The following is a 48,985-nucleotide window of genomic DNA, read 5'->3' as shown; positions in this document are numbered from 1 at the left end:
CCACTCAACCACTGCGTCTTGCTCGACAATCCAAAAATAATTGAGAGGCTAGGACTTTTGTCCCAGCCTCTTATTTGTTGCGACTGAATAGAAGAGGAGTCACATTTTATATGACTCCTCTTCTATGGCTTATTTTAATTTTTCTGTGATTTCTTTAGCAAGTAGGAGCCCCAATCGATAGTCTTTGTTGATGGCATGGATGACATCGTTGATATTGTCGGTCTCTTGGATTTTTTCCTTGATGCTATCTTTGAAAGCTTGATCTTTCAAGAGTTGCTCTTGTAAGAGCCGTTGTAGTTTTTCTCTCTCGTACTTGTTAAATAAAAAGAGGACCACTAAACTGATGAAAATTAAGATGTAAACGGTTTGATTCATAGATTTCTCCTGTATATAAAGGATCTGAAAATGTAGAGAATGAAAGGCATTGGACATGAGAAAAGGAGTGAGAAAGAACTAAATTGAATCGCATTTAGTTTCTCCTCTCACTCCCATAAGAGATGTTCTACGTATCCATCATAGATAAGAAATTACATTTTCTCAGGTGCATCGACACCAAGTAAGCGAAGGGCTTCTTTTAAGACTACTGCTGTTGAGTAGCTAAGAGCAAGACGGCTTTCGCGTTCTGGACTTTCATCCAAGATACGAGTGTGCGCATAGTATTTGTTGAAGGCTTGAGCCAAGTTGATAGCATATTTTGCGATCAAGGATGGATCATAGTTTTCAGCAGCACGTTTCACCACACGAGAGAAGTCTTGGAGAAGCTTGATGATTTCCCAGCTTTCAGGATCGCTCAAGCTGTATGTCGCATCTGTAGATGGTGTGAAGTTGGCTTTGCGAAGGATGGATTGGATACGAGCGTAAGCGTATTGAACGTAAGGTCCAGTTTCTCCTTCAAAGGATACCATGGCTTCGAGGTCGAAGTCATACCCATTGCGGCGGTCTGTCTTCAAGTCGTAGAATTTAACCGCACCAACACCGACTGCATGTGCCACTTCTTCCTTGTTTTCCAATTCAGGGTTCTTTTCTTCGATCTGCGCTTTGGCACGAGAGATGGCTTCTTGAAGAGTTGGTTCGAGAAGGATGATATTTCCTTTACGAGTTGACAATTTTTGGCGGTTTTTTGTCACCAAACCAAAGTCAACGTGAACCATATCGTCGCTCCAGTCAAATCCCATTTTCTTCAAAACAGCTTTCAACTGACGGAAGTGGTTAGATTGTTCTTGACCTACAGCATAGATGTTTTTCACAAAGTTGTAAGTCCGTGCACGGTAGATAGCGGTTGCGATATCACGCGTGATGTAAAGAGTGGCACCGTCTGATTTCTTAATCATAGCTGGTGGAAGGTTGACATCATCGAGCTCAACGATGCTAGCACCCTTAGACTCTTTCAACAAGCCTTTTTCTTCAAGAATTTGGACAGCTTCATCCATCTTGTCATTGTAGAAAGCTTCTCCGTTTAAGCTGTCAAATTCAACACCGAGGAGTTTGTAGATACGGTTGAATTCTACCAAGCTTTCGTCACGGAACCATTGCCACAACTCAGTCGCTTCTGGATCTCCATCTTCCAATTTCTTGAACCAGAGACGTCCTTCATCATCAAGCTCAGGATCGTTTTCGATTTCAGCGTTGATCCGAACGTAAAGTTTTAGCAATTCATCGATTGGGTTGGCTTCGACAGCTTCCTTGCTACCCCATTTTTTGTAAGCCACCATCAAGAGACCGAACTGTTTACCCCAGTCACCCAAGTGGTTGATTTTAATCGTGTTGTAGCCCATTTTGCGGAAGATGTTTGAAAGAGCATCCCCGATAACGGTTGAGCGCAAGTGACCAACTGAGAATGGTTTTGCGATATTTGGACTTGAAAGGTCGATGGTAATGTTTTGGCCATGACCTTCGTCTTGTTGACCATAGTCTGCACCTGCTTCGATGACGGATTTGATTACTTGATCAGAGATCTTAGATTTGTCTAAGAAGAAGTTCACGTAAGGTCCAGTTGCAACGACTTTTTCGAAGGCGCTTTGGTCGATCTTTTCAGCAATATCTGCAGCGATTGCTTGAGGAGCCTTGCGTTCCACTTTTGCAAGTGAGAAGGCTGGAAAAGCAATGTCACCAAGATCAGATGATTTTGGTTGTTCAAGCAAGTTTAAAATAGCATCTTGGTCAAGAGAGTCAATCACTTTGGCCAATTCACTAGCAATGAGTTCTTTATTGTTCATATTAGCTCCTTAGTCCTTTTAACTATTATTTTAACACAATTCTGAGCGAATTTTCAATTTTTTTGGTATAATTTAAAGTATATTTATTCAAAAGTGGAGGTCCAATGAAAAAGACAGAACGTCACCTTTTGATTCAACAAATGATTCGAAATGAAAAATTGTCGACTCAAAAAGAGATTCAGGATCGATTAGAAGCAAAAGGAATTGCTGTAACGCAAACAACTCTGTCACGAGATTTGCGCGATCTGGGTCTAGTCAAGGTGAAACGAAAAGACCAGTTGTATTATATTTTGCCAAATGAGCCTGAGGTGGCAGAGATTTATATTATGTTGTCCAGCCACGCCAAGTCTGTCTCACGAGCAGAATTCACTTTGGTTTTGCGGACAGAGCTAGGAGAAGCAGCTCTCTTGGCCAATGGTGTAGATGAAATGTCAGATGAGCGTATTTTGGGAACAGTAGCAGGGGCCAATACCCTCTTGATTGTTTGTCGAGACCAAGAGGCAGCCATTGAAATTCAAAATGAAATTTTAGGGATGATGCAGTAATCAAGCCCCTTGAAAAGAAAGAAAATACCCCGTTAAGATGTCAAAAGGAGGAAGATAGTGAGCTATCTACTCCTGTTTTCATCTATGGAGCTTGTGTCAGAAAATGATGCAACAGTAAGGAATAAAGAAGTATGGCAGTAGAGAAAATATCCCCTGGAATGCAGCAGTATCTAGATATCAAAAAAGACTATCCGGATGCCTTTTTGATGTTTCGAATGGGAGATTTTTACGAATTATTTTATGAAGATGCAGTGAATGCAGCTCAAATTTTAGAGATTTCCTTAACCTCACGGAATAAAAATGCAGAGAATCCAATTCCCATGGCGGGTGTTCCCTACCACTCGGCCCAGCAGTATATTGATGTTCTCATTGAACAGGGGTATAAGGTCGCGATTGCAGAACAAATGGAAGACCCCAAAGAAGCCAAGGGGGTCGTTAAGCGTGAAGTCGTACAGGTGATTACGCCGGGTACAGTGGTGGATTCGACCAAGCCAGATAGTGAGAATAACTTCCTGGTTGCTTTGGATCGGTCAGGAAATGAGTATGGGTTAGCCTATATGGATCTGGTGACAGGGGAGTTTCAGGTGACGACCCTCAATGACTTTAGCATGGTTTGTGGAGAAATCCGCAATTTACGTGCGCGTGAGGTGGTCCTGGGTTATGAGTTGCCAGAACAGGAAGAGCGTGTGTTTGTTAGCCAGATGAATCTCTTGCTGTCACATGTAGAGACGGCGCTCGACGATGTTCAACTCTTAGGGGATCAGTTGAGTGAGCTCGAAAAGAAAACGGCTGGAAAACTTCTCCAGTATGTCTACCAGACACAAATGCGGGAATTGAGTCACCTCAAAAAAGCCCATCATTATGAGATTTGCGATTTCTTGCAGATGGACTTTGCGACCAAGGCTAGTCTTGATTTGACAGAGAATGCGCGGACTGGGAAGAAACATGGTAGCTTGTATTGGTATTTGGATGAAACCAAGACGGCCATGGGCGGTCGTTTGTTGCGGTCCTGGATTCAGAAACCCTTAGTCGATTTGAAACGGATTCGAGAGCGCCAGGACATCATTCAGGTCTTTATGGATCATTTCTTTGAACGGAGCGATTTGACCGACAGTCTCAAAGGGGTCTATGACATTGAACGCTTAGCGAGTCGTGTTTCCTTTGGCAAGATCAATCCTAAGGATCTCTTGCAGCTAGGAGATACTCTGGGTCATGTGCCGACGATCAAGTCGATTCTACTGGGGATCGGTGATCCAGTCTTAGATGTCTTGATTGCACGCTTGGATGAACTTCCTGAGTTGCACCGCTTGATTACCTCAGCTATTGCTCCGGAAGCGTCTGCTGTTATTACAGAGGGAAATATCATCCGAACTGGGTTTGACGAGCAATTGGATCAGTATCGTGTCGTTCTTCGGGATGGTACTGGTTGGATTGCTGAGATTGAGGCCAAGGAGCGCGAAGCCAGTGGCATTACAGGTCTAAAAATCGATTACAACAAGAAGGATGGCTACTATTTCCATGTCACCAATTCTCAATTGAGTCACGTTCCTGCTCACTTTTTCCGCAAGGCGACCTTGAAAAATTCAGAACGCTTTGGTACGGAGGAATTGGCACGCATCGAAGGAGATATGCTAGAGGCGCGTGAGAAGTCTGCTAATCTGGAATATACGATTTTTATGCGGATTCGGGAAGAAGTTGGCAAGTATATCCAACGTCTGCAACAGTTAGCTCAGGCGATTGCGACGGTTGATGTTTTACAAAGTCTAGCCAGTGTCGCTGAGTCGCAACAGTTGAATCGTCCCTTCTTTCATGAAGAACGACGAATCGCGATCGACAAAGGTCGCCATCCGGTTGTTGAGAAAGTGATGGGAGCCCAGTCCTATATTCCTAATAGCATCTTTATGGATGAAGAACGGGATATTCAGCTGATTACGGGGCCAAATATGAGTGGGAAGTCTACCTATATGCGCCAATTGGCGATCATTGTGATTCTTGCCCAAATTGGCTCCTATGTACCAGCGCAAAAGGCCGAGTTGCCAATCTTTGATGCGATTTATACCCGAATCGGAGCTGCTGATGACCTGGTATCGGGTCAGTCTACCTTCATGGTGGAAATGATGGAAGCCAATCACGCCATTCGCAAGGCAACACCCCAGTCCTTGATTTTGTTTGATGAGTTGGGACGGGGAACTGCGACTTATGATGGGATGGCTCTCGCCCAATCCATCATCGAATACATTCACGATCGCACGGGTGCCAAAACCTTGTTTGCAACCCATTACCATGAGTTGACGGCTCTCTCAGAGACCTTGTCCCGTTTGGAAAATGTCCATGTTGCGACCTTGGAGCGAGATGGTCAGGTTACCTTCTTGCACAAGATTGAACCCGGCCCAGCAGATAAATCCTATGGGATTCACGTGGCCAAGATCGCTGGCTTGCCAGAAGAATTGCTGAAGCGGGCGGATGCGATTTTGACCAAGCTCGAAGGACAAGCCCAGCAAGTACCGCTTGCGGATGCAACCCCTAAAAAGGAAGTACCTTCACAGGTTGCTGAACAAATGTCCCTCTTTGAGGAAGAGACAGAAAATACAGTGATCACAGAATTGAAGAATCTGGATCTCTACAATATGACTCCCATGGAAGTCATGATGGCAGTCGCCGAATTGAAAAAGAAATTATAAAAGAAGATCCTCGTGACAGCGAGGATCTTTTATTGAAGACAAAGTCATCTTAGAAACTTTCCTTAAGTGAGTACGGACGTCAGCGAACTTCTTCGAAGTTCCAAGACTAATTATTGAGCCTAAGGTCTCAATAATTCCGAGTGCCTGAAACAATTGTGTTTCAGGCACTTTTCTAACAGCGGAAAGTTTCAGTAGATGATTGAACAACTATAACGAGTATATTTTTTATAGAATTTATTAGATTTGTATAAAGGAACAGTTTATCTCTACTTTCAGATCCTCGTAGCACTGAGGATCTTTTTGCTTAGTGGTTAGCAATGCTTTGATTGATTTCTTGAACTTGTTTTTTATAAAAATGATGGGAGACCAACCAGATGATCACGTAAACGAGGGTGAATTCGACAACGAGTGAGAGGTAAAATCCGAGTCGTGCTGGAAACCAGCCGGCCAAGGTAGCTAGGGGAATAAACCCAAGTAACATGAGTAGGTAATGGCTCAGAGTAGCCCGTAAGAGACTCCAGTCTTTTTGAAAGAGGAGACTTCCGAAGCTAAAGAGGACCCCAATCGCACCCCAAACGAGGGCGCAATAGAGCATGACCAGTGAGCCGTGAACATGATGCAAGAACATCCAGCGGCCGACTGCAGAGTTGGGACTTAAGGGAAGGTACAACTCAGGTGAGAAGAGGTAGGAAAAGAAGATGGATAAGATGAGCCCGATGAAAATCCCTTTTAGGGCGTCAGAAAAAGATTGTTTTAGCATGATAATTTCTCCTTAATGGCTTTTAAATAACGACGGGAGGAGTAGGTCAGACTCCCGTTTTTAAGATAGATTTGAACGGATCCTCCACTGGTAAAGTGCAGGTGATCGATTTCTTTTGTGTTGATAATTTCAGATTGGGAAATTTTGAGAAAGAAGGTCGGCAAGTCTTCAGATAGCTGATAGAGTGGCCCAGTCAGAATAAATTGATCTGTCATAGTCTCGCCAATTACTTGCCGATTTTCAATGTAAAAACGTTGGAATAGTTGGCTTTCGATCAGGTAAGCTTCCCCATCCTTTTTGGCACGTAAGCGCCCTTTTTGATCCAATTCTTCCACAAAGTCACGGATTTTCTCTACACGCGCAGACAGTGCAGGTGCTGTGATCACCACCGCTTCTTCTTGGAAGTGGGAATCAATGTGTACTTCAACTTTCATAAGATCGTTTCTCCCTCCTTTGGGTAAAGTCGGTTGGCCTGCTAGCCCGGCTCCTTCTTTACACTACTATTAAACACTTTTTCCAAAGGGAAGACAAGGGGATTTGTCTATGTGGTCGTTTTCTTTGCCTATGCGGTTTTTAAGGAAGAAGATGGGCCCAGCCTCTATTTTTTAAGAAAGGGAGTCTTGTAGATCTGTGGTATAATAGAGCTACATGTATCGGTGAAAAAATAGGTAAAGGAGCAGACATGTCACAGATTATTGAATTGCCAGAAGTCCTAGCCAATCAGATTGCGGCAGGTGAAGTGATTGAACGACCTGCTAGCGTGGTCAAGGAATTGGTTGAAAACTCGATCGATGCTGGAGCTAGCCAGATCGTTGTTGAAATCGAAGAAGCAGGATTGAAGTCGATTCGGATTACAGACAATGGGGAAGGAATTGCGCACGATGAGGTCGCTTTGGCCCTCCGTCGACATGCGACCAGTAAGATCAAGAGTCAAGCGGATCTCTTTCGTATTCGAACGCTTGGTTTTCGTGGTGAGGCCATGCCTTCCATTGCTTCTGTCAGTATTCTAACCCTTCTAACGGCGCAAGAAGGAGCTGCCCACGGGACCAAATTGGTCGCAAAGGGTGGCGAAATTGAGGAAGTGGAGCCAGCGACAAGCCCTGTCGGGACCAAGATCACAGTGGAAGATCTCTTTTTTAATACCCCTGCTCGTCTCAAGTATTTAAAGAGCCAGCAGGCAGAGCTATCCCATATCGTGGATATTCTCAATCGCTTGAGCTTGGCCCATCCTGAGATTGCCTTTACCTTGATCAATGATGGAAAAGAAATGACCAAAACAGCGGGGACTGGCAATCTCCGGCAAGCGATTGCGGGTGTCTATGGCCTTGCGTCTGCTAAGAAGATGGTGGCCATTGAAAACCGCGACCTAGATTTTGAAGTGACGGGCTTTGTGTCTTTGCCTGAATTGACTCGTGCTAATCGCAATTACATCAGTCTCTTTATCAACGGCCGCTACATCAAGAATTTCTTGCTCAATCGGGCTATTTTAGACGGTTACGGTAGTAAACTCATGGTGGGCCGCTTCCCACTTGCGATCATTAATATCCAGATCGATCCTTACTTAGCGGATGTCAATGTTCACCCTACCAAGCAAGAAGTTCGTATCTCCAAAGAACGGGAATTAATGGCCTTGATCTCCCAGGCGATTGCGAATGCTTTGAAAGAGCAGGACCTGATTCCAGATGCTCTAGAAAATCTAGCCAAGTCGACCATTCGCCGAACAGAAAAGCCAGTACAGACAACCCTGCCTTTAAAAGAAAACCGTCTCTATTATGATCGAGAAAGCCAAGATTTCAAGCTTCGACCAGAAGTGGCAGATCCTCAATTGCCTCTAACAGATGAGGTGGCTGCTGATTCTACAAGCCAAGAAAACCCAGTAGAAAAACCGACAAGCGCGATCAAGTTTGCGGAAAGAAAGACTGCGGTTTATGATGAACTGGATCACCCAGAGTTGGATCTGGCTAGTCTAGACAAGGTCTATGATAAGTTGGATGGGGAAGAACATTCGACCTTCCCAGAGTTGGAATATTTTGGTCAGATGCATGGAACCTATCTCTTTGCCCAAGGAAATGGGGGCCTTTATATCATTGACCAGCACGCGGCTCAAGAGCGGGTCAAATACGAAGAATACCGGGAGAGTATCGGGGATGTGGACGGCAGTCAACAACAACTGCTAGTGCCTTATATCTTTGAATTCCCTACAGACGATCTGATCCGCCTGCAACAGCGCAAGCACCTCTTAGAAGAAGTGGGCGTCTATTTAGAAGAATACGGAGCCAACCAGTTGATCTTACGGGAGCATCCGATCTGGATGAAGGAAGAAGAGATCGAGTCGGGCATCTATGAAATGTGTGATATGCTCCTTTTGACCAAGGAAGTGTCCATCAAGAAATACCGGGCTGAGTTGGCCATCATGATGTCTTGCAAACGCTCCATCAAGGCCAACCACACACTGGACGATTACTCGGCACGGGATCTGATCTACCAATTGTCCCAATGTGACAACCCTTATAACTGCCCTCACGGTCGTCCGGTCTTGGTTAACTTTACCAAGTCAGATATGGAAAAGATGTTCCGACGCATTCAGGAAAATCACACCAGTTTACGGGAATTGGGTAAGTATTAAACAAACAATAAAGGAAGATTATGTACGAATACATTAAAGGAATTTTAACGAAAATCACCGCTAAATACATTGTGGTAGAAACAGCTGGAATCGGCTATCTCTTGCATGTGGCCAATCCCTATGCCTATTCTAGAAAAATGAACCAAGAGGTGCAAGTCTATCTACACCAAGTGGTCCGTGAAGACGCACACCTTCTTTATGGTTTTGCAACCGAAGAAGAGAAACAGCTCTTTTTAAACTTGATCTCAGTCTCTGGGATTGGACCTGTCTCAGCTCTGGCTATCATTGCTGCGGATGACAATGCAGGCCTTGTTCAAGCCATCGAAAGCAAGAACATCACCTACTTGACCAAGTTTCCAAAGATCGGCAAGAAAACAGCCCAACAGATGGTGCTGGACTTGGAAGGTAAGATCAATCTCGATCTAGAAGATGCACCGGCTCAGTCCAAAGCCAAAGTTGCAGAAGAAAACCAAGCCCTTGAAGAAGCTATGGAAGCCATGTTGGCATTGGGCTACAAGGCAACAGAGCTTAAGAAAATCAAGAAATTCTTTGAAGGAACTTCGGATACTGCTGAAAACTATATCAAGTCTGCCCTTAAGATGTTGGTGAAATAGGAGAAGAAGATGCCAAAACACTGTGGCTGGGTTAAAATGAACAATCCTCTCTATGTGGTCTATCATGATGAGGAGTGGGGACAGCCCCTCCATGATGACCGTGCTCTCTTTGAGTTGCTCTGTATGGAGACCTATCAGGCTGGACTATCTTGGGAAACGGTCCTCAATAAACGGCAGGCTTTCCGAGAATCTTTTCATGGTTACCATCTTCAACGCGTCGCAGAGATGACGGATGAAGAACTGGAATCCTTGTTAGACAATCCAGCTATCATCCGCAATCGTGCAAAGATTTTTGCGACACGGGCCAATGCTCAAGCCTTTCTACAAGTCCAGGAGGAATTTGGATCGTTTGATGCTTATCTTTGGTCTTTTGTCGATGGGAAAACCATCGTCAATGATGTTCCAGATTACCGACAGGCTCCAGCTAAGACAGTTCTTTCTGAGAAGCTAGCCAAGGATCTCAAAAAACGTGGTTTTAAGTTCACCGGACCAGTCGCTGTTTTGTCTTTTTTACAGGCAGCAGGATTGGTTGATGACCATGAGAATGATTGTGAATGGAAAAGTGGAAATAAGTAACTTTAGATGACTAGAACATCAGAGAATATAGAAAAAGAGAGTGGGACAGAAATCGGTAATTCGTTAGAATTCGATTTCGTCGTCCCACCTCCGCACAGTTGAGTAGGACTGTAAAAGCTGATGAAATCAGCGTAGTAGAGCCCACTCAACCACTGCGTCTTGCTCGACAATCCAAAGATAAATAAGAGGCTAGGACTTTTGTCCCAGCCTCCTATTTGTTATAGTCAAAGCGAATGACTTGCTCCGTTGCATCTACATGGGCGTGGACTCCGAAGGGGACAATTGCTCTTGGAGTTGCGTGTCCGACATTCAGATTATAGACAATCGGGATATTGCTATCAATGATCTCCAATAGTGCTTCTTTATAGTCGTCATAGAAAGTTTCATCCATAGGTTTTCCGACCAAGAGTCCACTGATGACCTCGAATATACCCGTGTCCTTTAAAGTCCGCAACATCTTTTTGAAGTCTTCAGGTTTAGGCTTTTCTTCGCTTGTTTCTAGCAAGAGGATTTTTCCTTCCCAGTCGGATAAGTCAGGGAAAAGTTTGTATTTTTGGCAGAGGTCTGTGCTGTCTGCGTGTAGAGAGTTGTCGAAAATATCATAGAGAGACTCAAGACAACCACCGAGGATTTCTCCCTCAAACTGAGCATTGCCTTGTAACAAGTCAAAACCTGTATTTGCATGGCTAACACGAGGTGTTCCCAAGGCTTTGGGACTAAAATCAGTCCGTTCCTCATACCAAACGTTACTAGGGCGAATTTCTGAGATTTTTCCAGTCTCAATCAATTCTTTAAAGTAGTGGAGGCTATATGGCAACATTTCTTTGTTTAACTCACAAATGTCTGCTAGAAATGATTGGCCGTAAAAAGTCTTGATTCCTAGTTTATGCAACATGAGATGGTTCATGGTCGTATCCGAGAAGCCAAGAAAAATCTTTTGTTTGATAACCTTTTGTAGTTGGTCATTTTCAAAAAGATAAGGTAGCAAGCGATAGGTATCGTTTCCACCGATGGCGCATAGGATCATGTCGATGCTATCATCAGAAAATGCCTGAATCAAATCCTCCGCACGAGCTTCGGGATGTTCTTTGATAAAGTCTAAGCCTTTTAGTGAATGAGGTAAAAAGATAGGATTGAGTCCGAGGTCTTTGAGTCGTTGGACCCCCAAGTCCACTTCGTGCTTGACAAAGTCCTCTCCGATAATCCCACTAGATAAACTTACAATACCAATAGTAGAAACCATATCTCATCCTCCTAGAAATAAATTGATGCTATTGTATCACAAAAGATAAGAGAAAGCTATGTGGGATTTCAGAAGAGTGCTTTTAAATCAAGAAAGTAGTCAAAAAGCAACCGCTCGATATGGTTGCTTCAGAATAGAGATAAGCTCTATCAACAATAGAAAATAGCCCTTTAGAAGTTTGCTACATAGTTAAAACTCTTAGGAGTGCTTTTGTAATAGTATTTCTAAGAGTTTTTACTTTATACTCTAAAAGAAAAAAGATTGAAGAAAGTTGTCCAAAATGGACTTTATCTTCAATCTGTTTTTTAAATAATTTAGGAAATTGTGTTAAAATGAAATGAAAATTACGAATAGTATAAGTGGGAGGCACCATGAAGGCGGAAATTATTGCAGTTGGAACAGAAATTCTAACAGGACAAATTGTCAACACCAATGCTCAATTCTTGTCTGAAAAATTGGCTAGTTTAGGGATTGATGTCTATTATCATGTGGCGGTAGGAGACAATGAAGGTCGTCTCTTCTCGACCATTGAGACAGCTTCAAAACGCAGTGATTTGGTTATTTTATGCGGTGGACTTGGGCCAACAGAGGATGATTTGACCAAGCAAACCCTTGCTAAGTTCTTAGGGAAAGAACTGGTTTTTGATCCGACAGCACTTGCCAAACTCGACACCTTCTTTGCCAGTCGCCCTGATTATGTCCGGACGCCCAATAATGAGCGACAAGCACAATTGATTGCCGGTTCAATCCCCCTTCAAAACCGTACAGGTCTCGCGGTTGGAGGTTTGATTGAAGTTGATGGTGTGACCTATGTCGTTCTACCTGGCCCACCAAGTGAGTTAAAACCCATGGTCAATGAACAATTGGTACCTCATTTGACGACAGGGGAAGAGCTCTTTTCAAGAGTCTTGCGCTTCTTTGGGATTGGGGAAAGCCAGCTGGTTACGATCCTAGCCGATATCATTGAAGATCAGACTGATCCGACGGTGGCTCCTTATGCCAAGACGGGAGAAGTAACCTTGCGTCTATCTACAAAGGCGAAGGATCAAGCTTCAGCGGATGCGAAGCTCGATGTCTTAGAAAAGGAAATCTTATCACGCCACACCCTGGACCATCAACCTTTGCAAAAGTTGTTTTACGGTTATGGGGATGACAATTCGATGGCCAAGGTGGCCTTTGATCTCTTGAAACGGACTGGTAAGACCATTACAGCTGCAGAAAGCCTGACGGCCGGCCTTTTCCAAGCGACTCTGGCAGATTTTTCAGGGGCGTCCAGCATCTTCGCGGGTGGTTTTGTCACCTATAGTTTGGAAGAAAAAAGCAAGATGTTGTCTATTCCAGCTCAAGAGTTAGAGCAACATGGAGTGGTGTCTCATTTTACAGCTCAAGCCATGGCTTCACAGGCCCGTAAGTTAACAGGATCCGATTATGGTGTTAGCCTAACCGGAGTTGCGGGGCCAGATAGTCTAGAAGGGCATCCAGCAGGGACCGTCTTTATCGGACTTGCGACTCCAAATGGAGTGGATAGTGTCCAAGTCAATATCGCTGGACGTAGCCGGGCGGATGTCCGCGAAATTGCAGTCCTTCATGCCTTTAATTTGGTGCGCTTGGCTGTATTAAATGGTGAAAATTTGGTATAATGAAGCTTGTGCCAAATGAAGAATAATTCTAAAAATGGATAGGAAATGTGCCTTTCAAATGACGGGAAACGTCGGTGAGTTGCATGCATTTCCTGTATAGTAAAAACATAGGAGAAAAGAATGGCGAAAAAACAGAAAAAATTAGATGATATCTCTAAGAAATTTGGAGATGAGCGTGAAAAAGCGCTCAATGATGCCCTGAAATTGATCGAAAAAGACTTTGGTAAGGGATCGATCATGCGTTTGGGCGAACGTGCAGAGCAAAAAGTACAAGTCATGAGCTCTGGTTCCTTGGCGCTTGATATTGCCTTGGGTGCTGGTGGTTATCCAAAAGGTCGGATCATCGAAATCTATGGTCCAGAATCATCTGGTAAAACAACCGTTGCCCTCCATGCAGTAGCGCAAGCACAGAAAGAAGGGGGCATTGCTGCCTTTATCGATGCGGAGCATGCCTTGGATCCATCTTATGCAGCAGCTCTTGGGGTCAATATCGACGAACTTCTCTTGTCTCAACCAGACTCAGGGGAACAAGGGCTTGAAATTGCTGGTAAATTGATCGACTCTGGTGCGGTAGATTTGGTGGTTGTCGACTCTGTTGCGGCCTTGGTACCACGTGCGGAAATCGATGGAGATATCGGAGATAGCCACGTTGGTTTGCAAGCTCGGATGATGAGCCAAGCGATGCGTAAGCTTGGAGCTTCTATTAACAAGACCAAGACCATTGCTATCTTTATCAACCAATTGCGTGAAAAAGTTGGGGTCATGTTTGGGAACCCTGAAACCACACCTGGTGGTCGTGCCCTGAAATTCTACGCTTCTGTCCGTCTAGATGTTCGTGGAAATACTCAAATCAAGGGGACTGGGGACCAAAAAGATACCAACGTTGGTAAGGAAACCAAGATCAAGGTTGTGAAGAACAAGGTAGCTCCACCGTTCAAAGAAGCCATGGTTGAAATCATGTACGGAGAAGGAATTTCACGTACAGGTGAATTGGTGAAAATTGCAACAGATTTGGATATCATCCAAAAAGCGGGTGCGTGGTACTCATATAACGGCGAAAAAATTGGTCAAGGATCTGAAAATGCTAAGAAATTCTTGGCTGACCACCCAGAAATTTTTGACGAAATCGACCATAAGGTTCGGGTTCATTTTGGTTTGATCGAAGAAGACGAAGCAGTGAAAACCCTTGATAAAACTGAAGAAGCAGCTCCTGTCGTAGAAGAAGTAACTCTAGATTTAGATGACGCGATTGAAATTGAAGATTAATTTTTTTCAAAATAGGTCGCTAGACTGATGGTTTTTGTGTTATAATTTAATACGATAGTATTATCGTGTAGCGAAAGGAGTGCATGCATGATTAAAATTTATACAGTGTCAAGTTGTACCAGCTGTAAAAAAGCAAAGACTTGGCTCAACGCTCACCAGCTAACTTATAAAGAACAAAACCTCGGTAAGGAAGGGATCACCAAAGAAGAATTATTGGATATTCTTACAAAGACTGAAAATGGAGTGGCAAGTATTGTCTCTTCAAAAAATCGGTACGCTAAAAATCTAGGAGTGGACATCGAAGACTTGAGTGTTAACGAAGTCATTGATATCATCATGGAAACACCTCGTATTCTTAAAAGTCCGATCTTGGTAGATGACAAACGTCTCCAAGTGGGCTACAAAGAAGACGATATTCGTGCTTTCTTGCCACGATCTGTTCGAAATGTAGAAAATGCGGAAGCACGGATGCGTGCAGCCCTATAAAGTGATTGAAAATCAGAAACAATTTGTTTCTGGTTTTTTCTTTTTTAAAAATCGAAATGAAAAGCAGTTTACTGCGCCATTTTATGAAATCTATGATACAATATTTTAGAAAACAATAACTAGTAAGGAATGGAAAATGAAAAGAAAGATTTTCTTATTGGGTGCACTTGCCTTGTGTTTGACGGGATGCGGTCAAAAAAAACAAGCGAAAACGCCAAATTCAAGTGAACAAAAGGCAATCCAAGCAAAAGCGGAGCAGCTGCAAAAGGATAATAAGAGTATTCTGCAAAAAGCTGAAGAAAATAAAGTCATCACTAGAACCTTTGTTTTTCCAAAAGATGACAAGGGGACACAACAAACGCAAATCGTCACCTATGTGGGGAATACCTTTAAAAAGTTGGAGACCATCAATGTGACGGCAACCGATGAGGAGTTGAAAAAAGGGATCCAACAGGTTGGAATAGAGGAAGCGCAAAAGCAATTGAGAGAATCCTTTAACAAGGACGATGCCTTTAAGGAAGCTTTGACAGTGCCAGGTTTCACAGCTGATTTAACCTTGGAAAATGAGAATGAATACAAGGTAACCATCACCTATGACTTTGAAGCGATGGATGTGAAGAAAGCCGAAGGCATGACTTACTTCAAAAACAATCACTTACCGGAGTTGTTGAAGCTGACACCGAGTCAATTTGCGGACAACCTCATCAATGCTGGAGCGAGTGAGCAAAAATAAAAAAACAGTTTAGCTAAAATAGCTCAAAAATGCTTGAAAAAGCCGTAAAATCAAGGGCTTGGCCGTTGTGGAAAACTCTTAATTATGGTATAATAGTAATATTCTAAGGAAAGAGGGTGTTCTTGTGGGATTTACAGATGAAACAGTACGTTTTAATCTTGATGATTCAAATCGTAAGGAAATTAGCGAGACCTTGAAAGATGTTTACTTGTCGCTGGATGAAAAAGGCTACAATCCAATTAATCAAATCGTAGGATACGTACTCAGTGGTGATCCTGCCTATGTACCTCGTTATAATAATGCACGGAACCAAATTCGTAAATATGAACGAGATGAGATCGTGGAAGAATTGGTACGTTATTATTTGAAAGGGCAAGGAATAGACCTCTAATGAGAATTATGGGATTGGATGTTGGTTCAAAGACCGTCGGGGTTGCTGTGAGTGATCCTCTCGGTTTTACAGCTCAGGGTCTTGAAATCATCCAAATCGATGAAGACAAAAAAGAATTCGGTTTGGAGCGCTTGGCCGAATTAGTGGCTCAATACAAGGTAGACCGTTTTGTTGTGGGCTTGCCGAAAAACATGAACAACACAAGCGGACCGCGTGTGGAAGCCAGTCAGGCTTATGGCGCAATGATTGCTGAAAAGTTTGGGTTGCCAGTCGACTACCAAGATGAACGGTTGACAACAGTTGCTGCAGAGCGGATGTTGATTGAGCAAGCAGATATTAGCCGTAGCAAACGCAAAAAAGTTATTGATAAGTTAGCGGCGCAGCTTATTTTACAAAATTATTTAGATCGCAATTTTTAGAAAGAAAACGAGGAAGAATAGTATGGCACATGATCATAACCACGACCATGAAGAACGTGAATTAATCACATTGGTGGACGAACAAGGAAATGAAACCTTGTTTGAAATTCTTTTGACCATTGATGGCAAAGAAGAATTTGGGAAAAACTATGTCCTTTTGATCCCTGCAAATGCAGAAGAAGATGAAAACGGCGAAGTTGAAATCCAAGCTTATTCATTTACAGAAAACGAAGACGGAACAGAAGGCGACCTTCAACCAATCCCAGAAGACTCAGATGCAGAATGGGATATGATCGAAGAAGTCTTCAACAGCTTTATGGAGGAGTAAAAACGTCCGGGGGACGTTTTTAGCCCAGCTCCTAGAAACTAGAAAGAGTTGGTAAGTCCGGGGGATGTTTTTAGCCCTGCTTCAAGAAACAAGAAAAAGCAGGAAGTCCGATGGACTTGCTGTAAAAATGAGAAAGAAATAACTACGAAAGAAAGGAGCGCAAACGTCAGAAGAGGTTTTGTCGCTTTTTTCTTTTAGGAGGAAGATGTGAATAAGATTGAGCAATGGATGAATAGTCGGATCGGTCTGAATTTTCGATCGGGACTGGATCGTATGGAGCAGGCAGTGAGCCTTTTAGGGAGGCCGGATAAGGCTTATCCGATTCTTCATGTGACAGGAACCAATGGGAAGGGATCCACAATCGCCTTTCTGCGTCAATTATTGATGGCTCACGGAAAGAAGGTTGGGACCTTTACTTCTCCTCATATGATCAGTATCCATGATCGGATTTGTATTGGGGATCAGCCGATTTCAGATGAAGCTTTTACTCGGATTGGCCAAGAAGTCCAACAAATGGAGCAGACCTTGCTTCAAACCCAGGACCAACTCTCTTATTTTGAGATTATCTGCCTCATGGCTCTCTTGTATTTTAAGGAACAAGCTGTGGATGTGGTCTTGCTGGAAGTTGGTATCGGAGGGCTTCTAGATACGACCAATGTAGTGACGGGAGAGATCGCAGTGATCACTTCGGTTGGCCTGGATCACCAGGAAACACTGGGAGGGACGATTGCGGAAATCGCCCAGCAAAAGGCAGGAATCTTTAAGAAGGGCAAGACAGCTGTTGTGGGTCCCTTGTCGGATGATGCTATAGCTGTTTGTCAAGAAAAAGCGGAGCAATTGGCTGTGGCTCTCCACGCCTTCCAGAAAGATTTTGGGTTAGAGCAGGACCGTTTTTGGAATGAACGTGTGGAACTTGTCTTGCCGTCTCTGGGTTTGAAGGGTGATTACCAACGGGAAAATGCTGCAGTAGCTCTAGAAGCCTTTTTCCTCTATATGGAAGGCCAAGATCAAGAAGTGGATATGGATCAGGTCAAGCTGGCCTTACAAGAGACGCGGTGGCCGGGACGTCTAGAGTTGTTTGGCGACCAGGTGTATCTGGATGGCGCCCATAATCCTCATGCTATGTTGCGCTTGATCGAGTTTGCCAATAGCTTAGCAGGAAAGCGCGTGAAGATTTTATTTGGAGCCCTCAAGCGAAAAGATTATAGCGGGATGCTCCAAACGCTTCAAGCGGGATTGCCGGAAGCTGAATTGATTTTGACGACCTTCCATTACGGGGAAGTGGTGGCACAAGGCGACCGACAAGACCTGCCCTATGTAGCTGACTACAAGGCCTATATCAAAGAATTTATGGATCAGAGTCCTTCAGATGAAGTCTTATTTGTGACAGGATCCTTGTATTTTATTGCGGAAGTAAGGGCATTTTTATTAGAGGGGTAAACAATTGACCTAGAGACTTTCTTAGCGTATACTGGTGGTAGATGGTATACGGTTATGGCGAAAGGAGTCGATCTTAATGAAAAAAATCATGTCTATAATGACCTTGGCAGTAGCCCTTTTCCTGACTGCTTGTAGCCAGCAAGAAAAAGCGACACAGACTTCGAGCAAACAGACGTCTGCTTCATCACAGACTGTGACGTCAGCGAGTGAAGAACAGAAAGAAGGGGTGTCCATAGATGGCAGTTATCGTGGACAGGACGAGGAAAATACGATCCTCTTGGTGGTGACGGGTCGAAAAGGCACGTTTACGGTGCAAGATGCTGATGGAGAAGAAGAGGCCAAAGAGGTTAGTATTGATCCGGTCAATCAATCCATGCGTATCGGAGATGAGCCTTATCGCTATCGGATCGAAGGAAATCAGTTGTCGCTAGAAGACTTGGAACAAGCAGAGGATGATCAAGGGATTATTGTCCTGACCAAGCAATAAGGGACGAGACAAGAGAGAGTGGGACAGAAATCGGTAATTCGTTAGAATTCGATTTCGTCGTCCTACCTCCGCAAAGTTGAGTAGGGTTGAAAAAGCTGACGAAATCAGCGTAGTAGAGCCCGCTCAACCACTGCGTCTTGCTCGACAATCCAAAAATAATTGAGAGGCTAGGACTTTTGTCCCACTCTCTTTTTGTTTGTCTAGAAGGGGCTTGGTTGGTCGTTGCAACGGGTAAAAAGAATTGGTATACTAGTAGAAAGAAAAAAGGAGGATGCTGTGACCTTTCGAAAATTACGTCTATTAATGTCCAAATATGGATTTAGTATTTTGTTTATGGGCTTTGAACTATGGGCATCCTTTGCGGCCTTCTTCTGGCTCAATAGATGGTTCCCTCATTGGCTATCTGTTGCAGTCATTGGGCTCTTATATGTGTCGACAATCTTAGCTATTGTTAATCGAAATACCCCGCCTGAAAATAAGGTGACCTGGCTCTTGATTGCCGTCATTCCTGTCTTTGGATCGCTTTTATACCTCATGTTTGGAGAGCGACGTTTGTCCAAAAAGGAAATGATCCAGCTGAAAAATATGGAGTCCATGAAGTTTCGAGAGGACAATAGTCATCAGTTGCGTAAGGAGCTCAAGCAAGAAAGCAAGGCGGTTTATGGCTTGGTCAAGTCGATTTTATCCATGGATCACAATGCGGATCTCTACAATGGGACGGCATCAACCTTTTACCCTCTAGGGGAGGAGATGTATGAGCAACTACTAGAGGATCTGAGAGCGGCGAAAAAATTTATCTTCATCGAGTTTTACATCATTGATGAGGGCTTGATGTGGAACAGTATCCTAGAGATTTTAGAGCAGAAAGTGAAAGAGGGGGTCGAAGTCAAACTCCTTTATGACGACATCGGCTGTATGGCAACCTTGGCTGGGAACTATACCAAACGATTGCGAAAGATGGGGATTGATGCCCATAAGTTTAACAAGGTGATCCCCCGTCTAACAGTGGCTTATAACAACCGAGACCACCGTAAGATCTTGGTCATTGATGGCCAGATCGGCTATACGGGTGGTGTCAATTTGGCAGACGAGTACATCAACCACATTGAGCGGTTTGGTCACTGGAAGGACAGTGCCATTCGTTTAGATGGACGAGCTGTTAAGGCCTTAACGCGACTCTTCCTCATGAACTGGTACATCAACCGTGGGGAAATCGAGGATTTTGACCGCTACCATATTGAAAATAAGGCGGTCGAAGGAGAAGGGCTCTACATTCCCTATGGGAGTGGACCAAAACCGATTTACAAGTCGCAGGTTGGAAAGACAGTCTATCAAAATATGATTAACCAGGCGACGGATTACGTCTATATCACGACTCCTTACTTGATCATCGATTATGATTTGACAGAAGATATCCGCAATGCGGCCCTTCGTGGGGTGGATGTTCGCATCGTGACCCCGTATATTCCGGATAAAAAATTGATCCAAATCGTAACCCGTGGGGCATACTTGGATCTGATGGACGCTGGTGTGAAAATCTATGAGTACACACCTGGTTTTGTCCACAGTAAGCAAGTTCTTGCCGATGATGAAATGGCGGTTGTAGGGTCGATTAACTTTGATTACCGCAGTTTGGTCCATCACTATGAAAATGCTGTCTGGATGTATCGGACGCCTGCCTTGAAAAAGATTCGTGAGGACTTTGACCATATCTTTGAAGTGTCTCAAGAAATTACAGAGGATACCTTCCGCTTTACATGGCACCAAAGCTTAATCAAGGAAATTATGCAATTGTTCGCACCGATGTTGTAAATGTATAAAAACGAAAATCAGAGTCAGGAATCGAGATGCCTGACTCTTTTTCCATAGGACTATGTGGCAAGAGGCTGACAGGGTCGGCAGAATTTGGTATACTAGAGAAGATAATGGGCTTTTTTCTAAAAGGAAAGAGCAGAGGAATAGCGAAGAAAAGGAAAAAGAATGAGCGAAAAAGAGCAAGAAATGACTTCGAAAAAGTTAGGGCTTCACGTGGGAGATAGTTTTCAGGATACACGTGAAATTCGCGAAGTGCTAGATAAATCAGTCTTTCGTGAAGAAGAGCCGACTCATAGCCAGCAGGCAGAAGTCTTGGAGGAGCCGGTTGCAATGGAGGCATCAGAGGAAATTCGTGATGCCAAGCCAGAAGCAGTAGCAGAACCTACACAAGAATCGGAACAGGAAGCGGAGCAACCGCTCAGTCGGATGAGTCGTCGTTCACGTAAGGCGGGAGTTGAAGCGACAAAAGCGGAAGCATCTAAGCTAGAAGAGGATACGGAAGAGCTAGAAGCGGATGTGGCAGTTGAGCCGATCCGTCGTCAAGCTAAGCGTCCAGTGCCCCTAGCGATTCCTTTTGTGTTGAGTCTCTTAATTAGTTTGCTGCATGTCGGGGTGCCATTTTTAACCCGTTTTGCAACCAATCAACAATCGCAAAACTTGTATGCTGGCTGGGCAATGACCAAGGGTCAAGTACCGTTTGGTGATTTTTACGGAACCAATGGTCTGCTCTATTATGCAATCAACTGGTTGGGAAGTTTAGCTGGTGGACATTGGATCTTGATGATCCTTCAAGCGATTGCCCTCTTCTTTGCGGGGACTTACCTCTATCGGGTTGTGCGCTTGCTGGTGTCAGATAAAGATACAGATACATCGAAGAATGTCCAGTTGCTCTTTTATTTCTTGGTGCTAGGCCTTGGTTTTGGAGGGACTTATGTGACTCTCTTTAGTCTTCCAATCCTATTTGCCAGCATGAATTTCATTTTGGCTTATTTGATTGGGCATCGTAAGGATGAAGGCTTTATCCTTTATGGTGCGATTGCAGCTGTGGCTTTCTTGATTGATCCGATGACCAGTGCCCTGTTTTATTTGTTGGCCTTCCTTGGATTAACAGCCTTTAACATCAAGCAGAAGAGATGGGCGCGTGGCTTTTATCAACTGCTGGCAGCTCTCCTTGGTTTTTCACTTGTCTTTTATCCAATTGGCTATATCACCGTTTGGAATCAAACTTTTGGCTATGCCATTAACCAAGTAACCTATGTCTTTAATGCCTTGAATTTTAGTAATGGACAGGCCTTCAGTAATGCCATTTATTATGGACTGTTGGCGCTGGCCTTCGGTCTAGTTTCTGCCTTTTTGATGTCCTTTACGAAGCAAAATAGCAGTGCTCGCCGGATCTTCCGCTTTATGGGATGGGCAGGTAGCCTGGTAGTCCTCATCGTGTCGATTGGTCTTCCGGAACAAGGCGCTTACCAATTGTTACCGATGTTGCCATTTGTTCTTCCCTTGTTTGCGATCTGGTTCTCACGAGATGGGGAAGAAAACGATGGGATCGAACGTCGTGGTCGGAAGAAGAAAAACAAGGAAGTTTGGGCCGCTTACTTTACGAGCCAAGTTTTCTTACCGCTAGTAGCCCTTATCTATCTGTTGGCGAATCCAGTGGTTCAAGATATCGTGCTTCAGTCTGGTCAATCGAGTGAACGGAGTACTATTGCCAGCTACATTAAAAATCACACCAAGTCGAAAGATACCATTTATGCTTGGGATACGACAGCTACTCTCTATCAAGAAAGCGATCGTTTGGCAGCTTCTGCCTTATTGACCCCAACGTCTTATCTGGGAATTAATGAAAATCGGACCAATGTGATCCAACAAATCGATCGGTCTGAACCTAAGTATATTGTGGTCAACAATCAGGTGGAGTTGACCTCCAATATGAAGGACTTGCTCAAAGAAAATTATCGTCTGGTTGAGAAGAAATACCGTCATTTCAAACTCTATCAACGCTCTTAAGAAAATCAATATCTTGTGTTTTAGAAAGTTTTTTATAAAATTTTCCACAAGATATTGATTTTTATTTTTGGAGTGGTATAATACAACTTGTATGTAAATAAATGAAGAGAGGCATGTTTGGTATGATCACCTTGAGAGAAGAAAAACTGAGAATGGCCCCGGATATTTTTGTTGAAAAACGAGATGGCCGCCGTGTTCAATTCGATGTTGAAAAAATTTATAAAGCCTTGTTGAAGGCGACAGAAGAAGTGACTTCTCTCACTCCAGTGATGGAAGCCAAACTGGAAGCTATTGTCGATCGTGTGATCGCAGAGATCTTGGAACGTTTTCCAAATGGCGTGAAGATCTATGAGATCCAAAATGTCGTCGAACATGAATTGCTTCAAGCCAATGAATATGCGATTGCTGAGAGCTACATTACTTATCGGACTCAGCGGGATTTTGAGCGCTCAAAAGCGACGGATATCAACTTTACGATTGGAAAACTCCTCAACAAGGACCAAGCGGTTGTCAATGAAAATGCCAATAAGGACAGCGATGTCTTTAATACGCAACGGGATTTGACGGCAGGGATCGTTGGTAAGTCTATTGGTCTCAAAATGTTGCCTAAACACGTAGCCAATGCCCACCAAAAAGGGGATATCCACTACCATGATTTGGACTATAGCCCTTATACACCGATGACCAACTGCTGTTTGATCGATTTTGAAGGCATGCTCAGAAATGGCTTTAAGATTGGGAATGCAGAAGTAGAAAGTCCTAAGTCGATCCAAACTGCAACGGCTCAAATCTCGCAGATTATTGCCAATGTAGCCTCTAGTCAGTACGGGGGTTGCTCAGCTGACCGGATCGATGAAGTCTTGGCCCCTTATGCAGAAAAGAACTACCAAAAACACTTGGCAGATGCCAAAGAGTGGGTGCTTCCTGAAAAGCAAGAGGACTATGCTTGGAGCAAGACTCAAAAAGATATCTATGATGCCATGCAGTCGCTGGAATATGAGATCAATACCCTCTTTACTTCGAACGGACAAACTCCCTTTACTTCGCTTGGTTTTGGTCTTGGAACCAATCGCTTCGAGCGGGAAATCCAAAAGGCGATTTTGGAAATTAGAATCAAGGGACTTGGATCGGAACATCGGACAGCTATCTTTCCAAAGCTGATCTTTACCCTCAAGCGGGGGCTCAACCTAGAACCTGGAACCCCTAACTATGATATCAAGCAATTGGCTTTGGAATGTGCGACGAAGCGCATGTACCCAGACGTTTTGTCTTATGACAAGATTGTCGAGTTGACAGGCTCTTTCAAGGTGCCGATGGGATGTCGTTCTTTCCTTCAAGGTTGGAAGGATGAGAATGGCGTAGAAGTCAATTCTGGCCGGATGAATCTTGGGGTTGTGACAGTCAATTTGCCTCGGATTGCCTTGGAATCAGGCGGAGACAAGGAGAAGTTCTGGCAAATCTTTAATGAACGGATGAACATTGCTGAAGATGCCTTGGTTTACCGCGTGGAACGTACCAAAGAAGCGACACCAGCCAATGCGCCGATTCTCTACCAATATGGGGCTTTCGGGAAACGCTTGGGCAAGTATGACCAGGTAGATCAGCTCTTCCGTCATCGCAGAGCGACCGTTTCTCTTGGCTATATCGGACTCTATGAAGTCGCAACCGTCTTTTATGGTCCAAATTGGGAACACAATCCAGAAGCCAAACAATTCACGATCGATATCATCAAGGATATGAAAGCGCGCGTGGAAGAATGGTCTGACCAGTATGATTACCACTTCTCCATCTATTCGACACCGTCAGAAAGCTTGACAGACCGCTTCTGTCGCCTAGATACGGAGAAATTTGGTAAGGTTCCGGATATCACAGACAAGGAATACTACACCAATAGTTTCCACTACGATGTTCGTAAGAACCCAACGCCATTTGAAAAGTTGGATTTTGAAAAAGTTTATCCTGAAGCTGGGGCGTCTGGTGGCTTTATCCACTATTGTGAATACCCTGTGCTCCAACAAAATCCAAAAGCCCTTGAAGCAGTTTGGGATTATGCTTATGACCGGGTTGGTTATCTCGGAACCAATACGCCGATTGACCGTTGTTACAAGTGTGATTTTGAAGGAGATTTCACGCCGACTGAGCGCGGATTTGCTTGTCCAAACTGTGGCAATAGCGATCCGAAAACGGTTGATGTGGTCAAACGGACCTGTGGTTATCTAGGAAACCCGCAAGCTCGTCCGATGGTCAATGGCCGTCATAAGGAAATCGCTGCACGGGTCAAACACATGAATGGATCCACTATCAAATCAGCTGGTCACCAAGTGACAGATTAGAAAAGGATATTATGGGAAAATACCAATTAGATGATAAAGGCAAGGCTCAGGTTCAACGATTCCACGAGAAGCATTCAAAGGGTGGAATCAATAAAAAAGACCGAGTAGCCAGCCTGAGAGAACAATTTTTAAATAAGAATAAGAAAAAGTGAGAGTTCGCTCTCGCTTTTCTCGTATGGGGGAGGTAAAGATGGAACTACGTAGACCAACTTTAGCAGATAAAGAAACCATTCTAAACATGATGGCAGAGTTCGAAGAGACCCAGTCGGCCCACGACGGCGGCTTTTGGGATGCTGAGAACTTTGATTATGAGGAGTGGCTAGAAACTAACCTTAATAAAGAAATGGGAATAGGATTGCCTGAAAATCGCGTTCCATCAATTCAGTTCGTATTGTTTGATGAATCAGGTCATGCTTTAGGTTTTTTGAATCTACGGCTGAGACTAAATGAGGGATTGCTGAATTATGCTGGTCATATCGGTTATTCCATCCGCCCTTCTGAAAGGGGAAAAGGTTATGCCAAGGAAGCTCTCCATCAAGGTCTGCAAGTAGCTAAAGAAAAGAACATCCATCGTGCTCTGGTGACTTGTAGCACGGAAAATCCTGCCAGTCGAGCGGTTATCTTAGCTAATGGCGGCCAATTTGAAGATGTTCGAAATGGAACGGAGCGTTATTGGATAGAAGTGGAGTAGAAGGATGACATGGAATACACCAAAACCAGGCGAATGGAAGAGTGAGGAGCTGAGTCAAGGGCGCATCATCGACTACAAGGCTTTTAACTTTGTCGATGGTGAAGGAGTCCGCAATTCCCTTTATGTGGCGGGTTGCATGTTTCACTGTGAGGGCTGTTACAATGTAGCGACCTGGTCTTTCAATGCAGGCATTCCCTATACCAAAGAGTTAGAAGAGCAAATCATGACAGATCTGGCTCAACCTTATGTCCAGGGCTTGACCCTGCTTGGAGGGGAACCTTTTCTTAACACTGGCATCCTTCTGCCCTTGGTCAAGCGCGTGAGAAAAGAGTTGCCCGACAAAGATATTTGGTCTTGGACTGGCTACACTTGGGAAGAAATGATGCTGGAGACACCGGACAAACTGGAACTCCTTTCGCTGATTGATATTCTGGTCGATGGGCGCTATGATAAGAGCAAACGCAACCTCATGTTGCAGTTTCGTGGCTCTTCTAACCAGCGGATCATCGATGTTCAAAAATCCCTCAAAGAAGGAAAAGTCGTCATCTGGGATAAGCTCAATGACGGCAAAGAAAGTTTTGAGCAGGTCAAACGAGATGATCTTTTGTAGGATCTTCAAAAAAACCGGGTTTTTCACCCGGTTTTTTTGGATTCTCTGCATAAGTATACAAGGGATTTTGCTTATTTCAGAAAACGCTTACTTTCCAAATGTCCATAATGGACAAAAAAGTGATAATTAATGCATTTTTTGCTAAAAATATGTTACAATAAATATGATTAGGACTAATTGGAGGTATTTATGTCACAAAGGAGACGGAGTCGTCGTTCAGAACATAAGTGGGGGCAATTGCGAATCATTAATTCCGTATTGCTTATTTTTTTGCTTATGACTGCAAGTTGGGCGACCTATACCATGTTGGCCAATAACATCTTGGCTTTTCGTTATGTCAATGTTCTCGTGATTGCACTACTAGCTCTTCTCTTGCTCTTGTCAGCTTGGTTTGTGATCAAAAATCAGGCCAAAAAGACAACTTTGGTCCTGCTTCTTGTCGGCTTATTAGCTAGTTCAGGAGTTTTGTTTGCTAGTCAACAGCTGCTGAATCTGACCAGTAATGTTAATGGCCACTCTAACTATACAGAGTTTGAGATGGCTGTCTATGTCAAGAAAGACAGTGGCATCAAAGATATCAAAGAAATCAAGGAAGTGGTAGCACCAAAGGGAAACAATAACGAAGCCAATCTTACTGCCCTCTTGGACAACATCAAAAAGACCAAGGGTCAGGAAATTTCTGTAATGGATGCACCGACTTATCTAGATGCCTATAAGAGCCTGCAAGAAGGGAATGCTTCTGCTATGGTGCTCAACAGTACATTTGAAGATACTATCGCTGCAGAAGATGCGGACTATGCCAAGAAGTTGAAGAAAATCTATTCCTACAAGATCCGAAAAGAAGTGGCAGCGACGAGCAAGGTGTCTGCCGATGCGGATGTCTTTAACATCTATGTCAGCGGGATCGATACCTATGGCCCAGTAACCTCGGTTTCTCGTTCAGATGTCAATATTATCATGACGGTCAATCGGAAGACCAAGCAAGTCCTATTGACAACGACACCACGGGATGCCTATGTACCGATTGCAGATGGTGGTAACAACCAAAACGATAAGTTGACCCATGCGGGGATCTACGGAGTGGATGCTTCGATCCATACTCTTGAGAATCTCTATGATATCAAGCTCAACTACTACGTTCGTCTCAATTTCACCTCCTTCCTCAAGTTGATTGACCTTCTAGGGGGAATCGATGTGGAAAATGACCAAGAATTTACGAGCCTTCATGGTAAGTTCCATTTCCCAGTTGGAAAGGTTCATTTGAATTCAGAGCAAGCCCTCGGTTTTGTTCGCGAACGCTACTCACTCCAAGGTGGCGACAATGACCGTGGGAAAAACCAAGAAAAAGTCATTGCGGCCATTATCAAAAAGTTGACCTCTACCAAGGTCTTAAGCAACTACAATGAGATTATCGGAAACCTCCAAGATTCTGTCCAAACCAATATGCAGTTGCCAACTATGATGAACTTGATCAATACCCAGTTAGAAACGGGTGGTTCTTATGAGGTGACATCTCAAGCGATTACTGGTCAAGGACGAAATGACTTGCCGTCTTATGCTATGCCTGGTTACAACCTCTATGTCATGGAGTTGGATCAAGCTAGCTTAACCAAGGCCAAGGAAACCATTCAAAAAGTAATGGAAGGAAAAGAAAAATGATTGATATCCATTCGCACATCGTCTTTGATGTGGATGATGGACCAAAGACAAGAGAAGATACGCGTGCCTTATTGGAAGAAAGCTATCGCCAAGGGGTACGGACCATTATCTCTACTTCTCATCGTCGCAAGGGGATGTTTGAAACTCCCGAAGAAAAGATTTCTGAAAATTTTCAAGAAGTGAAAAAAATTGCGGCAGAGGTCGCGCCAGATTTGACGATTCATTACGGTGCAGAGATCTACTTTACGAATGATGTCTTGAAAAAACTGGAAGAAAAGATCATTCCGCGTTTGGCAGAGACGCGCTTTGCGCTGATTGAATTCAGCATGGGAACACCTTATAAGGAGATCCATACCGCCTTGGACCGTTTGCTCCATCTAGGTGTGACACCGGTGGTAGCCCATATCGAGCGCTACAAGTGCTTGGAGAAAAATGAGGAGCGCGTGCAAGAGATGATTGACATGGGCTGCTACATGCAGATCAATAGTTCCAGTGTTCTCAAGCCTCGCCTCTTTGGGGATGAACAAAAACAACTCAAAAAACGAGCTCGGTACTTCTTAGAAAAAGACTTGGTCCACTTTGTGGCCAGCGATATGCACAATGTGGATAAACGACCGCCTTATATGGCAGAAGCCTATCGCTTGATCAAGGAAGAATACGGAGAACGACGAGCACAAGCTCTCTTTGTCAGCAATCAAGAACTCTTGTTAGCGGATGAATTAATCTAACCAGGAAACAGGTGGAGAGATCCACACGAAGGAGTAATTAGGAAATGAACAATCAAGAAAATCAAGCAGTGGAAATTGATGTTTTCGCTATGCTGAAGACCCTATGGAAACGCAAGTTTTCGATCGTTTTGGTCGCTCTTGTCTTTGCCATCGCAGCATTTGGCTACAGTGCCTTTTTAGCCAAGAAAGAATACCAAAGTACTAGCCGGATCTATGTGGTCAGTCGTCAAAACCAAGACAACAATGCCTTGACAAACTCTGATTTGCAGGCGGGTTCTTACTTGGTTAAGGACTACCGTGAAATCATTCTTTCTCAAAATGTCTTGAGTCAAGCCATCGAAGAATTGAAACTCGATATGACACCTGCTGAGTTGTCGAAAAAGATCAGTGTATCCGTTCCAACAGATACTCGTATCCTTTCGATTACGGCTAAGGACGGAAATCCAAAAGAGGCAGCTCGTATTGCCAATGGCCTTCGGAATGTAGCAGCTGAAAAGATCATTGCTGTGACCAAGGTGTCAGATGTTACGACCTTGGATGAAGCAGAAGTGCCTCAATCACCTTCTTCACCAAATATCCGACGCAATGTCCTTCTTGGCTTTATTGCTGGAGCCGGTTTGATGGTGGTTCTCATGGTCGTAGTAGAAGTCTTGGACGATCGTGTCAAGAGACCAGAAGATATCGAAGAGTTGATGGGCTTAACCTTGCTTGGTATTGTGCCAGATATTAAGAAACTGTAGACTGGGGATCGCATGAATACGTTAGAAATTTCAAAAAACAAATTACAAGAAATTCGGAAGGCAGAAGAGTACTTCAATGCCCTTGCGACGAATATCCAATTGAGTGGGGTGGACTTAAAGGTCATCGCCATCTCATCTGTTCAAGAAAATGAAGGGAAATCAACCACTTCAACCAACTTGGCCGTTGCCTTTGCGCGTGCGGGTTACAAGACCCTCTTGGTCGACTGTGACATCCGGAACTCTGTCATGACAGGGATTTTCCGTAGCCGGGATAAGATCCAAGGCTTGACCGACTTCTTATCTGGTCGTAGCCAATTGGACCAAATCTTGTATGCGACTGATTTTCCAAACTTGGATATTATCGAGTCTGGACAGGTCGCACCAAACCCAACAGGTCTCTTGCAAAGCAAGAACTTCACTGTGATGATGGATGCCCTGCGTGAGCATTTTGACTACATCATTGTCGACACGCCTCCAATCGGGGTCGTGATCGATGCGGCCATTATCGCCCAACGTTGTGATGGAACTGTCTTGATCACAGAATCTGGTGCCAATGGACGCAAGGCTGTCCAAAAGGCTAAGGACCAATTAGAACAAACAGGCACACCTTTCTTGGGAGTAGTGCTCAATAAATTTAACATTAAAGCTGCTGAGTATGGTTCATACGGTGGATATGGATCTTACGGAGAGTACGGGAAAAAGTAAAGAATAGGATCGAGGGAAAATGGGAGAAGAAAGAATTGAACTGGAAAAACTAAATATTGTTCTCTTTCAAAGTTTGGCTGTCCTATTTTCAGCTTACATTGTGAGTCTTTTTAAGGATGCAGAATACACATCGCAGACAATTGCGATTCTCTATCTCTTGCATTTTGTAGCCTTCTACATTAGCAATATTGCCTATCGTTTTTACAGCAGAGGTTATCTGGATGAGCTCTTTCAGGTCTTGAAATACAATGTATTTTTCGCTGTTGGGATCACCTTTACCTCTTTTATGCTCGATGGGGTCTTTTCCATCTCTCGTCGGGGGATGATCTACTTCTTTCTTTTCAATACGTTTTCCGTCTATATCATGGATCTCTTGCTCAAGAGATACCGGAAGTCTGTTTCACCGCGGCGGAAAAGCTCGCGAAAGATTTTCTTGATCACAGCGACCAGTCGGATGGAAAAGGTATTTGATATTCTGCATTCACCTAGCCTCTATCATGGGGAACTGATCGGTGTCACCGTCATGGATGATACGGATTTCACCCATTCGGGTGTACGGGTGGTGCAGCCGGATCAAATGATGAACTTTGTGACCAAGGAAGTGGTGGATGAAGTGTTTATCAATCTGCCAAGTGAGGACTACAATATTAGTGATTTCGTCTCGGAGTTTGAGAGTATGGGGATCGATGTATCGGTCAATCTTAATGCCTTTAACTTCGCTTCTTTGGGCAATAAACGGGTTCGAGAAGTCGGGGGACTAAGTGTCGTCACTTTCTCAACCAATTTCTACAAACCGAGCCACGTATTTGCCAAACGTCTCTTGGATATTGCGGGAGCCCTCTTTGGTCTCTTGATTTGTGGACTAGTGAGTATCGTTTTGGTCCCTCTAATCCGTAAAGATGGCGGCCCTGCCTTCTTTGTACAGAAGCGGGTCGGAAAGAATGGACGGTATTTTAACTTCTATAAATTCCGCTCCATGCGCGTGGATGCCGAAGAGATTAAAAAAGATCTCATGGAACAAAATACCATGACGGGTGGCATGTTCAAGATGGAAAACGATCCACGGGTAACACCAATCGGACGCTTTATCCGTAAGACCAGTCTTGATGAATTGCCACAATTTTACAATGTGTTGATCGGTGACATGAGTCTAGTCGGAACTCGTCCTCCAACGGTAGACGAATACCAAGACTATACGCCAGCCCAAAAACGCCGACTCAGTTTCAAGCCAGGGATTACAGGCCTTTGGCAAGTGAGCGGACGCAGTGAGATTACAGATTTTGACGAAGTGGTCAAACTCGACGTTGCATACATGGATGGTTGGACGATCTGGAGAGATATTCAGATCCTGCTCAAGACCGTGAAGGTTGTACTTAGAAAAGAAGGAGCGAAGTAGGCTGTGAGTAAAGTTAGACAGATTCAATTAGGAGAACTATCCTTATTAGAAAAGTATATTGAGATTTGCACAAAACACAATCTTCGATACTATGCTTTAGGGGGCACTTTATTGGGAGCTATTCGTCACAAAGGTTTTATCCCTTGGGATGACGATATGGATTTGGGCATGCCTAGAAAAGACTATGAAAAGTTTCTGGAAATTTGCCAAAACGAATTACCAAGCAATGTCATCTTGAGAATCCATGATGATAATTTAGGCAATACGTCTATCATGGATACCTCGCTTCAAATTGAATTTGGTGGGGTTGTGTGTAGTCCTTTTATCGATGTGTTTCCTTTAGATGGTTACCCGTCAGATGGCTTCCACTATTTCTTGCACACCAATAAAATTAAGTATTACCGTGCCCTTTCCAAAATATCTGTCATCAATCGATTGCACAATCGCGACCGAGGTTTCTTTGAAAATTCAATTGTGAAGGTTTCTAAGATCCTTCACCTAGACAAATTACTAAATACTGAAAAAATCAATCAAAAGTTACAAAATACGATTAAAAAATATGACTTTGAGACAAGTGATCTCGTGGGAAATGTCTTAGGATCCTATCGCGAGAGAGAATTGGCTTACAAAGAGGTATTTGGGGAGCCACAACTCCTTGATTTTGAAACTATTAAAATCAGTGGTCATGCTGATCCGGATGCTTATCTGACAAAGATCTATGGCGATTATATGAAGTTGCCAGAAGAATCAGAGCAAAAAGGTCACTTTGAATCCACTTGGGGAGAATAAGCTTGAAAAGTTTTACAATGATGGGGGTCAGAATTGACCCTTTAACAATGGCAGAAACCGTTGCTGCTACAGAAGAATTTGTACGAGATAAAAAACCACTCCATTTGATGGGGGTCAACGCAGATAAGCTCAATCAGTGTGCGACAGACGAAGCCATCAAGAAGATTGTCAATGAATCTGAAATCATTAATGCAGACGGCGCTTCTGTTGTTCTCGCGGCGCGCTATTTGGGCTATTCTGTACCAGAGCGCGTGGCAGGCATTGATTTGATGCAGGAATTGCTCCATTTAGCCAATGAAAAAGGCTACTCTGTCTACTTCTTCGGAGCAAAAGAGGAAGTCTTGACCGATATGTTGGCCATCTTTAAAAAGGATTATCCAAATCTCCGAGTAGTGGGCCATCGAAATGGCTATTTCTCTGCTGAAGAGGAGGAGGCCATTCAAGAGGATATTCGTGAGAAGAATCCAGATTTTGTCTTTGTCGGCATTACCTCTCCTAAAAAAGAGTACTTGATCCAGAAGTTTATGGACAATGGAGTCAATTCTGTCTTTATGGGAGTGGGAGGAAGCTTTGATGTCCTTTCAGGACATATCAAGCGGGCACCTATGTGGATGCAAAAGGCCAATCTGGAATGGTTGTTCCGTGTGGCCAATGAACCAAAACGCCTCTTTAAGCGCTATTTTGTGGGAAATGCCACTTTTATTAAGAGAGTAGTACATGAAAAACGGAAAGCAAAAAAATAATATTCTTCACATTTCACGGACCATGGATATCGGTGGGGCAGAACGCATTGTCTATCAGTTGGCGACAGACCTCAAGGATGAATTTGACCAGGTTCATGTTGCGTCTACTGGTGGATTGTGGGAAGAAAAACTGGTAGAGAATGGGATTCAACACCATCGCATTCTAGACGTCGATAGCAAACAGCCAGCTACGGTGCTTAAGATTCTTGCTAGTCTTTCCAAGATCATCAAAGAAAATGAGATCACTCTTGTTCACACCCATCACCGGATGGCTGCTTTCTATATTCGTTTGTTACAGATGCGCCATCCAAAATTGATCCATGTCTACACAGCCCATAATGTTTTCAAGGATAAATTACCACTTTATAAATTCGCCCTAGGAAAAGCTCGAACGGTTGCTGTCAGTCAAGCTGTCCAGGGAAATATCCTTAATGATGTAGGGTCAAAAAACTCTATTGTGATTTATAATGGAGTGAAAATGAAACAAAGTGAGCATACAGTAAATGAAATTACTCAGTGTGACGGTATCAAAATAGGCTGTATCGCTCGCCTGTCCGAACAAAAAGGGTTACCCTATCTGATCGAAGCTATGTCACTAGTGACAAATCCAAGTGTGTCCTTGTTTCTTATCGGTGACGGAGAATTAAAAAATGATTTGGTAAATCAAACAAAAGAGTTGAATCTGGAAGAAAGAATTCATTTTTTGGGCTACCGTAGTGACGTGGTAGAGTGTATCAATAGCTTTGACTTTTGTGTTCTTCCATCGATCTTTGAAGGATTTGGATTGGTTGCAATCGAGGCCTTTATGAACGGCAAAACGATGATTGCAACAGATATTCCAGGCGTGAACGAAGTAGTGAATTCTGAGAATGGGCTCCTCGTCCCAGCTGAGGATCCGCAAGCCTTAGCTCAAGCAATTAAACAATTAGCAGGGGATCCTGAGAAAAGAGCCTCTTTAGCTGCTCAAGCAAAGAGAGATTATGATACCAAGTTTAGCTATCCGATCTTTTTAGACAACTATCGTAACTTTTACCAATCGATGAGGAAGGGTTCAAAATGAAAAAAGTAATGTTAGTGTTTGGGACGCGTCCAGAAGCCATTAAAATGTGTCCTTTGGTCAATGAACTTAAGCAACACGACACCATTGAAACAGTAGTCTGTGTAACAGGGCAGCACAAGGAAATGCTGGACCAAGTCTTGGACGTTTTTCGTGTTGTTCCAGACTATAATCTAGGGATTATGAAGGCCAATCAAACTTTATTTACCATCACGACCTCTATCTTGGACAAAATCCAACCAGTCTTGGAGCAAGAAAAACCAGATATTGTCCTCGTCCATGGGGATACCACAACCACCTTTGCAACAGCTTTGGCGGCCTTTTATATGGGCATCAAAGTGGGGCATGTGGAAGCAGGTCTTCGGACTTACAATCTTCAAAGCCCCTATCCTGAAGAGTTTAACCGTCAAGCTACTTCCATAGTGGCAGATTATAACTTTGCACCGACCCAAGTTTCAAAAGAAAACCTCTTAAAAGAGGGGCGGACCAATATTTTCGTTACGGGAAATACCGTCATCGATGCCCTAAAAACTACAGTCCAAGAAGACTACGACCATCCTATACTGGAATGGGCAAAAGGAAGCAAGCTCATCATGTTGACGGCCCATCGTCGCGAAAATCTTGGAGAACCTATGGAGCACATGTTCCGTGCGGTCAACCGGATTTTAGAAGAGTTTGAAGATGTCAAGGTGGTCTATCCTATTCACAAAAATCCAAAAGTCAGAGAATTGGCTAGCAAGATTTTTGGAGAGAATGAGCGAATGAAAATCATTGAGCCTTTGGAAGTGATTGATTTTCATAATTTCATGAACCAAAGCTATATGATCTTGACAGACTCAGGTGGTGTCCAAGAAGAAGCACCTTCTTTAGGAAAACCCGTCCTTGTCATGCGTGATACGACAGAGCGTCCAGAAGGTGTGGCTGCAGGGACTTTGAAATTGGTCGGAACAGAAGAAGAAAACATCTATCGCAACTTCAAGCTCCTTCTGGAAGACCAAGATGAATACGAGAAGATGAGCCAGGCAAGTAATCCTTATGGGGATGGAACGGCTTGTCAACAGATTGTAGAAATTATCATGAAGGGATTAGCATAATGGAAAAGGTTTCGATTGTCATACCGGTCTATAATGTCGAGGAGTATTTACAGTATAGTGTCGGTAGTCTTAGACAACAGACCTATTCAAATATTGAAATCATCCTAGTCGATGATGGATCGACTGATCGATCAGGAGAAATTTGCGACCAGTATGCTCAGGAAGATGACCGTATTCGAGTGCTCCATCTTCAAAATGGAGGATTGTCTAATGCTCGAAATACAGGAGTGAAAGCTGCGACAACTGACTGGATTATCTTCCTTGATTCAGATGATTATTATGACATTAGAACAGTCGAATATTTGGTTAGCTTAAAAGAACAGTATAAAGTTGACCTCGTATCGACCCCGGTCATTGAAGTCAGAAATCATGAGGACAAAGATTTTTCAGGAGATCTAAATGAAAAAAGTTCAAGGAAATTAGATCGTCATACAGCCCTCAAAGAAATGTTCTATGGTCACCACGTCGGGACCCATTCAGGAGGTAAACTCTACAAGAAAGAGATCTTACTCCAACATCCCTATCCAAAAGGAATGATTTATGAAGATTTGGCTGTTGCTTATGAACATATTGCTTGTTGTGAGGAAATTGCAGTTAGCGATCTAAATCTTTATAAATACTATCGAAGACCAGGGAGTATCGTCAATTCTTCTTATAGCGATCGGCTCTTGGATTTCTACAAGGCCATGGAATGGAACAGAGCCTATGTCGAGAGAGACTATCCTGATGATCCGGAAATGAAAAAAGCGGTCAATACCCGCTATGTCTTTAATGGCTTGCATGTGGTCCATGCTATGCTGGGTTCTCATATGTATGATCAGGTTAACAAAATTCGCAAAGAGTATCGTCGCTATTGGAAAGATATTCTAATCAATTCACATATTACAAGAAAAAATAAACTCAAATACCTTCTTTTGCTCCTTTCTCCTCATTTGTATCAAAAGGTGAGAGCAAAACTAGGCTAGATTGCTAAATAGCCATGTTCTAGAGAAGGAAAAAGAGACAACATCAGGAGGTTTAGGATGATTTATGCAGGGATTTTAGCAGGTGGAACAGGCTCACGGATGGGGATTACGGATATGCCCAAACAATTTTTGGATTTGGGTGGACGTCCTATTTTAATCCACACGGTTGAGAAGTTCTTATTGGTCCATGAGATTCAGAAGATTGTATTGGGGATTCATCCGGACTGGGTGACCTATACGGAAGATCTGGTAGACAAATACTTGTCTTCTTATAAGGACCGGATCTTGGTTGTAGAGGGAGGAAGTGACCGCAACTCTACCATCGAAAACATCATCCTGGCTATCGATGAGCTGCAGCCTTTGACAGAAGAGGATATTATCGTCACCCATGATTCGGTTCGCCCTTTTGTTAGCCTAAAAACTATCCAAGAAAACATTGAACTAGCCAAGAGCCATGATGTTGTAGATACAGTGGTAGAAGCGACCGATACCATTGTTCAAAGTTTGGACAATACCTTTATCACGGATATCCCTGAACGCCAATACCTCTATCAGGGTCAAACCCCTCAAACCTTTAAAATGAAAGACTTTCTTACCTTGTATCATGATTTAAGTGACCAACAAAAAGAAGTCTTGACAGATGCTTGCAAGATCTTTGTCATTAATGGCAAAAAAGTTGCCCTTGCAAAAGGGGAATATTCCAATATTAAAATTACGACGATTACAGATTTGAAAATTGCACGCGGTATGATTGAGGACAATTAATATGTTGAACCAAATCTTTCAGCTGACCCAGCCGAAAAATATTACCATCAAATACCAAGAAGAAGACATGAGCCGTGGAGACAAGGTGTTAATACGCCCTTATTACATGGCTATTTGTCATGCGGACCAACGTTACTATCAAGGGAAACGGGATCCTAAGGTGCTTAAAAAGAAATTACCCATGGCCCTGATCCATGAGTCGTCTGGTATCGTGGTAGCGGATCCTACGGGAACCTATCAACCAGGACAGATTGTGGCTATGGTTCCCAATCAACCTCCTCATCAAACAGAGGGTGTCTTCTTTGAAAATTATTTGGAGGGGACGCACTTCTTGTCTAGTGGCTTTAATGGCTTTATGCAGGAAGTCGTTGCCTTACCGCTGGATCGTGTAGTGGCTTACCCAGAGGAAGTTCGGGGTCCTGTGACAGCCCTGGCGGAATTTAGTAGTGTTGCCATGCATGCCATTCATCGCTTTGACCTCATTGCCCACCAACGAAGAGAGTCTGTTTTGATTTTAGGAGATGGGAGTCTTTCATATGTGGTTGCGACTTCTTTGCACTATCTTTATCCAGAGTTGAAGATTACAGTTGTTGGGCGTAATAGCGACAAATTGCAATTGTTTAATTTCATTCATCAAGCAATTTTGACCAGCGAGTTGACAGACGACCAACGGTTTGATCACGCCTTTGAGTGTACTGGTGGCCAAGGAAGTGAACCAGCCATCAATGATATTATTGATCATATCAAGCCTCAAGGAACCGTGATGTTAATGGGGGTTAGTGATAATCGGGTCGCAGTTAATACAAGAGATGTTCTTGAAAAGGGCTTGACTTTTGTAGGGTCTTCTCGCTCAGGTCGTGAAGATTTCGAGCGGGCTGTAGAGATGCTGGCTAATCGTCGGGTCCAAAGTCGTTTGAAAAACATTATTCACGTTGATGGAGAAGTTCAAACCATCCCAGATATTCACCGAGCTTTTGCGACAGATTTGATCACACCGTTTAAAACGGTCTTTAAGTGGGGATTGTAGACAATCATGAAAGTGTTAAAAAATTACGCCTATAATCTCTCCTACCAGTTGCTGGTGATTATCTTGCCGATTATCACCACCCCCTATGTGACGCGGGTCTTTAGCTCGAATGACTTGGGGACCTATGGCTATTTCAACTCCATCGTCACCTATTTTATCCTTTTGGCGACCTTGGGAGTGGCTAACTACGGAACCAAGGAGATTTCAGGACACCGCAAAGACATCCAAAAGAATTTCTGGGGGATTTATACCCTCCAGTTGGGAGCGACCTTTGTGTCCATCATGCTCTATGTCTTGCTGTGCTTGGCGCTACCTTCCATGCAAAATCCTGTCGCTTATATCTTAGGACTTAGCTTGGTTTCTAAGGGACTCGATATCTCCTGGCTTTTTCAGGGGTTAGAGGACTTCCGCAAGATTACGGTTCGGAATATCACGGTCAAACTGGTTGGAGTCATCTCCATCTTCTTGTTTGTCAAATCTGCCAATGATTTGTATCTCTATGTATTCTTACTCACTATCTTTGAGCTCTTAGGTCAGCTCAGCATGTGGCTACCTGCTCGGGAGTTCATTGGGAAAGCCCATTTTGATTTGGCTTATGCACGGGTGCATTTAAAACCGGTCATTCTGCTCTTTTTACCGCAGATTGCTATTTCCCTCTATGTCACCTTGGATCGGACTATGCTGGGGGCTCTCGCCTCTACAAAGGATGTAGGGATTTACGACCAGGCCTTGAAATTGGTTAATATCCTATTGACCTTGGTGACGTCTTTAGGAAGCGTCATGCTTCCGCGCGTGGCGAGTCTCTTGGCTTCCGGAGATCACAAGGCTGTCAATAAGATGCACCAAATGTCCTTTTTGATCTATAATTTGGTCATCTTCCCAATCATTGCGGGTATGCTGATCGTCAACGATGACTTTGTTCGATTCTTCTTAGGGAAGGATTTCCAAGATGCTCGCTATGCCATCGCTATCATGATCTTCCGTATGTTCTTCATCGGATGGACCAATATCATGGGGATTCAAATTCTCATCCCGCATGATAAGAACAAAGAATTTATGCTGTCAACTACGATTCCTGCTATCGTCAGTGTCGGGTTGAATGTGCTCTTCTTACCTCATTTTGGTTTTATCGGTGCAGCCATTGTATCCGTCTTAACAGAATCCTTGGTATGGCTGATTCAACTGTACTATACCCGTCATTACCTCAAGGAAGTTCCAATTATCGGGTCTATGACAAAAATTATTTTTGCATCTGCTGTGATGTATGGCCTCTTGCTACTTGTAAAACCATTCCTACATTTCACCCCTACCCTGAATGTACTCGTGTATGCGGTGCTCGGTGGGATCATTTATCTGATCGCTATCCTATCTCTGAGAGTGGTAGATGTGAAAGAATTAAAACAACAATTTTTAAATAAACAGTAGAGAGTAGAAAGGAAGGATATGAATTTTTAAGTAAACAAAATCTTTAGAAAAGAATGCTATAGCAGGCCTTCTAATCTAGACAGAATGAGCTTTTCTTTAAAAATTCTTTATCAGGTAATTTAATGATAAAAATGAAATTTGACGATCTACTGGTTGGTTTTGTCGTCTCGATTGTGATCTTCTTTAATACAATATCCACTACGATGTTAAATAAGGGCTTTTTGCATGTTGGTGCGAGCTCTCTCTTAGTGGTTGTAGCTCTCTTATTGCTTCGTTTTTTTAATAAAATCTCGATTCCCTATCATTATCTAATCTTGTCTGCCATGTTATTGATGGTAGCTGTTATGGTTTATTTCAAGACGGATAAGTTAAATTTCTTAGTTTATTCTCTCTTAATGGTTTTACTGGTCAATGCGGATAGGAAAGTCATTTTAAAAACTTATGTAGGTGTTGCAGGTACGATAGTCCTTACAGTATTTCTATTGTCACTGTTAAAGGTAGTTCCAAACTTACAATATAGTCGGGGTGCTGTTATCCGTAATTCATTTGGGTTTATCTATCCAACAGATTTCGCAGCCCATTGTTTCTACCTTTATGTTGCGATCTCCTATTTGCTAAAAGATCGGTATATTGGCTTACGATCTCTGAGTGGCGTTCTTCTAGCTCTCTTTATTATCAAGTTCTGTGACGCTCGTATGAATGCGATCTCGCTTTTGGTCGCTGTCTTGCTCTTTCTCTTCTTTTATTTTACAAAAGAGAAAAAGTTGAAGTTGTATCACTTGTTGCCCTATTCGATCATCCTTTTTTCAAGCGGAATGATCTACTTGACCTATCATTTCTCCTGGTCATCTCCACTTTATGTTCAAATTAATCAATTCATTACAGGTCGGTTAGCCTTGGGTAAAAATGCTTTTAATTTATACCCCTTGAATTGGTTTGGAACAAGAGAGGTTCAGTTTATTGGATCCGGAGGAAGCACAGAGTCTGTCCTCAATTATAATTATGTCGATTCGTCTTATGTTCAGATGTTATTTACATATGGTATCGTACCGGTTGCTTTATTAGTCGGTATTTATGTCATTGTTTCAAAATATGAATTCAAGAAGGGGCGTTATTTATTTGTTGCAATCTTGTCCCTCATTGCGATTAACTGTATGATTGAAGCATTTTGGTTTGTACCGACTTATAACATCTTTATGTTCACACTCTTTGCGACAGAAGTTGTCAAGAAAAAGCCGGTCAATTCCCTCTCTTATAGTGAGGAAATTGGGGTAATTTGAAGGTCTAATCTATAGCTATGAGTCTAACGAAACGGCTAAGAGTTTAGATATATTTTAAAATAGAAAAATAATGGAGTCTACTATGTACGATTATCTGATTGTTGGTGCTGGTTTGTCTGGAGCCATTTTCGCACATGAAGCTACTAAACGCGGTAAAAAAGTAAAAGTGATTGACAAGCGAGATCACATCGGTGGCAATATCTACTGCGAGGAGGTTGAAGGCATCAACGTCCATAAGTACGGTGCCCACATTTTCCATACGTCCAACAAAAAAGTGTGGGACTATGTCAACCAGTTCGCTGAGTTTAACAACTATATCAACTCACCAGTAGCTAACTACAAGGGCAGTCTGTACAATCTTCCCTTCAACATGAATACTTTTTATGCTATGTGGGGCACCAAGACTCCTCAAGAAGTCAAGGACAAGATTGCCGAACAGACAGCTGACATGAAAGATGTTGAACCGAAGAACTTGGAAGAACAAGCTATCAAGTTGATTGGTCCAGATATCTATGAAAAGTTGATTAAGGGCTACACTGAAAAACAATGGGGACGTTCTGCCACAGACCTTCCACCCTTTATCATCAAACGTCTACCAGTTCGTTTGACCTTTGATAACAACTACTTTAATGACCGTTACCAAGGAATTCCAATCGGTGGTTACAACGTCATCATTGAAAATATGTTGGGCGATGTAGAAGTAGAACTTGGAGTTGACTTCTTTGCCAATCGTGAAGAACTTGAAGCTTCAGCGGATAAAGTTGTCTTTACAGGAATGATTGACCAGTACTTTGACTACAAACACGGTGAGTTGGAGTACCGTAGTCTTCGTTTTGAACACGAAGTCTTGGATGAGGAAAACCATCAAGGGAATGCGGTCGTCAACTATACAGAGCGTGAGATTCCTTATACTCGTATCATTGAGCATAAGCACTTTGAGTATGGTACACAACCCAAGACAGTTATCACCCGCGAATACCCCGCTGACTGGAAACGTGGGGATGAACCCTACTACCCAATCAATGATGAAAAGAACAACGCCATGTTTGCCAAGTACCAAGAAGAAGCAGCTAAAAATGATAAGGTCATCTTCTGTGGACGTTTGGCAGACTATAAATACTACGACATGCACGTGGTCATTGAGCGTGCTCTAGAAGTCGTAGCAAATGAGTTTGATTAAGAGAAACGATAATCTATGAAATACTACTTAAAAGAAGAATTCCTGCATGATGTCAACGCAAAGAACGCAGGAAATAAAGCACGCAATGACGTAGAAAGTATTGTGAAAGAAGAAGGCTATCATCCTTTGGTCCTTTCTGTCGACAATTGGTATCAGATGAGTACCCTTGCGGCTCAACGCCATAAGGCAAAGGCTTTTAGTCAAGCCTTGGATCAACTAAAGCAAGGAGATGAGTTGCTGATCCAGTTTCCAATGCTTCACCATAGTTTTTTCTCAACCCATTTGGTTAAAAAAGCACAAAAAAGAGGGATTAAAGTCTATCTCTTGATTCATGACCTAGAAGTGCTTCGCCATGCCAACATGACTTCACTACCTTTAAAACACAGAATTCGGATGTACCTTCAAGAAGCAAGTTTTCTCAAAGCAGCTGATGGGATCATCGCCCACAATCCAGTTATGAAATCTGTCTTGGTGGGTAAAGGAATTGCGGAAGATAAGATTGTCAGCCTTGGCATTTTCGACTATTTGATTCCAAATTTCCAAGAAAAGAGTGGCCAAACAAAAGACCAGCCGATCATTGTGGCAGGTAATTTGGCCCAGGAAAAAGCGGGTTATCTCTATGCTCTTCCTGCACAACCTGCCTATAATCTCTATGGTGTTGGTTTTGATGAGAGTAGAGCTCTAGAGAATGAAACTTACTTTGGCTCCTTCCTACCGGATGAGCTTCCTGCAGCCCTTGAGGGTGGTTTTGGACTGGTCTGGGATGGGGATAGTGCGGAAACCTGTAGTGGTGTTTTTGGCGAGTACCTTCGCTACAACAACTCTCACAAGGCGTCGCTTTATCTAGCATCGGGCTTCCCGCTGGTGGTGTGGAAACAGTCAGCCTTGTCTCACTTTGTGCTTGAGAAGGACTGTGGGATTGCAGTGGAGTCTCTTCATGATTTGAAGGAGACAATCGACAATCTTTCAAATGCCGATTACCAAGATTTGGTGGACAATGCCAAGCGTGTTGGCCAGGAAATCCGAGATGGTCACTACTTAAAGACAGCCTTAAAGCATTTATCATAAGATTAAAAGAAGTCAGACAGACTTCTTTTTTTAGTTTTTCAAAAAAATATCACTAATTTTAAAAATTTGCCTTATAAAACTTTTCATCGCTGAAACCGTGTGGTAAAATGATTAACGTATAAAATTTGTATAAAGGGAAGTTTATATGAAAAAGAAAGATCTTATTTTTTATGCCGGAGCGGCAGTCTTGATGGCTGTATCTGCTCAGGGAGTCAGTGCAGATGAGCTGGTTTCAAACGAGGCCACTACTACTGAAGGCAACCAAGTCCAAGCTGAAAAAGTGCCAGAAGTAGCCGTTGCTGAAAAGTCGGTAGCACCTGTCGTAAGCAACTATGCAGCACCAGCAAATGTGACCGAACAGCCTGTAGCACCTGTGAACAAGGCCGCGGCTTCAGAAAGTGGGGCTCCATCTGTAGAGAAAGCTACAGAAGCATCGACTACTGAGAAAGAAGAAACTCCTCTTCCGTCTAATACAGGAAGCACGACCTTCTTTAACACAGGCGCTCACGCTCCTGCTGGTCGCTCAACAGATGTAGCGGTTCAGCCAAAATCATTCGTTGATGTGAGTAGCCACAACGGAGACATTAGTATTGGCGACTACCGTACCCTAGCTAATAAAGGCGTAGGCGGTGTCGTTGTCAAATTGACAGAAGACACTTGGTACAAGAACCCGAATGCGGAGAACCAAATTCGTAATGCACAGGCTGCAGGTCTACAAGTATCGACCTACCACTTCTCACGCTATACTTCCGAGGAGGCGGCGCGTGCAGAAGCGCGATTCTACATTGCAGAGGCGCAACGCTTGAGTCTTCCAAAGAACACCCTCATGGTCAATGACTTTGAGGATGCCAAGATGCAGCCAAATATTAACCGCAACACCCAAGCCTGGGCGGACGAAATGCGTAAAAATGGCTACACCAACTTAATGTTCTACACCAGTGCTAGCTGGTTGGATGAAAACAACCTTCGCAAGAAAGGTCCTGTCAACACCGCTCAATTTGGTCTTCAGAATTTCTGGGTTGCCCAATACCCTTCTCCAAAACTATCTGTAAACGATGCGAAAAGTTTGCGTTACAATGGGAAAGCTGGCGCCTGGCAGTTCACTTCTCAAGCGGAATTGCTTCCAGGAAAACACCTCTTTGACCACAGTGTGGACTATACCGGTCGCTTTACAGCGAACGCAAAACCTGCAGCAGATCCAACAGAAGGCAGCTTAAGTGGAAAGATTGACATTGTCAATAACGATACTATGACGGGCCGCTTTGACGTTGTCATCTCAAATGTCAAGGCACCAAATGGAGTTCGAACCGTTTCTGTACCGATCTGGTCAGAAACAGGTGGTCAAGATGACCTTGTTTGGTATACAGCCAATCGTCAAGCAAATGGGACCTATACCGTCAATGTAAAAGCAGCGGACCATAAAAACTCAACCGGTCTTTACAATGTCCATCTTTACTATGTTCAGAACAATGGACAAATGACGGGTGTGGGTGGAACAACGACGACAGTAGCCATTGGAAAGAAAAATCAGACACCAGTGTCAGCTGATTTGACTATTGCAAAATCAGAAAAAGACGGCACCTTCACCATCACAGCTAAGAACCTTCAAGGCTTCGATGGCTACAAGGAAGTGAAGATTCCATTCTGGTCTCATGCGAATGGGATGAAAGACATCATCTGGTATACTCCGACTCGCCAGGCAGACGGTTCATATACTGTAACGGCTAAGGCTAGTGACCACGAAAATGCTGATGGCAAATACGAAGCGCAGGTCTTCTATGTAGATGCCCAAGGTCAAAACAAATTTGTGAAAAAGGCCTTTATTGATTATACGGCGACAAAACCGGCCAATGCTGTCGCAGCTGATCTGACCATTACAAAATCAGAAAAAGATGGCACCTTCACCATCACGGCTAAGAATCTTCAAGGCTTCGATGGCTACAAGGAAGTGAAGATTCCATTCTGGTCTCATGACAATGGGATGAAGGATATCATCTGGTACACTCCAACTCGCCAGGCAGACGGTTCATATACTGTAACGGCTAAGGCTAGTGACCACGAAAACGCTGATGGCAAATATGAAGCGCAGGTCTTCTATGTGGATGCCAAAGGCCAAAATAAGTTTGTCAAGAAAGCCTTTATCGATTACACAGCTTCTAAACCATCTGCTGATCTGACCATTACAAAATCAGAGTCAGACGGCACCTTTACCATTACAGCTAAGAACCTTCAAGGCTTCGATGGCTACAAGGAAGTGAAGATTCCATTCTGGTCTCATGCTAATGGGATGAAAGATATCATCTGGTACACTCCAACTCGCCAGGCAGACGGTTCATATACTGTAACGGCCAAAGCTAGTGACCACGAAAACGCTGATGGCAAATACGAAGCGCAGGTCTTCTATGTGGACGCTCAAGGCCAAAACAAGTTTGTCAAGAAAGCCTTTATTGATTACAAAAATCAATCACGTCCAACCGGCACTCTCTTGATCCAAAACAACAATAAGGATACAGGAACATTTGATGTTATCATCAAGGATGTCTACAGCCCTAAAGGGGTGCGGACTGTGCAAGTTCCTACTTGGTCTGATAAGGATGGCCAAGACGATATTCGCTGGTATGAAGCGACTCGCCAAGCGAACGGAGACTACAAGGTATCGGTCAAAGCGAGCGATCACAAGAACTCTACAGGTAAGTACCATGTTCATCTTTACTACATCCAAAACGATGGTTCTCGGATCGGTATTGGTACCACGACTACAGACGTAGAAGTTAGAAATGCCATGACCAAGACGCAAGCTGCTATCAAGAATGTCAATGCAACGAACGGGACTTATACAGTAGCTGTAGATCAGGCACCTCAGGGACGTCAGATTAAGAATATTCGTGTCGCAGCTTGGTCTAAAGCGCACCAAGAAAATCTATACTGGTATTCCGCAACACCGACAGATATGCATACAGAGATCACTGTCTCTGCCAATAATCACGGTAATGAAGCGGGCAACTATACTACTCACGTCTATGTAGACTACAAAGATGGGGGAGTTGAAGGTTTTAACCTCGGTCAGACAGCCTTGTCTCCACGAAATCAAAAGGTGAATCCACAAACAACCTATTATTCTCAACGGGATCCTCGTTGGGCTGGGAAATATTACGGTGTGAGCAATGTCGATCAGTCAGGTTGTGTGCCAACCTCTCTTGCTATGACCTTTACAGATATCCTAGGTAGAACTATTTTGCCAACAACAGTAGCTGATTATCTCTACAACAATACTGATTCATTCAACAAAGGTGAAGCAGGAACAGATTCTGATGGGATTGTAGCTGCCACTCGTAACTGGGGCTTGAAGAGCCAATTGATTAATGGAGCTGGAGGCATTGCAGAAGCCCTCATGGCTGGCAAGCATGTACTTGCTGCGGTAGGCAATAGCCAATTTACTAGCGATCCTTATACTCATGAATTAGTCTTGCATGGTTATGACAATGGAAGAACCTACGTACGCGATCCATATAATAGTGGCAACAACGGCTGGTACTCCATCAATTATCTTCACTCTATTAAGAGCAAGGACCCGATGGATAACAAGCTTGGAGCACCTTTCTTCTCAATTTTTGCATAAGCTAATCAGAAGGCCAATCTGGCCTTCTGTTTTCTTTAAAAATAGGATTCTTCTCACGATATTGTTTCTTGATCCGGCGGTTTGTGCTATAATACTACTATGTGGGTACAATCCGTATAAAAAATTGTAAGGAAGATACATGAAAAAGAAAGATCTTATTTTTTATGCTGGGACAGCCGTTTTGTTGGCTTTTTCGACACAACAAGTCAAAGCCGATGAGCAACATGCGTCTGATCAAACACCAGAAAATACATCAGCTATCGTTGCAACAACAACTTCATCAGAAGCACAGAATACCGTGAGCGAAGGAGTGGGAGTTGAGAAAGGTATTCAGACAGAAAATACCGTTGCAACAGAGGCAGCACCTGTCACACCGACTCTTAGCAATAACCAGTCTTCTGACAAGGGCACTAGCGACAAGGTTGTATCAGAGCAACCAGCACAAGCTGTGGTAGCTAGTCGTGCACCATATGGCGCACGCGCACGAGTGGTAGCAGCAAGAAATGAGAGTGTTCCTCAACAGGAATCTCCAGTTTCTGCAGATTTGACTATTGCCAAATCAGAGTCAGACGGCACCTTCACCATTACGGCTAAGAATCTTCAAGGCTTGGATGGTTATGAAGAAGTGAAGATTCCATTCTGGTCTCATGCCAATGGGATGAAAGACATCATCTGGTACACTCCAAGTCGTCAAGCAGATGGTTCTTATACTGTAACAGCCAAAGCTAGTGACCACGAAAACGCTGATGGCAAATATGAAGCGCAAGTTTTCTATGTGGATGCTAAAGGCCAAAACAAGTTTGTTAAGAAAGCCTTTATTGACTATACAGCTCCTAAACCATCTGCTGATCTGACCATTACGAAATCAGAGTCAGACGGTACCTTCACCATCACAGCTAAGAACCTCCAAGGCTTCGACAGCTACAAGGAAGTGAAGATTCCGTTCTGGTCTCATGCCAATGGGATAAAAGATATCATCTGGTACACTCCGACTCGCCAGGCAGACGGTTCTTATACCGTAACAGCCAAAGCTAGTGACCACGAAAACGCTGATGGCAAATACGAAGCGCAAGTTTTCTATGTGGATGCCCAAGGTCAAAACAAGTTTGTCAAGAAAGCCTTTATCGATTACACAGCTCCTAAACCATCTGCTGATCTGACCATTACAAAATCAGAGTCAGACGGGACTTTCACTATTACAGCTAAGAACCTTCAAGGTTTCGATGGTTATAAAGAAGTGAAGATTCCATTCTGGTCTCATGCCAATGGGATGAAAGATATCATCTGGTACACTCCAACTCGTCAAGCAGATGGCTCATATACTGTAACAGCCAAAGCTAGTGACCACGAAAACGCTGATGGCCAGTATGAAGCGCAAGTCTTCTATGTAGATGCCAAAGGACAAAACAAGTTTGTCAAGAAAGCCTTTATTGATTTCAAAAATCAGTCACGTCCAACTGCTAGTCTCTTAATCCAAAACAACAACAAGGATGCGGGTACCTTTGACGTCATCATCAAGGATGTCTACAGTCCTAAAGGTGTGCGGACGGTTCAAGTCCCAACTTGGTCTGATAAGGATGGCCAAGACGATATTCGCTGGTATGAAGCGACTCGTCAATCAAATGGAGACTACAAGGTATCGGTCAAAGCGAGCGATCATAAAAACTCTACTGGTAAGTACCATATTCACCTTTACTATATTCAAAATGATGGTTCTCGTGTGGGTGTCGGTTCAACGACTACAGAAGTTGAATTCCGAAATGCTCAGACGAAGACACAAACAGGGATCAAGAATGTCAATTCTGGTGCTGGAACCTATACGGTAACGGTGGATCAAGCGCCTCAGGGCCGTCGGATTAAGAACATCCGTGTCGCAGCCTGGTCTCAAGCACACCAAGAAAATCTTTTCTGGTATTCAACAGCACCTTCTGGAATGCATACAGAAGTGCAGGTCTCTGCAGCAAATCACCAGTACCAATCAGGCAACTATACCACTCACGTCTATGTGGATTATGTCGATGGTGGCGTTGAAGGCTTTAACCTTGGTCAAACAGCCCTTCATCCCCGTGCGACAGTAGATCAAACTGCTTTTAGTCCTCGTGTAACGAATGGACAACGGGACCGTGTCTTACGGGCAGCAGCTAGTCTAGTGGGCGTTCGTGGCGGAACTGCAGCTCACCAACAATTGGTCAATGATTATAACAGTGTCAAACCGCTTCCAGTTGGTTATGCAGTGAAGACGACCGATGACTGGTGTGATATCTTTGTCACAACAGTCTTCCAGCGGGAAGGTTTGAGTGGTTTGATTGGTCGTGAATGTGGAGTCGAACGTCACATCCAGATCTTCAAACGCTTGGGCATCTGGAATGAAGATGGTACCACTACACCAAAAGCAGGGGACATCATCACCTTTAACTGGGATCAAAATAGCCAACAAAACAATGGCTTTGCGGATCACATCGGAATTGTTGAGAGCGTCTCAAATGGGATCATTCATACCATTGAAGGAAACTCCAACAACCAAGTCCGTCGCAATACCTACCGAATCGGACATGGCAATATCCGTGGATTTGCAACCCCTCGCTATCAATAATAAAAAGGGAGTGGGAAAGAACTCTGACTAGTTAAAAAGAGTTCGTCTTCCCACCCCCGCACAGTTGATTAGGTCATCTTTGGAGCTTAAAAAGCGAACAAAGATGCCAATCAACCACTGCGTCATACAGTTATTTCTATCAAATATAAAAAGGCTGAACAGTTTTGAACTGCACCCTAAAAGTTAGACAGAAAAATCTAATTTTTGGGGTGCTTTTATTATGAAATTAACTTTTGAAGATA

43 protein-coding genes are annotated in these 48,985 nt (G+C 43.5%); 38 read left to right on the top strand and 5 right to left on the bottom strand.

Going from position 1 to position 48,985, the window contains the following annotated elements:
• Window positions 1-129 precede the first annotated feature (129 nt).
• Together NFR56_RS07860 and argS are read right to left on the bottom strand one after the other, a co-directional pair.
• Window positions 130-375 (bottom strand): hypothetical protein, encoded by a 246-nt coding sequence (locus NFR56_RS07860; protein WP_049515223.1) that lies wholly within the window; start codon window positions 373-375, stop codon window positions 130-132.
• A gap of 152 nt (window positions 376-527) precedes the next feature.
• Window positions 528-2,216, bottom strand: coding sequence for an arginine--tRNA ligase (argS, locus tag NFR56_RS07855; RefSeq protein WP_049515225.1), 1,689 nt, complete (start codon window positions 2,214-2,216; stop codon window positions 528-530).
• Between the two features lie 104 nt (window positions 2,217-2,320).
• Between argS and argR the strand changes: the two genes are divergently transcribed.
• A complete protein-coding gene (gene argR, locus NFR56_RS07850; protein WP_023919910.1) occupies window positions 2,321-2,761 on the top strand; it encodes an arginine repressor in 441 nt (146 codons plus the stop codon).
• Window positions 2,762-2,892: 131 nt separating this feature from the next.
• On the top strand, window positions 2,893-5,442 hold the full coding sequence (gene mutS / locus NFR56_RS07845) for a DNA mismatch repair protein MutS (protein WP_134974272.1): 2,550 nt from the start codon (window positions 2,893-2,895) through the stop codon (window positions 5,440-5,442).
• A gap of 304 nt (window positions 5,443-5,746) precedes the next feature.
• On the opposite strand, the gene NFR56_RS07840 is transcribed toward mutS, so the two are convergent.
• Window positions 5,747-6,202 carry a DUF3021 domain-containing protein gene (locus tag NFR56_RS07840; RefSeq protein WP_049515230.1) on the bottom strand — a complete coding sequence of 152 codons (456 nt, stop codon included), beginning with the start codon at window positions 6,200-6,202 and terminating at the stop codon, window positions 5,747-5,749.
• Window positions 6,196-6,636, bottom strand: coding sequence for a LytTR family DNA-binding domain-containing protein (locus NFR56_RS07835; protein WP_134974273.1), 441 nt, complete (start codon window positions 6,634-6,636; stop codon window positions 6,196-6,198). The genes NFR56_RS07840 and NFR56_RS07835 overlap by 7 nt, the downstream gene beginning before the upstream one ends.
• A gap of 248 nt (window positions 6,637-6,884) precedes the next feature.
• Here NFR56_RS07835 and mutL point away from each other — a divergent pair, with 248 nt between their 5' ends.
• The 3 genes from mutL to NFR56_RS07820 are packed head-to-tail and all read left to right on the top strand — an operon-like array spanning window position 6,885 to window position 10,018.
• Complete coding sequence (mutL, locus tag NFR56_RS07830; RefSeq protein WP_134974274.1) at window positions 6,885-8,828, top strand: DNA mismatch repair endonuclease MutL; 1,944 nt, start codon at window positions 6,885-6,887, stop codon at window positions 8,826-8,828.
• 20 nt (window positions 8,829-8,848) lie between these two features.
• The gene (gene ruvA, locus NFR56_RS07825) at window positions 8,849-9,442 is read left to right on the top strand and encodes a Holliday junction branch migration protein RuvA (RefSeq protein WP_134974275.1); all 594 of its coding nucleotides are present in this window, start codon (window positions 8,849-8,851) and stop codon (window positions 9,440-9,442) included.
• Between the two features lie 9 nt (window positions 9,443-9,451).
• The gene (locus NFR56_RS07820; RefSeq protein ID WP_134974276.1) at window positions 9,452-10,018 is read left to right on the top strand and encodes a DNA-3-methyladenine glycosylase I; all 567 of its coding nucleotides are present in this window, start codon (window positions 9,452-9,454) and stop codon (window positions 10,016-10,018) included.
• A 211-nt stretch (window positions 10,019-10,229) separates the two neighbouring features.
• Here NFR56_RS07820 and NFR56_RS07815 read toward each other — a convergent pair whose 3' ends face one another.
• A complete protein-coding gene (locus NFR56_RS07815) occupies window positions 10,230-11,261 on the bottom strand; it encodes a S66 family peptidase (protein WP_134974277.1) in 1,032 nt (343 codons plus the stop codon).
• Window positions 11,262-11,632: 371 nt separating this feature from the next.
• Between NFR56_RS07815 and NFR56_RS07810 the strand changes: the two genes are divergently transcribed.
• From NFR56_RS07810 to NFR56_RS07650, 33 genes are all read left to right on the top strand, one after another.
• Entirely contained in the window at window positions 11,633-12,901 is a 1,269-nt protein-coding gene (locus tag NFR56_RS07810) for a competence/damage-inducible protein A (RefSeq protein WP_134974278.1), read from the top strand.
• Between the two features lie 120 nt (window positions 12,902-13,021).
• Window positions 13,022-14,167 (top strand): recombinase RecA, encoded by a 1,146-nt coding sequence (gene recA, locus NFR56_RS07805; RefSeq protein WP_003002082.1) that lies wholly within the window; start codon window positions 13,022-13,024, stop codon window positions 14,165-14,167.
• A gap of 87 nt (window positions 14,168-14,254) precedes the next feature.
• Entirely contained in the window at window positions 14,255-14,653 is a 399-nt protein-coding gene (gene spx / locus NFR56_RS07800) for a transcriptional regulator Spx (protein ID WP_003009108.1), read from the top strand.
• A gap of 136 nt (window positions 14,654-14,789) precedes the next feature.
• A complete protein-coding gene (locus NFR56_RS07795; RefSeq protein ID WP_118096155.1) occupies window positions 14,790-15,386 on the top strand; it encodes an SP0191 family lipoprotein in 597 nt (198 codons plus the stop codon).
• Between the two features lie 124 nt (window positions 15,387-15,510).
• Complete coding sequence (locus NFR56_RS07790; RefSeq protein WP_003002070.1) at window positions 15,511-15,777, top strand: IreB family regulatory phosphoprotein; 267 nt, start codon at window positions 15,511-15,513, stop codon at window positions 15,775-15,777.
• Complete coding sequence (gene ruvX, locus NFR56_RS07785) at window positions 15,777-16,196, top strand: Holliday junction resolvase RuvX (RefSeq protein ID WP_023919889.1); 420 nt, start codon at window positions 15,777-15,779, stop codon at window positions 16,194-16,196. Before NFR56_RS07790 ends, ruvX begins: the two co-directional genes overlap by 1 nt.
• Before the next feature lie 22 nt (window positions 16,197-16,218).
• Window positions 16,219-16,524: a DUF1292 domain-containing protein gene (locus tag NFR56_RS07780; RefSeq protein WP_003001941.1), complete on the top strand. Its 306-nt coding sequence runs from the start codon at window positions 16,219-16,221 to the stop codon at window positions 16,522-16,524.
• 207 nt (window positions 16,525-16,731) lie between these two features.
• Window positions 16,732-17,964 carry a bifunctional folylpolyglutamate synthase/dihydrofolate synthase gene (locus NFR56_RS07775; RefSeq protein ID WP_247923678.1) on the top strand — a complete coding sequence of 411 codons (1,233 nt, stop codon included), beginning with the start codon at window positions 16,732-16,734 and terminating at the stop codon, window positions 17,962-17,964.
• 76 nt (window positions 17,965-18,040) lie between these two features.
• On the top strand, window positions 18,041-18,451 hold the full coding sequence (locus NFR56_RS07770; RefSeq protein ID WP_049515005.1) for an SP_0198 family lipoprotein: 411 nt from the start codon (window positions 18,041-18,043) through the stop codon (window positions 18,449-18,451).
• Between the two features lie 276 nt (window positions 18,452-18,727).
• Window positions 18,728-20,263 carry a cardiolipin synthase gene (cls, locus tag NFR56_RS07765; RefSeq protein ID WP_049515846.1) on the top strand — a complete coding sequence of 512 codons (1,536 nt, stop codon included), beginning with the start codon at window positions 18,728-18,730 and terminating at the stop codon, window positions 20,261-20,263.
• A 168-nt stretch (window positions 20,264-20,431) separates the two neighbouring features.
• A complete protein-coding gene (locus NFR56_RS07760) occupies window positions 20,432-22,276 on the top strand; it encodes a glycosyltransferase family protein (protein WP_251458523.1) in 1,845 nt (614 codons plus the stop codon).
• Window positions 22,277-22,398: 122 nt separating this feature from the next.
• The gene (gene nrdD / locus NFR56_RS07755; protein ID WP_031574358.1) at window positions 22,399-24,609 is read left to right on the top strand and encodes an anaerobic ribonucleoside-triphosphate reductase; all 2,211 of its coding nucleotides are present in this window, start codon (window positions 22,399-22,401) and stop codon (window positions 24,607-24,609) included.
• An 11-nt stretch (window positions 24,610-24,620) separates the two neighbouring features.
• A complete protein-coding gene (locus NFR56_RS07750) occupies window positions 24,621-24,761 on the top strand; it encodes a hypothetical protein (protein WP_003002079.1) in 141 nt (46 codons plus the stop codon).
• Window positions 24,762-24,799: 38 nt separating this feature from the next.
• Window positions 24,800-25,300: a GNAT family N-acetyltransferase gene (locus tag NFR56_RS07745; RefSeq protein WP_251458522.1), complete on the top strand. Its 501-nt coding sequence runs from the start codon at window positions 24,800-24,802 to the stop codon at window positions 25,298-25,300.
• Between the two features lie 4 nt (window positions 25,301-25,304).
• Entirely contained in the window at window positions 25,305-25,910 is a 606-nt protein-coding gene (gene nrdG, locus NFR56_RS07740; protein ID WP_251458520.1) for an anaerobic ribonucleoside-triphosphate reductase activating protein, read from the top strand.
• Between the two features lie 189 nt (window positions 25,911-26,099).
• Window positions 26,100-27,569 carry an LCP family glycopolymer transferase CpsA gene (gene cpsA, locus NFR56_RS07735; protein WP_251458518.1) on the top strand — a complete coding sequence of 490 codons (1,470 nt, stop codon included), beginning with the start codon at window positions 26,100-26,102 and terminating at the stop codon, window positions 27,567-27,569.
• Entirely contained in the window at window positions 27,566-28,297 is a 732-nt protein-coding gene (gene cps4B / locus NFR56_RS07730) for a capsular polysaccharide biosynthesis protein Cps4B (protein ID WP_214255535.1), read from the top strand. The genes cpsA and cps4B overlap by 4 nt, the downstream gene beginning before the upstream one ends.
• A 44-nt stretch (window positions 28,298-28,341) precedes the next feature.
• Complete coding sequence (locus NFR56_RS07725; protein WP_023919869.1) at window positions 28,342-29,037, top strand: Wzz/FepE/Etk N-terminal domain-containing protein; 696 nt, start codon at window positions 28,342-28,344, stop codon at window positions 29,035-29,037.
• Between the two features lie 12 nt (window positions 29,038-29,049).
• Complete coding sequence (locus NFR56_RS07720; protein ID WP_021154082.1) at window positions 29,050-29,742, top strand: tyrosine-protein kinase; 693 nt, start codon at window positions 29,050-29,052, stop codon at window positions 29,740-29,742.
• Between the two features lie 19 nt (window positions 29,743-29,761).
• Window positions 29,762-31,138, top strand: coding sequence for a sugar transferase (locus NFR56_RS07715; RefSeq protein ID WP_195189289.1), 1,377 nt, complete (start codon window positions 29,762-29,764; stop codon window positions 31,136-31,138).
• Window positions 31,139-31,141: 3 nt separating this feature from the next.
• The gene (locus tag NFR56_RS07710) at window positions 31,142-31,927 is read left to right on the top strand and encodes a LicD family protein (protein ID WP_023919863.1); all 786 of its coding nucleotides are present in this window, start codon (window positions 31,142-31,144) and stop codon (window positions 31,925-31,927) included.
• A gap of 17 nt (window positions 31,928-31,944) precedes the next feature.
• Complete coding sequence (locus NFR56_RS07705; protein WP_371495749.1) at window positions 31,945-32,670, top strand: WecB/TagA/CpsF family glycosyltransferase; 726 nt, start codon at window positions 31,945-31,947, stop codon at window positions 32,668-32,670.
• The gene (locus NFR56_RS07700; RefSeq protein WP_251458516.1) at window positions 32,645-33,730 is read left to right on the top strand and encodes a glycosyltransferase family 4 protein; all 1,086 of its coding nucleotides are present in this window, start codon (window positions 32,645-32,647) and stop codon (window positions 33,728-33,730) included. The genes NFR56_RS07705 and NFR56_RS07700 overlap by 26 nt, the downstream gene beginning before the upstream one ends.
• Window positions 33,727-34,821: a non-hydrolyzing UDP-N-acetylglucosamine 2-epimerase gene (gene wecB, locus NFR56_RS07695; RefSeq protein WP_251458513.1), complete on the top strand. Its 1,095-nt coding sequence runs from the start codon at window positions 33,727-33,729 to the stop codon at window positions 34,819-34,821. The genes NFR56_RS07700 and wecB overlap by 4 nt, the downstream gene beginning before the upstream one ends.
• Window positions 34,821-35,786 (top strand): glycosyltransferase family 2 protein, encoded by a 966-nt coding sequence (locus NFR56_RS07690; RefSeq protein WP_251458511.1) that lies wholly within the window; start codon window positions 34,821-34,823, stop codon window positions 35,784-35,786. The genes wecB and NFR56_RS07690 overlap by 1 nt, the downstream gene beginning before the upstream one ends.
• A 57-nt stretch (window positions 35,787-35,843) precedes the next feature.
• Window positions 35,844-36,551 (top strand): IspD/TarI family cytidylyltransferase, encoded by a 708-nt coding sequence (locus tag NFR56_RS07685; protein ID WP_251458509.1) that lies wholly within the window; start codon window positions 35,844-35,846, stop codon window positions 36,549-36,551.
• Between the two features lies 1 nt (window position 36,552).
• Window positions 36,553-37,578 (top strand): zinc-binding dehydrogenase, encoded by a 1,026-nt coding sequence (locus NFR56_RS07680; RefSeq protein ID WP_023919850.1) that lies wholly within the window; start codon window positions 36,553-36,555, stop codon window positions 37,576-37,578.
• Between the two features lie 6 nt (window positions 37,579-37,584).
• Window positions 37,585-39,003, top strand: coding sequence for a flippase (locus tag NFR56_RS07675; protein WP_251458507.1), 1,419 nt, complete (start codon window positions 37,585-37,587; stop codon window positions 39,001-39,003).
• 122 nt (window positions 39,004-39,125) lie between these two features.
• Entirely contained in the window at window positions 39,126-40,283 is a 1,158-nt protein-coding gene (locus NFR56_RS07670) for a polysaccharide polymerase (protein ID WP_251458505.1), read from the top strand.
• Between the two features lie 82 nt (window positions 40,284-40,365).
• Entirely contained in the window at window positions 40,366-41,463 is a 1,098-nt protein-coding gene (glf, locus tag NFR56_RS07665) for a UDP-galactopyranose mutase (protein WP_117744805.1), read from the top strand.
• 15 nt (window positions 41,464-41,478) lie between these two features.
• Window positions 41,479-42,531 carry a glycosyltransferase gene (locus NFR56_RS07660; RefSeq protein WP_251458503.1) on the top strand — a complete coding sequence of 351 codons (1,053 nt, stop codon included), beginning with the start codon at window positions 41,479-41,481 and terminating at the stop codon, window positions 42,529-42,531.
• Window positions 42,532-42,676: 145 nt separating this feature from the next.
• The gene (locus NFR56_RS07655) at window positions 42,677-46,150 is read left to right on the top strand and encodes a GBS Bsp-like repeat-containing protein (protein WP_251458501.1); all 3,474 of its coding nucleotides are present in this window, start codon (window positions 42,677-42,679) and stop codon (window positions 46,148-46,150) included.
• Window positions 46,151-46,289: 139 nt separating this feature from the next.
• Complete coding sequence (locus NFR56_RS07650) at window positions 46,290-48,743, top strand: GBS Bsp-like repeat-containing protein (protein WP_251458498.1); 2,454 nt, start codon at window positions 46,290-46,292, stop codon at window positions 48,741-48,743.
• Window positions 48,744-48,985: the final 242 nt, after the last annotated feature.

It is taken from the genome of Streptococcus caecimuris, from assembly GCF_943193075.1.
GTDB lineage: Bacteria > Bacillota > Bacilli > Lactobacillales > Streptococcaceae > Streptococcus > Streptococcus caecimuris.
Note: the sequence above shows the minus strand (reverse complement) of the source record. Positions and strands in the feature narration are given on the sequence as shown.

Excerpts from the sequence above, each read along its gene's own strand:
- ruvA (WP_134974275.1), top strand. The coding sequence starts at position 8,849 with ATGTACGAATACATTAAAGGAATTTTAACGAAAATCACCGCTAAATAC.
- NFR56_RS07820 (WP_134974276.1), top strand. The coding sequence starts at position 9,452 with ATGCCAAAACACTGTGGCTGGGTTAAAATGAACAATCCTCTCTATGTG.
- NFR56_RS07780 (WP_003001941.1), top strand. The coding sequence starts at position 16,219 with ATGGCACATGATCATAACCACGACCATGAAGAACGTGAATTAATCACA.
- NFR56_RS07655 (WP_251458501.1), top strand. The coding sequence starts at position 42,677 with ATGAAAAAGAAAGATCTTATTTTTTATGCCGGAGCGGCAGTCTTGATG.
- glf (WP_117744805.1), top strand. The coding sequence starts at position 40,366 with ATGTACGATTATCTGATTGTTGGTGCTGGTTTGTCTGGAGCCATTTTC.
- nrdG (WP_251458520.1), top strand. The coding sequence starts at position 25,305 with ATGACATGGAATACACCAAAACCAGGCGAATGGAAGAGTGAGGAGCTG.
- NFR56_RS07810 (WP_134974278.1), top strand. The coding sequence starts at position 11,633 with ATGAAGGCGGAAATTATTGCAGTTGGAACAGAAATTCTAACAGGACAA.
- NFR56_RS07680 (WP_023919850.1), top strand. The coding sequence starts at position 36,553 with ATGTTGAACCAAATCTTTCAGCTGACCCAGCCGAAAAATATTACCATC.
- NFR56_RS07760 (WP_251458523.1), top strand. The coding sequence starts at position 20,432 with ATGAGCGAAAAAGAGCAAGAAATGACTTCGAAAAAGTTAGGGCTTCAC.
- mutS (WP_134974272.1), top strand. The coding sequence starts at position 2,893 with ATGGCAGTAGAGAAAATATCCCCTGGAATGCAGCAGTATCTAGATATC.
- cpsA (WP_251458518.1), top strand. The coding sequence starts at position 26,100 with ATGTCACAAAGGAGACGGAGTCGTCGTTCAGAACATAAGTGGGGGCAA.
- NFR56_RS07745 (WP_251458522.1), top strand. The coding sequence starts at position 24,800 with ATGGAACTACGTAGACCAACTTTAGCAGATAAAGAAACCATTCTAAAC.
- NFR56_RS07795 (WP_118096155.1), top strand. The coding sequence starts at position 14,790 with ATGAAAAGAAAGATTTTCTTATTGGGTGCACTTGCCTTGTGTTTGACG.
- spx (WP_003009108.1), top strand. The coding sequence starts at position 14,255 with ATGATTAAAATTTATACAGTGTCAAGTTGTACCAGCTGTAAAAAAGCA.
- NFR56_RS07840 (WP_049515230.1), bottom strand. The coding sequence starts at position 6,202 with ATGCTAAAACAATCTTTTTCTGACGCCCTAAAAGGGATTTTCATCGGG.
- nrdD (WP_031574358.1), top strand. The coding sequence starts at position 22,399 with ATGATCACCTTGAGAGAAGAAAAACTGAGAATGGCCCCGGATATTTTT.
- NFR56_RS07715 (WP_195189289.1), top strand. The coding sequence starts at position 29,762 with ATGGGAGAAGAAAGAATTGAACTGGAAAAACTAAATATTGTTCTCTTT.
- ruvX (WP_023919889.1), top strand. The coding sequence starts at position 15,777 with ATGAGAATTATGGGATTGGATGTTGGTTCAAAGACCGTCGGGGTTGCT.
- NFR56_RS07660 (WP_251458503.1), top strand. The coding sequence starts at position 41,479 with ATGAAATACTACTTAAAAGAAGAATTCCTGCATGATGTCAACGCAAAG.
- NFR56_RS07770 (WP_049515005.1), top strand. The coding sequence starts at position 18,041 with ATGAAAAAAATCATGTCTATAATGACCTTGGCAGTAGCCCTTTTCCTG.
- mutL (WP_134974274.1), top strand. The coding sequence starts at position 6,885 with ATGTCACAGATTATTGAATTGCCAGAAGTCCTAGCCAATCAGATTGCG.
- NFR56_RS07750 (WP_003002079.1), top strand. The coding sequence starts at position 24,621 with ATGGGAAAATACCAATTAGATGATAAAGGCAAGGCTCAGGTTCAACGA.
- argR (WP_023919910.1), top strand. The coding sequence starts at position 2,321 with ATGAAAAAGACAGAACGTCACCTTTTGATTCAACAAATGATTCGAAAT.
- NFR56_RS07815 (WP_134974277.1), bottom strand. The coding sequence starts at position 11,261 with ATGGTTTCTACTATTGGTATTGTAAGTTTATCTAGTGGGATTATCGGA.
- wecB (WP_251458513.1), top strand. The coding sequence starts at position 33,727 with ATGAAAAAAGTAATGTTAGTGTTTGGGACGCGTCCAGAAGCCATTAAA.
- NFR56_RS07725 (WP_023919869.1), top strand. The coding sequence starts at position 28,342 with ATGAACAATCAAGAAAATCAAGCAGTGGAAATTGATGTTTTCGCTATG.
- NFR56_RS07650 (WP_251458498.1), top strand. The coding sequence starts at position 46,290 with ATGAAAAAGAAAGATCTTATTTTTTATGCTGGGACAGCCGTTTTGTTG.
- NFR56_RS07685 (WP_251458509.1), top strand. The coding sequence starts at position 35,844 with ATGATTTATGCAGGGATTTTAGCAGGTGGAACAGGCTCACGGATGGGG.
- argS (WP_049515225.1), bottom strand. The coding sequence starts at position 2,216 with ATGAACAATAAAGAACTCATTGCTAGTGAATTGGCCAAAGTGATTGAC.
- cps4B (WP_214255535.1), top strand. The coding sequence starts at position 27,566 with ATGATTGATATCCATTCGCACATCGTCTTTGATGTGGATGATGGACCA.
- NFR56_RS07670 (WP_251458505.1), top strand. The coding sequence starts at position 39,126 with ATGATAAAAATGAAATTTGACGATCTACTGGTTGGTTTTGTCGTCTCG.
- NFR56_RS07690 (WP_251458511.1), top strand. The coding sequence starts at position 34,821 with ATGGAAAAGGTTTCGATTGTCATACCGGTCTATAATGTCGAGGAGTAT.
- NFR56_RS07675 (WP_251458507.1), top strand. The coding sequence starts at position 37,585 with ATGAAAGTGTTAAAAAATTACGCCTATAATCTCTCCTACCAGTTGCTG.
- recA (WP_003002082.1), top strand. The coding sequence starts at position 13,022 with ATGGCGAAAAAACAGAAAAAATTAGATGATATCTCTAAGAAATTTGGA.
- NFR56_RS07720 (WP_021154082.1), top strand. The coding sequence starts at position 29,050 with ATGAATACGTTAGAAATTTCAAAAAACAAATTACAAGAAATTCGGAAG.
- NFR56_RS07835 (WP_134974273.1), bottom strand. The coding sequence starts at position 6,636 with ATGAAAGTTGAAGTACACATTGATTCCCACTTCCAAGAAGAAGCGGTG.
- NFR56_RS07705 (WP_371495749.1), top strand. The coding sequence starts at position 31,945 with ATGATGGGGGTCAGAATTGACCCTTTAACAATGGCAGAAACCGTTGCT.
- NFR56_RS07860 (WP_049515223.1), bottom strand. The coding sequence starts at position 375 with ATGAATCAAACCGTTTACATCTTAATTTTCATCAGTTTAGTGGTCCTC.
- NFR56_RS07700 (WP_251458516.1), top strand. The coding sequence starts at position 32,645 with ATGAAAAACGGAAAGCAAAAAAATAATATTCTTCACATTTCACGGACC.